Origin of the sequence: Actinacidiphila yeochonensis CN732, from assembly GCF_000745345.1 — a bacterium.
Taxonomy (GTDB): Bacteria; Actinomycetota; Actinomycetes; order Streptomycetales; family Streptomycetaceae; genus Actinacidiphila; species Actinacidiphila yeochonensis.
Genome location: NZ_JQNR01000001.1, coordinates 1 through 43,032, shown reverse-complemented (window position 1 = coordinate 43,032; position 43,032 = coordinate 1). Strand labels below are relative to the sequence as shown.

Sequence of the window (43,032 nt, the reverse complement as noted above, 5' to 3'; positions counted from 1 at the left end):
TGCGCGGTGTGTCAAACTTCGGGATGGGCTAGCCTCTGGACTCAGACACCACCCCCGGAGCACACCCGCCCGGGGTGCATCATGGCGTCAAGCCAGGCCCGACACTTCCGCAAAGGCGTGGTTTCAGTTCGGGGAAATAACGCTGAGGGAATTTCGATTGCGAAGCCCATTACTGCGGCTGGTAATTGCCTCAGCCGGAGAACGGGACCTCGATCGACCTTACGCCTGGAATTCACGTGCGGAGGTACGGGAGCTGCGCGGCCGCCAGGCCGTGCAGCGGAACCACCGCGGCGGCTGGCTCCGCTGCTTGCGCTTGTTCGTCACGGCCCGAGCCGCTCGAGACTCAGGACCGCTGGTGCTGTCCACGACCGCCAGCTGGCCTACGCAGCCGCACGCGAAGCGAGGTGCGCCCGGATGGGCTGTGGCTTGCGCCCTCGCGCGCGTGCGTCTTACTGATAAAAGGGGGCCGCGTGGAAACCTGCCCTGACCTGCGGTTTTGCGAGAGTCGATGTGTTGGCCCTGACACATCGACCTGCGGTTTTGTGCCCGCTCCGACACAGCGGCACCGCATTTGGTCCCGGAAACAGGTACAAACTGTGTTCACGCTGGTCAGGTCTGTGCGCGCTGCTCGGGGATCGAGGGCCGATGTGTCGGTGCCGACACCAGGGGGCCACGCCGACAGGGACAAAGGTCCCCGTGGGCGGGGACAATCTCGGCTAGGGTTCCGGCGACCACGCAAGATCGACCAGCAGGAGCCAGGGTGCCCGGCGAAGCGAGTCGCTCCACCAGCAGGGACCGGCAGTCGGCCAGCCGCGGTGAGCCCGTGAGGTCTCCGCTGGCGGACAGCTTCGCCAAAGCTCTGGACCGCACGCCGCCGGAACGCGGCCGGCCGGTGAAGTCGGCGAGTGTCGAGTACAGGTACCGCGAGCCGCACGATGCGTGGGGGCGTAGCGGCTACAGCATGGTCAGCAACGACTTCCTGTCCGACGTCCTGGCGGTGCTGATCGCCCGGTACGGCATGTCGCCGGTCCAGTCGGCCGTGCTGCTGTTCTGCATGGGCCGCCAGGTGGAGGGCCGGCTGCGGATCACGCACATCAAGGTCGCCCGTCACCTCGGGGTGGAGCGCGCGAACGTCACCCGGGCGCTGGGCAGCCTTGAGAGCTGGCACATGGTCCAGCGCCGGGCGAACTCGGTGATCGTGGTCAACCCGCTGATCTGCTTCAAGGGCAACGGCGACCTCCAGCGCGAGGCCCTGGAGCAGCTGCGGCAGGACGTCAGGGCTGCGCTGAGGAAGCACTACCCGGAGATGCGGGAAGATGTTCGGGCGCTGGAGCAGGCCGCGAGCGAGAGCTTCCCGGAGTTCGCGCGGCCGGCCGTTCCGGAGCCGCGTACGCGGCAACTGGCGTTCGGCGACAACGACGTGGAGGAGGAAGCATGCTGATCCAGGCCACCCTCGGGTTCGCTCAGCTGCACCGCCTGGAGCTCTCCAAGGCGTCCTACGACCTGCTCAGCGCGATGATGGAGGTCCAGCGGCCCGGCGGCGAGGTCAACGCCTCGCAGGCGGAGCTGCGGGATCGCGTGGGGCTGAGCAAGAACCGCACGTCGATCGCGATGAGCCAGCTGGTGGAGCGGCACGTCATCCTGCGGCCCGAGGGCCGCTACCGCAGCTACTTCATCCACCCGTACTTCGCCGGGTACGCCAGCGAGCAGGAGATGGACCAGGCGCTGCGCGAGGCGACGGAGTCCATCCAGGCCGGCGCGCTTCCCGCCCCTGCGCTGCCCGCTCCGCAGCGGCATCTGGCCGCCGTGCCCGCCCGGCGCAGCGCGTAGCCGGCCGTCCGGCCCGGCCAGGACCCAACGGCGCTGCGCTCCCGAGGTGCGGCGCCGTTGCCATGCCCGGCGCCAGGGCGTTGCACCCTTCCGTGCGCCGCAGGTGGGAAAGGGTGCAACGGGTCTGCGCTGCCTGCCGGGCCGTGCTTCGAAGCTGGGACGCGGGGGGCGTGCTGCCCGCCGGAGCGGGCTGCTTCCTGCTGATCGGTCACCAGGGGCTGCCGCCGGCGACCGGCGTTGCACCCCAATGTAGTTAGTACCTGTAGGTACTTAACTGCAGGTAGACACTCCTTCCCTCTGAGAGCGCAGCGCGCTGCGCGGCGAGCCGAGCGACAGGCGAACTGCCCACCGCACGCCGCTCGAACGCCCCACTACGCCATCCGGCCCGCTGCACCCGCCAGCGGCGCTGTACGCCCCGCAGGGGCCGTTGCGGCCCCTGGAATGCCGCTCGGGAGCCTGGAGGGCGGCAAACGCGCTCACAGGGCCGTGTGCGGCTTCCGTGGGGCGGCGCCGTCGCGTCCTCCTCGCAGAGGCGTTGCATCGTTCCCCTCCAGGGGAAACCGCAGGGCAGCAGCCGGCTGCTGCACGAGCAGCACCCTTGTGCCGCCCGGGTCGCGGTATGTCCCAGAGCTCCGAAGCAACCGAAGCAACGAGCCCAGCAGTACGGGGAGCAGCGCCCGGACAGCAACGGCGTGCTGCACGCTGCTGCTCGCCGTTGCTGCTTCCCGTGCCGTGGGTGGCCGGGGTGTCGTTGGTGGTGCGTGACGACCACGAGTGCGCTGAGCGAGGCGCTGTGCCGGGACGCGGCGGTGCTGCTGGAGAGCTACCGGTCCGGTGCCTGGGTGCCGGACCCGGCGGAGCGGGAGCTCGCCGAAGGCCTCGCGCGCAGCCGCTGGGACGCGCACGTGCTGCGCGCTGCTCTGCGGGAGGTTCCGCCGACGGTGCGGTCCGGGCGGCTGGTCGACGTCCTGGCGCCGGCCGCCGACATCGTGGACCAGGAGCCGGGGGTCGGCGACGTCGTGCTGCAGCTGCGCGTCCTGGTCGACGCGCTCACCACCTGGCCGTGAGAAGTCCGGCTCGGCCCTGCTGCTCGGGGTGGCCGGTCAGCCGAGCCAGACGACGGAGACCACGTACAGGCGCCCTTGCGCGCGGTTGACCCAGTACACGGCGGTCAGCTGCCCGACGGCGGCCGCGCGGACGTCCTCGCCCTCGACGTCGCCGGCGTCCATCGGCGGCCAGGTCCACGGGTCGCGCCCGGCGATATCCAGGACGTCGCGCAGCATCTCCACCGCGTGGGCGGGCAGTTCCGCGACGGTCTTGGAGGCCTGCGGCGAGAGCCGGGCCGGCCACACGCTGCTCACCGGGCGCCCCGCGGCGGCAGGACGTCCTCGAGGGCGACGCCGTCGGAGTCGTCATACCCGCTGGCGATGAACGCATCGACAGCCGGAGCCGCCGCCACGCGCGCCTGCCATGCGCGGACCACGTCGTGCAGCGGAGTGAGGCTGTAGGAGTGCCGCGAGTCCTCGAGGGCGCGTGCCCAGTCGGCCTCGAACGCCGGCACCCACCGGACCGCGCGGCGGTCGGCCCGCAGCGCCTCCAGCAGCTGCGCGGCCGCCGTCGGCGCCGGGGCTGCGGTCGCAGGAAGGGCGTGGTCGGGCTGTGCGCTCATCGAGGCCTCCGTAGGCGGGCGTTGCGGGCCTTGCAGCCCACGGTAGCGGCGCCCGCGGGCCACCCGGGCGCCCTTGCCGGAACGGCTGGCCCTGGCCCGGCCGGCGTGCTCAGCACGAAACCCCGGGCCGCCGTGGGGGGCGTACGGCGCCGGGGCTTCATCGTGGGGGGTCTGTGGTGCTCAACGAGCCCGGCCCGAATCGGTTACGGGTCGGCAGGCTCCGGGCTGAGGTGACGCTCGCTTGGCGCGTGCAACGCCCGGACCGCTCACGTTCGGTGAGCGTGACACTGTCACGCTCTGACCCGAGGTTCTTCGGGTCGGCCTCTTGAGAGGCCCTGAGAGCGGCTGCGCGAAGGGCGTTACACCTCCCGGCCGGTGAGAAGAGGCCGTTCGCGGAGCACTGAACCGGCCTTGAGCTGCGGCTTAGTCGCTGTAACGGTCCGACTGGGGGTGCAACGCGCTGCGGAGGCCGTCCGGGCGGGTGTCACGCTTACGCTCTGTCAGCGTTACACCGGCCCGCGGCTGGTGAGGAACGCGGCGAGGTCGGCGGCGGCCTGCGGGTCGGCGTTCGCGAGCCGGCCCGCGAACGCCAGCTGGTCGACGTCGGCGCCGGGCTGCAGGCGGGCGAGCGCGGCCAACAGCGCGGCGTGGGTGAGCACCGGGTGCGGCAGGAGATCGGCGGCAGCCTCCCGGGCGGCCGGATCCGCATAGTGCCCGCGGTGGGAGGCCAGGGCGTGCGCGAACCAGGCGTCGACGTCGGCCTGGACGTAGTGGCCGGCGCGGCGGGTCAGCAGGTCCCGCACCGCTTCGTCGCCCTGCCGGGGTTCGGCCTGTGCCAGGGTGCCGAGCTCGCGCAGCGCCTGGAGCTCATCGGCGCGGGCCCCAACCCGGGCGGCTTCCCGCAGCTCGGCTTCCCGTGCGGCGGCGGCCGCGGCGTCGGCCGCCAGCTCCGCCTGCGCGACGTCGTCCGTGCCCGGGTCGTAGACCGCGCCCGGCCCGGCCGCGGCGAGCAGCTGCTCCAGGCGCTCCCACTCCGCGAGCTCCGCGCGGCCGCGCGGGTCGTCGGCCAGGTCCTCGTGCCGGGAGTCCTGCCGGGCGAAGAACCGCGCGGTATCCAGCGCGGCCGCGAGCGCGTCGGCCGTCATGCCGGTGGCACGGCGGCGCACGACGCGTCGGCCGATCCGGGCGGGGTCGACCGGATCGCGCGGGCTGGGAGGGCGGTGGACAGCGTGCCGGGGCGTGGGCATCAGCGCCTCGCTTTCAGCAGGGATAAAGAGCGGGTGTTGTGCGGGGCCGGTAATTCGGTGAGTCAGGTATACCAGCTCTCGCGCGCGGCCCGCTCAAAAGTTGAAGTCGATGTAATCCACGTCGGTGAATACCACTTCCACACCCTTCGCTCGCTCACCGTAATTCCCGAAGTAGGCGTACCCGAGAGCTTGCGCGACCAGGTTCTGCAACTCAGCTTCGGTCGCACCTCGCTCGCGGGCGGCGAGGATGCGGCCCGCGTGGTCCGGCGAGACGGTCTGGGAGATGAGCCGCGGGCGGGGGTCATCGGTGGAGCCGAGCGCGGCCCGGAACCCGAACCGGGCCCGCGCTGTGATCCGCAGGCCGCCGCTGCTGGCGGCCTGCTCGCGGACCCGGGCGCGCACGCCCGGCTGCCAGTCCCGGGCGGTCTCTTCCTCCAGCGCCGCCTGCAGAGCCTTCTGGGGCCGCCTGAGCTTGCCCGCGGCGTAGCGCTGCACCGTTCGGCGGGACGTGCCCAACCGGGCCGCAACGGCCCCTGTGGAGCCCTTCGCGCGGTCCAGGAGGAACCGCATCTTCGCGCCCGCGCCCTTGGGCACCGGCCGGGTGAACGCGGCCCGCTCCGCCGCCTCCAGGCCGTCATGGAACTGCCCCCGCACCGACGCGGGCGAGCGGGGTGTGGGCAGGGCGCTGTCGTCGTGATCGCTCGTCATACAGCCACGGTCGGACGGTTGTCCTGTGGACAGTGGTCGGCGATTCGGCGGCGTCTGTCCACAGACCGGCGGCCGCAGCCTGTCCGGGAGGTTGCCGTGACCGGCACGGCGGCCGCCAACGAGCAGGAGACGCTGATGCCGTACCTGGTTCCGCCCCGCACGCCGCTGACTCCCGAACAGGTGAGCCGCGCCTTCGACTACCTCATGGCGCTGGAGGCCGGCGGCGGCGCGAACGTCGCCAGCCGGGAGCAGGCCGACCCGGAGCTGCCGTTCCTCATGCTGCGGCTGACCGAGGACCTGGTCCTGCCGGTCACCACCGTGCCGGACGACGAAGAGCCCACCGCGGACTCGTTCATCCTCGAGCGCGTCGGGGACGTCCTGCTGTCCGCGCTGCGGGACTGGCAGCGCGACTCCCCCACCACCGGGTGCGTCGGCCTGGCCCGCAGCCTCCTGCGCTTGATCACGGGCCTTCTGACCGACCAGGACGACCGCGGCGACGTCGCCGCCACACTGGAACGGCTGCGAGACGAACACCCCGCGCTGGCCGGCGCCGTCGGCTGAGGCCTGCGGCCAGGGGCGTTGTCGGTGGGTACTGCCACCATCCGGACATGTCTCTCATTAGCCGGGAGTACGCGCGTTCCCTGTTCGCGGAACTGACGCACGGTGCCACGGTCCCACTGGACCTTGACGAGCTGGTCGAGATGCCGCGTCTGCGGTGGCACGGGCACGTGTTCGTCGGCGACATAGCGCTGCGCTGCTACAAGCACCGGTCGCGGTGGATGTTCGAAGAGCGGGACATCCGCCGGGCCGGCCAGGCACTGGCGGAGTTCGCCGTGGACGTGGACGACGTCGTGGAGGTGCAGCTGCCCGCGTACCGCGACCACGACGAACGCGACCTGGAGGACTGGGGCCGGCCCGACTGGCGGCGGCAGCTGGTGTCGTGGATGTTCCACCAGGCCCGCCGCCAGATGATGGAGCGAGACGTGCGTTCCTGCGACGAATGGGCGTCCTCCTGGAAGCGCTTCGGCGCCAACGGCCTGCCGGGTGAGCTGACGTGGGAGGACTTCCTCGCCCGCAGCAGTCTGTACCGGTCCACGCAGAACATCGCCAGCACCCGGCCCCTGCAACTGCTGACCTGGTCCGGCGACGCATGGCTGCTGCCCCGTGCCTACGTGGGGCTCCTGGACCGCTTCGAGCAGCGGGAGGATGAGCTGATCGGCCGGGTCCGGCTGTGCTCCCTGTGCGGCGCGCAGGGGCCGATGTGGGGTTGGCCCTGGCGGCGGTCGACGGCCAAGGGCTACGTGACCATGTGCCCGCCGTGCTCGGGGGCGTCCTTCCGCCTGTACGGCGGCCACCTGCGGGGCGTGCTGTACGACTCGCCGCGCCGGCGCGGCACCCGGGCAGACGACTACGTGTGCCGGCTGTGCGGGGAAGCGAGGGCATCGGCGTGGGACCACTGCCACGACCACGGCTATGTGCGCGGGCCGCTGTGCAGCGGCTGCAACACCCGCGAGGGCCTGGCCCCACCCCACTGGTTCCTGCAGGATCCGACCAGCGTGCTGCACCTGCTGGAGTGCCGCGGCTGCCGCGAGCAGCGCACCCTGCCGCGCCGGTTCCACACCGGCGTGGTGCCCGCCCACCTGGCACAGACCGAGCGGCACGGCCGCCGCTGCCAACGGCAGCCCAGTGCCCGGGAGCTGGAGTACGCGCACGGCGTGTACCGGTTCTCGCTGTACTGCGACAAGCACATCACCGGGAACTGGACCAAGGACGTCACGCGGACCGAGGTGGCCGCGCTCGTGCAGGCCTTCGTCGACGCCGCCCTGGCCGCCCCGGACGTCGCACCCCCGGCCGACGTCGGGGGCGAGTCGGCGTGACCGCAGGTCGTTCAGGCCCGGCTACGATGCCAAGCGCCCCTTCCCGGCAGCTCGAATGCCGGGAAGGGGCGCTGTCGTACGGCCGCGGTCGGCCGGCTCGCTCGGGGCGTCAGTCGACGCCGTAGTCGATGATCTCTTCGTCGCTGTAGCCCTCCAGGATCTCTTCGACGGCGTCCCGGAGCTGCTGCGCGATGCCGTCGGCGACGTCCGGCGTGCAGATGATCTCCACGCCGACATGCCGGAAGCCGGGGTCGTCTTCCTCTTCTTCGGCACCGCTGGTGGGGGCCGGGTCGGTGGCGGTCATCAGAAGTCCAGTTCGATGTAGTCGATGTCGGTGAACTCCACCTCGAGGTCGGCCGCGCGGCGGCCGCGGTCCTTGAAGTAGATCTCCTGGAGTCCTTCGGCGGCGATGCGCTGGAGTTGCTGCTCGGTGGCGCCGGCGGCCTGCGCGTCGAACAGCCGGCTCGCGTAGACGGGCGGCAGGTGCTGGGTGATCCGGCGGACCCGCCCGTCGTCCGTCGACCCGGGCGCGGCGGTGAACCCGAACCGCGCCCTCGTCTCGATCACGATGCCGCCGCGCGAGGCGGCGTGCTTCTTCGCCCGCTGCTGCACACGGGGCTGCCAGTCCTTGCGGACCTCGCGCTCCAGGCGGGCCGCCAGGTCCTTGCGCGGCCGCCGCAGGGTGCCTTTGAGGTAGCGCTCCACCGTGCGCTGGGTGACTCCGAGTCGGGCCGCCAGGGCGCGGGTGGAGCCCTTCTCCGCCTTGAGCAGGAACCGCATCTGCGCGCCGGCGTTCTTCGGGATCGGGCGGGTCGCGGTGTTCGCGGCCGCACGGGTCAGTGCGTCTTCGATCTCGCCCATGGTCAGGCTCCTTGGCTCAGGGCGCGGCCGGCGGCAGCGACCAGGTCGTCGGTTGCGGTGATGGCGTCCTCGCGCATGGCGGCGAGGGCGTCCAGGTCGGTGGCGCCGCGCAGGTCGAACGCGGCCCGGGCCGCGCGGCGGGCCGCCGGCTCGAGGTCGGGTTCGATGATGGAGACCGCGACCAGTGGGGCGGTGACGGCGGAGCGGGTGGTGTGGCTGGCGGCCCGGGCGCTGTCGTAGGTGTCCTGCGGGGCGCCGGTCAGGCGCAGGTGCTCGCGGTGCCACATGGTGCGGCGGTGGTCGCCTATCGCCGCCACCAGCTCGCCGAGGGCGGCGCGCAGGTCGGCCGCGCGGCGGTCGGCGCGGTCGTCGCGGCGGGCGGCTCGGGAGTGGCGGGACTGCAGGAGCGCGGTTAACAGTCCTCCGAGCAGGGTGCCGGCTACCGCGATGATGGTGTCGCCCACGGCTCTACTCCCCCTCGTCCGCGGCGTCGCCGCCCTTGATGTGCCGGGCGGGGTTGTGCTGCTGCTCCAGGAGCTCCACAGCCCAGAACAGCGGCTGCGTCCCTTCGTGCTTGACCATGCCGGGCGAGACTCCGAGCCGGAATGTGCCCGGCGCCGGCTTGCCCGCCGCGTCGTACGGCAGGACGTCCAGTGGGGAGGGCCCGGCGGCCGGGTAGACAGCGCAGTCCGACAGCAGTGCGATCGGCAGCAGCGCGTCCTCGCCGAACACCACCGCGCCGGTCGGCGCGGGGCCGGCCTGCGTCGCCAGCGCCGTCTTCACCAGCTTCCGGTGCATGTTGACCCGGGCCGCCGAGATCACCGCCGCCCGGATGTCCGGGCGCCACGTCGGGCGCTCCAGGGCCGGCCACCGCTCGCCCGGCCGGTACTTCGTGCCCTGCGGGCGCTCGCGCAGCTTGCCGATGCCGCCCTTGACCGTGGACTTGATCGCCGACAGCACCGCCGCCATACCCGGGTCGCCGGCCTTGTGAGTCTCCATCGCGGCCAGGAACGCGGCCGGGTCCAGGTCGGCGGTGATGCCGAGGTCGGCCATCGTCGCCTTGTACGCCTCCGCCAGGTGCTTGTACCAGGGGTCCAGGTACGGACCGGCATCGCGCCGCAGGTAGCCCACGAGGGGGCGGAGCTCCACCGGGAGCCCGAAGGTGTCGATCAGCTCAGCTGCGTAGGCGACGGTGGGAGTGGCGTACCAGGCCGGCCCTTCCGGGCGGCGGCCGTGCGGGGTGAACGGCGACGGCAGCCGCGGGTCCAGCTTGATCCCGGACAGGTCCACCAGCCAGGAGCCGGGCACCGCCTTGTCGAACCGCGGCGACTTGACGTACTCGGGTCCGGACAGGCCGACCACCAGCCTGTTCGCGGCGGCGAGGAACGCGGTGTTCACGTCGACGCCGACCGCGAACTGGCGGGAGCACTCGCCGTCGGTGAGCAGCTCGGTGGGGCGGATCCAGTCGAACGCCTCCTCATCGAGGGCTTCCGCCGCGGTGCGCGGGTTGGCGGTCGGGTACAGGCCGTGCACGACGGGGTGTTCGTCGGGGGCCTCCGGCGGCGCAGGGTCGACCGCCGCGGTGAGCGAGCCGGGCACCGGCCCGGGCACCCACGTGTCGGTCGTGTCGTCCTTCACCGCGCGGGTCGGCGGCCGCAGCGCCGTCATCAGCTCCAGCCCGGCGACCGCGGTGGAGCCGCGCGGGGTCAGCACGCGGGAGGCGTAGGCGGTCAGCACCCGCGCGAGTTCCGCCGGCGGCAGCTGGTCCGCGTCGCCCCACGCCCGGGAGTCCAGCGCGCCCCACGGCAGCACGGCGAGCTGCACGCAACTTCGCTCGCTGCCCTTGGCCGGCCGGTAGATCCTGGCCCACGGGCCGAACCCGCGCCGGGTCAGCTGCCACTTCGCGCGGCCGATCTGCTTGACGACTTTGTGGTCCTCCGGCAGCCGCATCGCCCGGCGGTCCTCCAGGCGCTCCGGCAGTCCGAGACGGGCGGCGGCCGCGGCGGTCAGCACGATCAGCGGGTCGGAGTCCTTGCCGGAACGGTGCAGCCGGCTCGCGCCGAGCCGGGCTTCGGCGAGCGTCCACTCCACCAGCTCCGGCACCGACTCCGCCGGGCACTCCAGGACCAGGCCGCCCGCGCAGTACAGGGAGCCGTCGCCGTCCAGCACACCGAGCGGGCCGTGCGCGAACCGCGGATCGGCCGCGGCCGCCGTCGACGCCGCGGCGGGGGCCGGCTTCGAGGTCGCCTTCTTCGCCGCCGGCCTGCGCGACGTCGGCGTGCTCCTGGCGGCCGCCGCCGGACGCGGCGCCGTGCTCCTGGTCGACGCCGGCGCTTCGGTAGCCGGTGCCACCGCAGGGGCGGGGTTGGCGAGCGCGGCCGGGACCGGCGGCGCGGGATCGGCGGGGTACTTCGCGGCCCACCCGTCCAGCAGCCGCTGGTAGGCGTCCCGCTTCGGCGGCCGCGGTTCGGACCGGCCGGCCTCCCAGTTCTTCACCGTCTGCACCGTGGTCTGCAGTGCGGTCGCCAGCCGCGACTGCGACACCCCCGATGCCTTGCGCAGCCGAGACCGCTCATCAGGCGGCGGCAGATCCGGCTCCCCCGCCAGCAGCGCGTCGACCGCTGCGAACAGCTCATCCTTCTCGTTGGCCATGTGACACCTCCACCTCGCACCCTACCATTGTTTACCCGTTTATTTATCCGTGGATTTATCTAATGGGATGGTGAGGCGACGCCGCGGGCAGCGGTGTCCTCCAGTTGGCTGGTTCACACGCAACGGCCCTGCTCGCACGGCCGTTGACAGATACGGTGCCGGCTAGAGGTCCCCTTGAGACTGGTCTGGTTAGCCGCCCTTGCCGTGCTCGCCGTGGTGATGGCGGTGCTCACCCCATACGTCTTCCGCCACGAGTCCGTCTCGCAGACGGTGGGCTGGTGCGTCATGCTCGCCTGCACGGTCATCGGCGTGGGCCTGCTGGTCCGGGTCGAACTGCTGATCCGGGCCCTGGACCACCGCTCCGCCGGCGAGGCCGACCGCCCTGGCCGACAGCCCTGACGTCCACCCGGTCGCGCTGCCGTCACACCTTCTCCGCATCAGCGAGGGCGACCTGCTGCGCCCGGTGCACGCGGCACACCGGCCGGGTCGGCAGCGCGGGCCGGTCACACGGCACGCCGTCCAGCCCGGTGCACGTCACCCGGCCCGCGCCCGGCGGCGCCGCGATCACCCGGCCCTCCCGGTCCTGGCGGCATCCCCGGCACAGGCCGTCGACCACCGCGGCCCCGGTCAGGAAGATCCGGGCGCCGCAGTCGCCGCAGGCACCGCGCGGCCGGTCGTCCAGCTCGCCGGGCACCAACTGCACGGCGTAGCGCGGGGCGCGGTCGTCCTCACAGGCCGGGCAGGCGCCGGACGGACCCATGGCGGTGCCGTGGTCCGGGCACAGGCCCTGTGCGCTGCGGCGGGCCCGGCGCTGGTCGGCGACGATCGCAGCGCACACCTCGCAGCGCATGCCGGACGACCACAGCGTGCCCGCCTCGCAGTCCTCGAGGCCACAGCCCCACCGAGGCAGTGCGACCCCGAGCAGCCACCGGCCCGGATCCCGGATCTCGCTCGGGCCGCTCGCCGCGAACCTGGCCCGCAGCCGCACCGCCAGTCGCTCGGGATCGGCGCCGGCGCGCAGCTGCCGCCCGACCTCGCGGGCGATCTGCCGCTGCACGAACGCGCTGTCCACTCGCTCCAGCACCCAGTGCACCGGCTCCAGCACGGCGTAGATCTGCGCGTTCATGGTCAACTGCGGTCCGTCGTACGACGGCCGGACCGGCCCCCCGCCCTTGCTGCGCTTTTCGCCTTCGGCCTTCGGCGCGAGCTGTTCTTCATCCGCGCGGAGCGCGAGACCAGTGCCGTCCCTCGCGGCCGCGCTCGAGGTCGGACGGTTTTCCACAGGTACTACCGGTACTTCGCCTACGGCGGGTGAGGCCAGCGCACGCTCGTCATCAGGTGAGTCAGTCGTAGGTGATTCCTTAGACGCGAGGGACCCCTCACCAGCCACGGAACCCGATCCCTCACCAACACAGGAACCCGCCGTCGACCAGGTCCCCGCCGCCTCCTGCGACGCCGTACCCGGCGGAACCTGCTCCTGGACGTGCTCCTGGTCCTCCGGGACGTCTCCGGCCGCGTCGGCGTCGACCGCCGCCTCGGCAGGCGTCCGACCCTCCGGCGCGATGTCGTGCGCGACCAGGACGTGCCGCCCGTACGCACCGGCCCGCCGCTGCACCGTCAGCCACCCGGCCGCCTCCACCTCATCCACCACCGCACCGGCCGCGTCCGCGCCGATCGGCTGCCCGGCCCGCTTGCCCGAGTGGTGGAACAGGTAGCCGGCCAACTCTCCCTCGGTCAGCGCGATCCCCGTCGCCCCCGCGTACGCGACCGCCGCGAACGCGCGCAGCTGCCGCGGCGAGAGGTCCTCCGCCGCCGCCACCGGCACCCACACGAACGACTCCGCCCTGCTCGCAGGCCGCACGCGGCGCACCGCCGACGTCCCGCGCCCACCGGGCAGGGTCCGCCGCCGCGTCGCCAGGTCCGCCTCGCCCGTAGGGCCCGGGCGCCGCAGCGCCGTCAGGCCGCGTTCCACCGACGCCGTCGACACCCCGAGGTAGCCGGCCAGCGTCTCCGTCCGCGCCTCGCACCCCTCCGCCTCCGGACGCGCCTGCAGCGCGGCGACCTTCACGTACACCGACAGCGCCACATCCGGATACGCCGCAGACGCCACCAGCCGCCACGGCACCCGCACCCGCTGCCGGCGCACCACACCCTCCGGCGCCGCGCGCTGCCCAGGGTCCACGGCAGCCCGCCGCTGCCGCGGACCCGGCACCACCACGTCGACGGCGGCCGCCGTCGCGGTACTCATCGGCCCACCCGGGCCAGCATCGGAACACACGTCACCGGGCGAACCTGCACCAGGTCGCCTGTGGACAAAGTACGGAGAGCGCCGCCCCGGGAGGCGAGCGACAGAAAGGTGGTCACGCTTTCTACAGGTGCGGACTTTGCGAAGGGTGTGACAGCCGCCGACCCTGCTCCGAGGGCGAGCGGTGTGACGTCCACCACGTCCGTTCCGTGCGGACCCCGCACGGATGGCTGAAACCTAGGTTCTAGGGCACGCCAGAACTGGCGCACCCACCGGTGCCCGTGCAAAATGGCATCGCTCCTTCCGTACGGATGAGGGCATGACGAAGCCCCTCGGGTCTTCGTGATCTCGGCCAGAGATCGAACTGTTCGACCGGCGCCAACCGGCGAACCATGGGAGAGCCGCCAAGCTCTCCGGTGACATGTGGGGCGCTCAGCCCAAGACGATGGGGATCGTCTTGCGGACCAGAACCCCGGCGGCTAAGCCGCCACTGACCTACGTCGTCCCGGCCCCCTCGCTTGTTGAGGTGCGGACCGGGATGACGTGCGTTTGGGCAGCACGAACAACCCAGCGAAGAGCCAGCAACCCATGGCTGCTGACCCCACGGCGGGGTTCGGTCTTGGAACGCGAATGGGCGGGTACCCTGATCACGTCGCCATCCCTTCCTTGCAAGGGTGTGCGGCCGGCCGACCGGACCCCTCTCACAAGGTCCATAGGCCCGTGGCCCCTCTCGCCTTGCTCAAGGGCGATCGACGGGGCCACACTCACGTCTTGATCAACGTCGGTCGTCACTGTACCGTTCCGCCGCCACAGCGAGTGCACGGGGGCGTGACGTGTCGTCACCACGGGCGTGGTCATGCGCACCATCCTCGGTGCCGCATTCAGCCCGATGGGCCAAACACGCCGAACGGGTCGCCCCTGTCCCGCCGGGCGCGCGCTGACTTTCCGACAGGTCCCGCAGGGCGGGACGACGTTGCCGAGCATGCCCATCACCTCCTTTCCGATCTCCGAGACCGCGACCGTACGTTGGCGGACACCGCCCCGCCTACACCCCTCGAGGTGGGTATCCACCGGCAGGCCCGGACTGTAGAGCAACCAAGCCGCCCTGCCTACAAAGCATTTACTTTGCAAACCCCGACGCATCGGGGCTCTGACCAGGGGCGATCCGAAATTTTTCGGGGATCGAGACTCTCACATCACGGACCGCCCCGGCCGTGATCTGGATCAGCTCAGGTCGAGGTGCGCGTTGACGGCCCGAGCTGCTTCGGCGAGTTCAGGCAGCTCCACCACGGAGACGCCGGCGTCGACCAGGAGCTCAACGCCGACGCAGTCGGCCACGAAGAGAGCCGGCTCACGCCAGGCGATGACGACCTTCGGGATGCCCGCGGCCAGGATGAGTTCCGTGCAGGGGTGGGGACGGGACTTGCGCTGGGAACAGGGCTCCAGGGTGCTGTAGATCGTCGCTCCTGCGAGCCGGGGGTCTCCGGCCGGGAGCTTGGCAAGGGCCGATTCCTCAGCGTGGACGTGCGCGTCGTCGCCCTCGCGGCTGTACCCGAACGCCAGCTCTCTGCCGTCCGCGCCGACGATCACCGCCCCGACGGAGTACGCGCCCTCAGCTGGCGGGCACTGCGTCGACAGGTCGATGGCGCGCTGCATCCAGCGGACATCCTGCGCGTGGGTGGTCTCGGTCATCAGGTGCGGTCCTTCGGGGCGTAGCGGAGCAGCACGACGTCGCCGACGGCGCGTGCTTCGAGCAGTTTCATCCGGGCGGTGCTGCCGCCGGGATAGGTGGCGGCACCGAGGAACTTCGGCGCCGCCGGGTCGCCGACCAGAAGCGGGGCGACGGCCAGGTGGACTTCGTCCGCGAGGTCAGCGGCCATGAGCTGGGTGTGCACCGTCGCCCCGCCCTCCACCATGAGCTGGCCGACGCCACGGCGTCCGAGTTCGTCGAGGATGGCGTGCCAGTCCAGGGCGGGACCGGTACTCACCACGTCGGCGAGGCCGGCCAGGTTCGTCTGCACCGCGTCTAGCGCGCTGTCGGTGGTGAACACCAACTTCTCGCCGCCGTGGTGCCAGAACTTGAGGCTGGGGTCGAGGTCACCGGAGGCGGTGACAGTGACCTTGAGCGGGTACTCCGGCTTCCCGTCTGCGACGCGCTTGGAGCGGCGGTCGGCGCTGTTGACCAGGAGGCGCGGGTTGTCCTTGCGCATCGTGGTGGCGCCGATGAGGATCGCGTCGGATTCGGCGCGGACCTGGTCGACGCGGTCGAAGTCGTCGGCGTTGCTCAGCAGCAGCCGATCGGCGCTGGTGTCGTCCAGGTAGCCGTCCACGCTCATGGCGGCGGACAGTAGGACGTACGGGCGGGGCGTCGTCATCGTGATCCGTTCTTCAGGACTCGTGAGCCAGGAGGGCGTCGAAAGAGGAGCGGAACTCTCCAACCTCGGAGAGCCGCTGCCACGGCACCAAGGCCGCGTCCAGGCGAGCCAGCTCCTGGACGATCCTGCCTGACCCGGTGCCCTCCGCGACGGCCAGGGCTCGGAGGCCCACTTCTGCCGCCTGCTCCGGGACGCCGGCCCCGGCGTGCGCCACGGCCGCACGGGCGAGGTAGACGCCGCGGTCGCGGTGGTAGTCGCTCGGAAGCCCTTGAATGGCCGACATGAACGCGGCGGCGGCCTGGTCGTGCTTGCCGAGCGCCTCCAGGCTCTGTGCGCGGTGGACTTCGACGTACTGGCCGTTCAGCCAGATACCCCACGGACTGGGGTCTCCGGCGATGCGATCGAGGTTGGAGCGGACAGTGTCGATGTCGCGCTCGCTCGCCGACGACTCCCCCCGGAGCGCGTGGCCGTAGGCACCGTAGGTCTGAGCCACGGCTGCGAGGCGACTGCGAGGCCGGGCCATACGCTGGGCAGCCTCCGCCAGGTCGACCACGTCGACCAGGTCGTGCGTCTCGCCGGCCAGCTGCGCCTTGCGCGCCATGACGTACGTGGTGAGGTCGGCGTCGCCGACGGTGTGGCTCCACTGGAACGCCCGGTCCAGCCAGAACGTCGCGGCCGACCAGTTGCCGAGGTCCTGGTAGAGCCAGCTGGCGAACTCCGCGAACTGCGTCTGCAGCTCCATCAGGTCCTGGCGGTCCGCCCCCGAGGCGTCCCGGCGCAGATCCTTGATGGCCTCGATGCCCTCCAGAGTCGAGGCGAGTGCCCGACTGGGACCCAACATGTTGTCGTTGTCGATAAGCAGGCGGCGCGTACGGCGCAGGGTTTCGACGGGCGTCTCCCCATAGGCAGATGCCGCACGTCGTGCCCGCTGGGCAAGGTCCGGAGTACCGGCCGACGCCGCAGCGGACGGTGCTCCGGCACCAACTGCAGCGGCCGCACCGATCCCCACCCCGCCGCGCAGAAGCGCGCGTCGATCGAGTGCCACAAAAACCACCGATCCATCACGTAGACGAGCGGGGACGAAGATCCCCTCAGTGTCCGACGTTGCCTGCTCTGGCAAGGCAGATGCCAGGTTGATCGAGGCTTCGGATACATGTATCCCCGAATCGGATACACGCCGCCGGACGGTAGGGACGCCGTAGATCTGATCCCAGAGGGCGAGCAGCGCGCCGTGCGCACCAAGGACGGTGTCCACCGCTTCGAGCTCGGAGCGAGCCTTGATCTCCCGCGTCCCGTTCTCCCATCTCTGCAGCGTGGAGTGCGAGATGAACGCCTGCGCCGCCACGGTGCGCAGCGAGGCGCCGGTTCCCTTGCGGTACCGCCGGATGGCTTCCGCGAGGCGTTGACGGGGAGCGTCATCGGGGTTCGTTGGGATGGGGTGTTGGTCCACTTCGAGCCCCCTTCTTGTCTCCGATCGATGTATCCGCCCTGCGGATACACGGTGACCCTAGAACTCGCTCTGTCACGGCATCTACAACTTTCGTAACGCCGACGGGACGGAGGGAGCACGGGTCATGACGATCAACCAGGCGCGAGAGTCACGCACCATCGTGGGTCTTCTCGATCTTGTCCAGTCGTTCGGTCAGCTTCGCGACCTTGTCTTCAAGGACCCGCAGCGCACGGGTCGTTGGATCCTCGGTCGCCTCGGCTGCCGCGCCGGCCACGTAGGAACCGCGGCCCTGGTGGGAGTAGATGGCGCCCGTCGCTCGCAACTCCGACAGAGCCCGTTGAACGGTGCCGGCTGCCACGGCGTACTTCTCAGCCAGCTCCCGCGTGCTGGGGAGCTTCTCGCCCGGCTGGAGCTCTCCTGCTGCGATCTTGTCGCGCATGTCCAGCGCGATCCGCTGGTACGGCTGAACAGCCTCGTCTCTCATGGCCGACATCGTAGAGCGACTCCTTCAACCTAGCTAGCTTCCATAACTTCACCAACCAACCGGCTTGACACGGCCCCGACTGTATCAGCTAAGTTAGCCATGTCGATAAGGCAAGCAGTCGGCACCCCGCCCCGGGGACCGCGCAGGCGCGTCCCTCCGAGAGGAGATCCACCTCATGAACCGCACCTTCCACGCCGCTGAACTGGACGCCGAGACGCTGGTGCTGCTGGACGCGATCGACGTCCCGGTGCCGGACTTCTCCGTCGACCTGGACGTCGTCTTCGGAACGCCGCTGGAGATGTACGAGGCCGGCCTGCTGGAGCACGAGAAGCTCACGGGCCTGGACGACCTCGCGGCCGCCGACGCGATCCAGGCCCGCCACGACCGACTGCTCGCCGCCGCCGACATCGCCGCGGACGACCCGACCATCGCGCAGCGTGTCCGGGAGCTCCTGGTCGACGTGCTCATCCCCTTCGCCCCGCTGCTGCTCACCGCCCGCCCGTCCGCGCCGGCCGCGATCGAGACGGCGGTCGCGGCGTGATCCCCGAGCTGAGCACCCGGGGCGCCTTCCTGGTCGTGGCCGTGGTCACCGGCGTGATGGCGCTGCTGACCCTCACCGCTCAGTTCATCGGCGTCGGCCAGCTCCTGCTCTGCCTCGCCGCCGCCGTCTCGCCCGGCCAGCTCACCCGGTCCTGACCACTCCCCTCGCCGCCACCCCCGGGTGGCGGCGGTAGAAGCGGCCAGATCCCACAGGTTGCCCAGCGCCCGGAGAGCCCCCACCAGGGCCGACCGGGGAGCGCCCGCAGATTGACATACGTGCCCCGGTTTCCCCGGGCGCCACATACCGGCCCCGGGCCCGAATCCCGGGAGGTCATGCAGGGACACCAGATACCCCTGGACCTACGCAGAAGGGAGTCACACCCCGGACGCCGACGAACCGCGGTCACGCGCGGAGCACACAAGAACTGGGAACCGCACGGCTGGCTTCACGGCCGCCCACGACGACCCACGGCACACCGACTCGGTGTCGTGGCGAGGGGCCCATGCGCACGACCGGCGGGTACTTCGGCTCCCGCAAAAACCGAACAGGACGCGGTGGAAGAGACCGCGCCAACCCAACTTCGCAGCCACGCGCTGCCCAGTCGCCCGCCGTCCCGCCTCGAGCGGCCCGGTGGGCGGTGGGGAGCCCGGAGGAAGCACCGCGCTCCAGCCCATCACCGATCCGGCAGGAGAGCACATGAAGTCCCTGGTCAAGCCCACGTACTCCAGCATCACCAGCCACTACCTGAGCCCGTTCCCGGAGCAGCGCAGCTCGCGCCCGACCACCGAGCAGTCCGCGCACCAGACGCTCGGTGCGAACACGTTCACCGGGTTCACCCCGGTCATCTACACCGAGGACGCCCGCGGGGAGCGGCTGACCAACCGCGAGGGCCGGCCGATGTCGATCGCGACGCTGCACGGCAGCGCCGGCGTCTTCTACGTCTTCGAGTTCCAGGAGGACTGACCCCGCCCGCACGTCCCCTGCGACTGCCTGTCGCCGCCGCCCCGCACCGCTGGGGGCGGCGACGGCAGGGGGCTGCAGAAGCACCCCGACCAACTGCGCCGCCCGGGAGGTGAAGGCCCCGGGCGGCGCGTGAACAGGCCCTGAGTGGAGGACCCGTGAACAGGATCGCATCCCTCGCCGTGTCGGCGCTGTCCGACGAACAGCGGGAGCAGATGGGCAAGGACGTCAAGGACGCCAACAAGCGGAGCGAGGACAACGCTCGCACCCGTGGCTGACCTCATAGGCAGGGCCCGCGCCGCTCAGCACCGCGCGGTCCGGGCTCTCGCCGTCTGCGGCCCGTCCCACCCGATCGTGCACGCCCTGCTCGCCGCCGCTGCGACCGCGGCGATTCAGGCGTGGGACGCGGGCCACCACGTCGCCGACCTGCACCCCAGCTTCCCGGCGCCCCTGCTGGTGCCGCGCCTCGCCACCGAAGGAGCCGGGCGATGAGCTTGTACGACCGGATCATGACCGTCACCGACGGCGACACCGCCACGCTCAAGGCGACGTACGCCGCGCAGGGCGCCGCCCGCATCGCCACCGAGGTCGGGCACCCGGGCCTGGCCGCGGCGGCCGCCGTCGGCGGCGCGCTGTTCGCCGCGGTCGACACCGTGATGCACGTGCCGAAGGCCGCGCCCGGCACCTACGCCGACTTCAACACCGACTGACCCGCCGCCCTGTGCTGCCCAGTCGCGGCCGGCCCCACGGGGCGCGGCCGCGGTGGAGAACGCAGGGACCGCAGCCGCACCAGCCGCTCGGTCCGCAACCTCAACACCGCCTCGAGGGAGTTCACCCATGGCCAGTTCCCTGTGCACGCACACCCCGACGTGTCCGACCGCTGACAGCCCCGACCGCGAGGCCGCGCAGACCATCGCCGCCCATCCCGAGCAGGGCTGGAGCCTGTTGTGCAACTCGGTCCTGATCTTCGAGGACACCGGCGAGCTGCTGCCCGACGGGCAGATCGTCGCCCCGCACCGGCCGGTCGGCACCGACGCCCGCGGCCGCCAGGCCGACCTCGCCGCCGCCTGAACCGCTCCCCCGCAGCCTGCGCTGCCTGTGCCACCGGCCGGCCCTTTCCCGGGCGGTGGCGCGGAGAACGCAGGGAGCCTCCCTCGTTCTGCTCGGCCCTCCCCGAAGTCCTGGAGGACTCGATGATCACTCTGCCCATCGTGGTGTTCGCCGCTGTCGGCGTGTTCGTGTCCTGGCGCATGGACGTCCGGATGCCGCTGGCGATCTGCACCGTCGTGCTCGGCTACGCGTTGGCCACCTCGCCGCTCGCCTCCGGCATCAACGCGTTCGGCGCGGGCGTCGGCAACGCGATCCACGACGCCAGCTCGCACACCCAGTCCGGCACCACGCAGCCGGCCAGCTACACCCACCGCAGCCGGTGAACCTGCCGCCTGCCTGTGGTGCCGGGCCCCGGCCCGGTCCCGCAGGGAGGTGACAGCCCCCCGGAACGCCCGTCCCACAACCCTCCTGGAAGGACCGCAATGAGCGAGAGCGACGGCGAGAAGCTGGCCAGCAACCTGGCGCAGCTCGTACAGCAGTTGGAGAAGATCGAGTTCCGGACCGACCGGGACCTCTACCAGTACGCGCGGATCCTGCGCGCGATCGGCCTGGAGCTGCACATGCGGGTCGCGATGGACGCCGACATGGTGTCCGCGATCCTCGCGCAGTACAAGGGCAAGTGGTTCACCTTCGGCGTGCAGTCCAAGGTCCGCAGCAAGCTGGTCGGCGCGCACTTGAAGACCGGGGCGTCCGCGGCGAAGGTGCTGGGGCTGAGCGGCATCAAGATGTACGCCAGCTTCGTCAAGCACTTCATCCAGCCCGAGCTGGACGCGGAGAAGAAGGCCCGCGAGGGCAAGGGCAAGAAGCCCGGCTTCTCCATCGGCGACAAGCCCAACGCCGGCTCCGCCGGCCGTCCGGGCGAGGCCGGCGGGAGGGTCGCCTGATGGCCCGCCGCGCGTCCGCGTCGAAGAAGATCGACACCCGCACCGAGGAAGAGCAGACCAGCGACCGGCAGCTCTACCTCACCTACGGCGGCCCGTGGGCCGTCACCTTCGGCGGCCCGCTCCTGGTGGAGACCGCCCACGCCGTGCTCGCGCAGCAGCCCACCTCGCTCGCCCTGGCGGCCCTCGGGGTCGCCGGGATGGGCGCCGGGCTGACCAAGCTGGTGGCCCGGATGGATGAGGTCGCCAAGCGCGACAAGGACACCCGGGTCCTGCACCTGGTCAACGCCACCGCCGTCACCGCCGGCGCGACGCTCGGCACGGTCGTGGGGCTGGAGTCCAGCACCACGATCGGCGGCTGGCTGCTGGTCGGCGCGGGCTTGTCCATCGGGAACAACCTGTGGTCCAAGCTCCACAAGAAGGCCGCGGGCGAGAGGACCGGCGGCAAGTGGGCCACGCTGGAAGCCGAGATCGGCCTGGCCAAGCACGAGTTGAAGGAGGCCAAGTCCAACGGCAAGGGCACGGTCACCGCCACGATCGAGGCGAAGGACGGCGCGACCGCCGACGAACTCGCCCGCAAGATCCCCGCGATGACGTCCGCCCTCAAGCTCGGCACCGGCCGGATCACCCACACCGTCGACGACGACGACGCCTCGCAGATCACCATGCGCGTCCAGGTCGCCGACCTCCTCAAGGAGGGCTTCCCCTGGCCGGGTCCGTCCGCGTTCGGCACCGGCTTCGGCGACAGCCCGCTGCACGTCGGACGGTACGAGGACGGCGAGACGGTCAAGGTCAACATCCCCGGGGTGCTGCGCGACCCGCAGGAGCTGACCAACGGCAACGTGGAGCACGCGATCTTCCAGGGCGTCAACGGCTCCGGGAAGACGCAGGGCAACGCCGGGATGATCACGGACGCGGCCACCCGCTCCGAGGTGTCGATCATCATCGTCAACGCCGCGAAGTTCATGCAGGACTACGGCCACATCCGCCACGCGGCCGACATGGTGATCACCACCACGGCCGACGCCCGCCGGTTCTTCAAGCAGCTCGGACCGGTGATCGAGGCCCGCGCCGCGTACCTGGCCTCCAAGGGCCTGGCGCGGTGGGAGCCCGGCTGCGGCCTGAACTTCCTGATGATCGTGCTCGGTGAGGCCGCCGACTACGCCGACGGCGACGCGTACGGGAAGGTGCTGCGCACCATCCGGTCGTCCGGCGGCTGGGTGGAGTCGGAGATCCAGCGCGCCACGCACGACCAGATGGACACCTCCGCGCGGGCCAACCACCCGGCAGGCGTCGCCTTCGGCCTGTCCGACGGCGCGGAAGCGCAGTACGTGCTGCCGCCCGAGGCGATCGACGCCGGCGCCTTCCCGGGCTGGGGCAACCGCAAGCCCGGCTACTCCTACTGGGCCGGCATGGGCATCCCGCAGGAGCGGTGGGCGGTCGTCGCCCGCACCTACGCCGTCGACCGCGCCACGCTGGCGGCCGCCGTCACCGCGGGCCTGAACGTCCGCACCCCGCTGGACTCCATCACCGCGCAGGCCTTCGGGAAGCTCTGGGAGAACCGCACCTTCTACACCACCCCGCTGCTCGCCAGCGAGCCCGGCACCGGCATCCCGCCGATGCCGACCACACCGCCCGCGACGCCCGCCGCTTCGGCCGCCCCGGACGCGCCCACCGCGTACGACGACCAGGAGCTGGAGGACGACATGGACGTGGAGGTCGATGAGGAACTGATCGCGAGGGAGACCGCCGACTTGGAAGACGCACTGGCCAAGATCCTGGAGGACGACCCCGAGCCGGGGGAGTACGAGGACCTGTCGGTGGACAAGGAGGTCGCGCCGCCGGCCGACGACGCGCCCGTGCTGGAGCTGGGTGGCGGCGACGACACCGACCAGCTCACCTCCGAGCAGGGCCGCGTGGCCCTGTACGAGCGCCTGGACCAGTGGGTGCGCGAGGGCAAGCTGTCGTTCGCCCCGCGCGAGCTGACCGACATCCTGCTGCGGCTCGGCCTGCGCGACACCAAGCGCTGGTTCTACCGCGAGCGCGACCGCCTCATCGAGGCCGGGGTGATCTCCGAGGACGACTCCGAGGAGGGGTACGGCCGCTACGACCTGATGCGGTCCCCCCTCGCCGATGGTGACGGTAAGTAGCGGAAACGGGATGTGCACGGTGCGGTGAGCCCGCACCGTGCGCACCCCCGGGTTCCTAAGGGAATTCCCCGCTCAGAACCCGCGCACAGTCCGATAGATCCCGTTATGGGTGCCGCGCACGGTGCGCGCACCCTTCCCCGCGCACACTACGGAAGGTAACCGCCATGGCTGCGCCGCACGTGGCCGGCCCGCCCGGCCAGCCCACTCCCCGACCCCCGCCACCAAGCAGGACGCCGACGCCGCCCGCGTCTCGATCGGCCACCTGGTCCGCGTCGGCGGCATCGTCACCAAGTCGCTGCTCGGACTGGGGCTCGGTGCCCTGGTCTTCACCTGCGTGAACGTCACCCGCTTCGCCACCAGCCACGACATCCCGGCCTACATCGCCTGGATGCTGGACCCCCTCGCCTCGGTCGCCCTGATCACCGTCCTGTACGTCGACGGCGTCCTGGTGGAGCACGGCGGCACCTACAAGCCGTCCGGCTGGCCGTTCATGCTGCGCTGGGCTGCGGGTTTGTCCACGTGGGTCATGAACTGCTGGACCTCCCTCTACCCCGACGGCCGCTTCCACCCGGTCCCCCAGCACCCGGACGCCGGCGGCATCCTGCTCCACTCCGTCGCCCCGGCCCTGCTGATCCTGCTGTCCGAGGCGGCGGCCGGCTACCGCCGCTACGTCTCCGCCCGCCGCGTCGAACTGACCGACATCATCGACCGGTTCGCGGCCGCGGAAGCCGAGAAGAAGGACAGCGAGGTCCGCCGCGCCCGCGAACTCCGCGACCGCGAGGACGCCGAAAAGCGCGCCGCCGCAGAACGCGAGGCGACCCGCGTCGCAGAAAACGAGGCGGCAGAACGCGAGGCGCGTCGGGAACGCGAGCGGCTCGCAGCGGAAATCGAGGCGGAACGCGAGCGGGTCGCCCTGGCCGCGCAGACCGCAGAAATCGAGGCCGGGCGCGAGCGGCGCGCGGCAGAGATCGAGGCGGCCCGGCGCCGCACCGACGCCGAGATCGCACAGGCCGAACGGGACCGTGAGACAGCCCGGCAGGCGGAGCTGATCAGGGCGGAAGCCGAAGCCGAAGCCCTGCGGGAGAAGGCCGCAGCCGAAGCCCGCGCCGTAGAGGAAGCGGAGCGGGCCAGGCAGCAGCGCGCACTGGAGCGCGCCGCGAACCGCACCCGGGCCGCATCGGAAAGCACCTCGCAAAGTGGCGGTCGCCGCACCTCGATTTCTGGCGGTGCCACCTCGGAAAGTGCCTCGCAAAGTGGGGCCGCGCTCATCGCAGTTCGCGAGACGCCCACCTCGGAAAGCGGCCGGGTGCCTCGCGATGTGCGCGAGCAGCAGCGCGACGAAGCCGAGCGGTACGTCGCGAAGTGCCTCCTGGACAGCGTCACCCCGGACCTGGACGGCCTCGCGCAGTTCTACGGCAAGGGCGAGACATGGACCGGCGACCGCGTCCGCGCGGCCCGCCGGCGCCTGTCGGAAGAGCACGGATTCGAGGCGGCCGTCCGCGCGGCCAACGTCCTGGACGGGTTCACCAACGACGACGCGGCCGGCGCCGCATGAGCGACCGGCCGCGCGAGACGGAGGAAGAGGACGACATGGACGACACGGAGCCCACGTTCACGTTCGGGTTCGTTCCCGGCGACCGGCCGCCGCTGCTCCTGGCGGACACCAGCCCCGAGCACCCGACGACGATCCTGCGGCGCGACCCGGAGCACCCGGCGATGCTCGCCACCCGCTTCCGGTCGCTGACCGACTGACCGAGCAGCTGTTCCGGCGGCTCCACTGGCCCCCCGAAGTGAATCAAGCACCTCGGGAGGCCGGTGAAGAGGCCGGAGCCTCAACCAGGTGACCACGTCAATGAACCGCCTGGCTCCCTCAACAGAGGAGACCCCATCATGCCGTCCGACGGCCACGACGCACAGCCCGCCTACTACCAGCCGATGCCCGTCCAGGCCCCGTACGTCCAGGGGCCGGTCCAGTCGTACGGGCAGCACCTGCCGCAGCCCAACATGGCCTACCCGCCGTCCGTCGGGATCGACGGCGTGGTCATGGGCACCGACCAGTTCGGCCGCCCGGTGGCGTACTACACCCAGCCGCCCGCCCTCGAGGCGGAGCCGCTGATCACCCCGCTGATGGCCAAGATGGCGCTCGCCGCGTTCATCCTCGGCATGGGCGGCGTCGGCGTGTACTTCCTCGCGATGGCGCTGGCCACCCTGATCGCCGCGCTGACGATGTTCATCGCCGTGCTGGCCGGCGGCGCCGTCGCGGTCTCGCTGATCTCCGCCGCCGCCCGCAGCCGCGGCGGCACCCGCGTCCAGGTCCAGGCCCGCGGCCGCGCCCGCGTCCAGGTCCACACCGGCCGCGGCCACAACCGTGGCCGCCGCTGAACTGGTCGACGTCGACCCCAACGACCCCGGCGACGGCTCCCTACCGGTCTTCCCCTGGAAGCAGGCCGGCTACGGGGGTCTCGCAACCCGCCGCCAGCTGCGGGAGAAGGGGTTGCGCCCGGGCGGCCAGGAGCCGGTCGCCCGGATCGAGTGCCGCGGCGGGAAGCGCTTCGCGTGGCTCTACGACGTCAGCAAGGCACTGCCGATACGGCCGATGACCCTGGCCAAGGAGATCGCGCTCGATCGGGCCATGGCCAAGCGGCAGACGTGCCCGGACTGCGGGCGCCGCTACTACCACTGCATCCCCTTGAAGTCCTTGGGCTGCTGCCTGGAATGCCACGACGGCACCCCGGCCGACCCCGGCAGCTACACCCTCCCCCGCCACCAGCTGGCGGCCTGACCCCTGGCGGCTGCCCGATCCGCCCGGCCCCGCGCCGGGCGGTGAGGAGAGCCGGACAGCCCGGCCCTGGAGGAAGGAACCCCGTGCCCGACATCAAGCTCGTCAGTTTCGGCTTCCTGCACGGCGCCCCGCCGGTCGCCGACCTGACCTTCGACTTACGGCCCTACCGCGACCCGCACGTCAGCCCCGAGCTGCGCGAGCTCACCGCCCACGACCAGATCGTGGTCGACACCGTGCTGGCCACCCCCGGCATCACCGAGGTCATCGAGAGCGTCACCCGCGCCGCGGCGTTCGAGCTCATCACCGGCGACACCGACGTCACCATCGCCATCGGCTGCTCCGGCGGCCGGCACCGCGCGCCCGTCGTCGCCGAACAGGTCTACCAGGACCTGCGCGAGCAGGACTGGCCGGTGGACCTGGTCCACCGCGACCTCCAGCTCCCCGTCGTCCACCGCTGACCGGGCAGGCCGCGATGACCACCACCGCCCCCATGCCCGCAGCGCCGCCGGACGTCGATGCCGCCCTGGACCGCGCGATCACCGACACCGACGCGCAGATCAGCCGCACCGACAACAAGGCCTCGCTGCTGCTCGCCTTCGACGGCGCGGCCCTGGCCGGCCTCGCCTCCGTCGCCGACACCCCGCTGCCGATCCTCGGCACGCTGGCCGGCGCCGCCGCGATCGGCGCCCTGGCCGTCTCCGCCGTGCTGCTGCTCCTGGTGGTCCGCCCGCACCTGCGCGACGACGACCACGGCAGCTTCCCGTACTGGTCGACGCTCACCGGCGACGACCAGGTCCGCGCGGCCGTCACCAGCAGCTCCAAGGAGACCCGCGTGCGGGCCCTGTCCGGGATCGCGCTGCGCAAGTACACGCAGCTGCAGCGCGCCGTCGACGTCAGCCTGGCCGCGCTCGCCCTGCTCGCCCTGGCCGCCGCCGGCGCGGCCTGGTGAGCGGCGCACCGTCAACTCCCGCGGGCCGGCCGCCTGGTCACCAAACCCGGCCGGCCCGCGGGCTCCACTCCCCCAACCAGCAGAAGGAGCAGCCCCCATCATGACCAAGACCAGCCTCCTGCGCCGTATCGCCCGCGCGATCGGCGCCTCGCTCACCGAACTCGGCATCAACGCCCTCACCTGGATCGGCGCCGGAGTGGGCGGCTACATCGGCTTCGGCGCCGCGCCCGGATCGTGGGCGACCGGCTGGAAGGCCGCCCTCGCCGGCATCGGCGCCCTCGCCTTCGCCGTCGGCTTCGAGGACCTCCTGGACGACGTCGTCGCGCCGCTGCGCCGCCTGACCGACACCCGCCCGGCCGGGAGCCGGTACAGCACGGCGCCGGAACTGGCTGACGCCCCGGCCACCGCGCACGAGGGGCTGACCCGGCTGCGCGAGGCAGCCTGCGCCGACTCCGCGTCCCGGGCAGCGTCCGACTCCTACCGGATCGACCGCGGCCAGGTCCTGCTGACCGAGGCCGGCCGGTGGCAGGGCTACCCCGACGGGACCGCGTCCTTCCAGCTCGCCCCGGGCGCGTACCTGCGCTACTGGCGGGACAGCAAGAGCGACGGCACCACCCCCGGCGTGGTCTTCACCTTCGTCACTGGCGAGGCCGACAAGCCCGTCCACGTCACCGACGTCCAGCAGCTCCAGGGCCTGCTGGCCGACTACGCGGGCCGCACGCTCGCCGGCGAGAACGTCGCCACCGACACCGGCCTCCAGGCTGCCTGACCGCTGACCGTGCCGTCCCGGCCCTCCCCGGCCGGGACGGCGCGGCCGCTCGTCAGCCCACCCGACAGGAGCCCGAATGCCGCCCCCTTCCCTCAGCTCCCGGATGACGATCCAGCGCATCGGCGTCTCCCGCCGCCTCCAGCGCACCGTCACCGACCGCGTGCCGGGCGCCGCCCGGCTCGTGCAGAACCACTTCCAGCGCCGCCCGCTCAACGGCATCCACATCGTCATCGCCAAGCCGAAGGCACTGCCCCAACTCGCCGCCGACGCACAGGGCGAGGCAGCCGGCGTGCCGAAGAAGCTGTGGCACGAACACCCGCTGACTATCACCCGCAAGCCGTCCGACCTGTACGCGGCCGTGGTGATCGCGCCCAAGGGCACCGTGCGGATCCTCCTCAACGCCAGCCGGCTGCGCCGCACCTCCGAGACCGACGCCACGCTCGTCTACGCCTTCATCGAGGTCGACCAGCTCATCCGCCACGGCGCCCGCGAACGCCGCGTCGCCCTGGTCCGCCACGAGATGCACCACCGGCGACTGTCCAAGCGCGACTACGACGACCTGCTCAAGCAGGCCCACGCCGAAGAGGACGAAGCCGAGCAGCTGCTCAAGCAGTTCGCCACCCGCGACTGACGCCCCCTGCGTGCCGCCCCGGTCCTGCCGGGCCGGGGCGGTGCGCAGGGGCCGGACAGCCCGGCCCGCACACCGAAGGGACACCCCTCCGTGAGCAGCAGCACCACCGATCAGACCGCCCGCCGCGCAGCCCGCCGGGCCCGCCGTACCCGCCCCGAATGCGACCTGGCCGCCAGGGTCGCCGCCGTCGAGACGCCCATGCTCACCGAGATGGCCGCCGCCACCTTCCACCTGGAGCGCCTGGCCACCACCGCGGGCACTCCGCAGGAGGAGGTCGCCGCCTACGGCGAGCGCGACGTCGACCCGGAGCGGCACCGCACGTACGTCCTCGAGGCCGCCGACCGCATCCGCCGCGCCCTGGACCAGCTCACCGCGCCCTACGCCGACCCCGACGCGACGATCCGCTACACCGCCGACGTCGTCGTGCTCGCCGCCGGCCACGTCCTGCTGATCGAACGCGGCTGGGACCCGCACAAGGGCCACTGGGCACTGCCCGGCGGTCACGTCAGCATCGGGGAGTCCGCGCTGGACGCCTCCACCCGCGAGCTGGAGGAGGAGACCGGGATCGTCGTCTCCACCGCCGATCTGCGGCCGGTCGGCAGCTACGACACCCCCGGCCGTGACCCGCGCGGCCGGTACGTCACGGCCGCCTTCACCGCGACCCTGCCCGAACTGGTGGAGCCGACCGCCGGGGACGACGCAGCCGCCGCCCGCTGGTGGCCCCTGGCCGACCTCCCGGACCTCGCGTTCGACCACGCCGAGATCGTCGCCGACGCCACCGCCTCCCGAACTGCCTGACCCCTGTGCCGCCCCGGCCTGCACGGCCGGGGCGGCGCGGAGGACCGGACAGCCCGGCCCGCACAACGGAGGGACTTCGGCATGAAGGATTGGAACACCCCCGACCACCACATCGCCGACACCGACCACGGCACGCTCGTCTTCGCCGGCTACCTGCCGATGGTGCTCGCCGACTGGCAGGTCACCGAGAACGCCCCCGACACCGATGGGCGGATCTACGCCTCGATCCGCGGCTGGCTGGCCAACGGCGCCGGCAGCGGCCGGGTCGACGACCCGCACACCAAGCCCGTCCCGGCTGGCCGCGCCCACCTGCTCCACAGCGAGCTGCGCAGCCGGCAGCCGCTGACGGGCCTGGACGTCCACATCGACTACTACAACCCCGGCCAGCCCTACCCGAACACCTGGGACCACCCCGGCTACCTGGTCACCGTCACGTGGATGGACCGCCGCGTCGACGCCGCCGGCCACCCGGTCCCCGAGACCGAGATCGGCCGCACCCAGTGGACCCACCCCGACACCGGCCAGGTCTTCGACCTCACCGCCGCCTACGTCCCCGCCGGCGAGTTCTACCACGACGACCCGGCGCACCCGGGCTTCACCTGGCAGCACTTCGACCACTGGTCCGGCGGCGTCCCGGTCCTCCACCTGTTCCACGGCGCCGCCAAGTCCCCCAGCCACGGGTTCGGCTCCAGGGGCCGGCTCATCACCGACGGCGAGTGGACGACGACCGCCGACGCCCCGCGGTTCTCGGAGCGCATGGCCGACGCCGCCAGCTCCTGACCGCTCACAGATCCTCTGCGCTCCGGGACGGCCGCCGCGGCCGTCAACCTCACCGGCCGCCCCGGGCACCCACCCCGCATTACCGACACGAGAGGGAGCCTCAGTATGGCCTCCACCGTGCACGTCACGGGCCGCATGGCCCACATCCCGGCCGCGGCCGCCGCCGTCACCGCGGCCGCCGTCCCGCTGGCCGGATGGACCGTCCACTCCGTCATCTGGCACCGCCGCTTCGCCGCCGCCCGCCGCGACCCGCTCACCGGGCTGCTGCGCCGCGACGACTTCACCACCCGCGCCGACCGGCTCGTGCGCGCCTACGGCAACGACGTCCTGGTGCTGCTCGCCGACGTCGACGACTTCAAGACCGTCAACGACACCCACGGGCACGACAGCGGCGACCAGCTCCTGGCCGCCGTCGCCGACCGGCTCACCCAGTGGGCCGGCTCCCGCGGTGTCGTGGGCAGGTTCGGCGGTGACGAGTTCGCCGTCGCCGCCTACATCGGCTCCGGCCGCCGCCAGGTCCGCGTCGACCAGCTCGACACCATGCTGACCGCCCCTCTCCCGCTGGAGGGCACGCACCTCACCCCGGCCGTCTCGGTCGGCGCCGCCGCCCCCGACCTGGTCGGCACCCGCGACCTGTCGGGCCTGCTGCGCGCGGCCGACGCCGCGATGTACGCGGGCAAGCACGGCGGCCGCACCGTCCTGGCCGGCCCCGCGCACCGCGACGTCCCCACCGTCAACGGCCGCCGCGCCGGCCGCCCGGGCACCCACACCACCGGGCAGGTCGCGGCATGATCCGGCCGACCCTCCCCCGCCCCGCCGCCGCCCTGCGTGCCGCCGCGCAGATCCGGGCACTGGGCCGCCGCCGCCCCGGCGCCCGGCACTACGCCTGCGGCCACTGCGCCGTCACCTGGGCAGGCCCGCACACCGCCTGCTGGGTCTGCCACCGGCCGGCCCTCACCGAATACACCTCGCCCGCCGCCGCGCTGCAGCTGCTCGCGCGACTGCCCGGACCGACGGAGGCGACCTCATGAGCAGCAGCGACATCACCGAGGCGGCGCCGCAGATCCCCTTCCCCCGCAGCGACACCCCGACCGCCTGCCAGAAGAACCCCGGCCGCTTCTCCCACGAGAAAGGCGGCGCGCAAGGGTTCTCCGACACCGCGGTCGACATCCGCCGCGCCAAACGGGACTGCGCGCAGTGCCCGCTGGTGACCGACTGCCTCAAATGGGCGCTGGCTAACCCGGCGCTGACCCGGGTCGGCGTCTGGGCGGCCACCACCCCGCGCGAGCGCACCGCGCTGCGCAAGCGCCAGGTGGAGCGCCTCGGGCCGGACTGGGTCGCCAAGGTCGCCGCAGCCGACCGCAGGCGTGCTGAACGCCGACAGCGCGCCCGGACCAACCCGCCGCCGATACGGGAGACCGCCCTCGATCGGCTGGCCCTCGAACTCATCCCCACCCGACCCGAGCCGTACGAGCCGTGGCGTGGCCCGATCACTCCCGAGCGCGCCATGGCCAACCGGCACACCCTCGCCCGCGCACTGGGGTTGAAGAAGGTCGCATGACCGGGCCGCTCCCGCAGCGGACACTCCTGGACTGGCGCGACGGCCGTCACTACACCGGTGGCGGCCGCTGCGTCCTGTGCCGGGGCCACACCGTCCTGCAGTCCCACTCCGGCGAAGACGTCTGCAAGGTCTGCGCCGAAGCGTGGAACGCCGCACACCCGGGTGAGACCCGGTTCGTGTCCGACCCGCCCCGCGCCCGCCGCAAACCGGGCGCGTAGGAGGCGAGATGTACGACAACTTCGACATCCACGCAGCAGCCGAATCCATCCCCCTGACCGTGTTCGACGCCACCGAGGAACACGCCGCAGCCCGCATAACCGCCCGCCACGCCCGCGACAAGGACGACCTCGCCGAACTCCTGGCCGCCCTCGCCCTGCCCGACGACGCCGACACCCTCACCGCCCTGCTCCCCCTCATCCCCGACCCGGCCGACGACTCCCCGGCCGAACCCGAACCGACAGGAGACGAGCCTGCGATGCCCGACCAGACCCCCGCCGCCCCGGCCGTCGGCCTCAACGCCTTTGAGGCGATGGCGCTCTCGATGCACAACGCCGGCGACGACGCCCCCACCATCACCGAGGCGACCGGGATGTCCCAGCAGGAAGTCGAGGACCTCCTGGCCGCCCACACCGACACCGGCGACACCACCGACACCGACACCGCGGGCGGGGAGACCGCCGAACCCGCCGAGGCCGAAGTCGACGCCTCCACCCCGGCCGCCACCGAGCCGGACGTCGCCGACGTCGACCTGCTGCTGATGTGGGCGCAGCAGCACCCGCTTGCCAGCGTCCGTGCCACGGCCGGACGGATCCGACAGGACCTCGCCGACCTGAACCAGCGCCGCGTCAACGAGCAGGTCGCCACCAAAGTCGAAGCCCGCATCGCCGAGCTGCGGGCCGAACTGAAAGCCGAAGAGGACCGCCTGCGGCAGCTCAAGGTCGGCGTCCCCCGCGCCGCCGGAGCGATCGAGACGCCCACCCCGATCCGCCCCCAGCCCGCCAGGCGCTCGGACCTCGCCGCGATCCGTACGTGGGCACGCGAGAACGGCCACCAGGTCGGCGTCGCCGGCGTCATCAAGGCCTCGATCGTCGCCGCCTACGACGCCGCCCACCAGCAGCCGGCCACGCTGGCGAAGGCGGGCTGAACAATGACGACCGACGGGATAGTCCTGGACGGCTACCTGGACGAAGAGGTCGCCGCCGACGACACCACCGGCACCCGCGCCCGCTTCCGCCTGATCGTCTCCCCCACCGACGAACTCGTTGACGAGATGGTGCTGCCGTGCAGCGTCGCCGCCTCCGAGCTGACCGCCAACGTCCTGCACCAGCTGCGCCCCGGTGACTACGTCCGCGTCACCGGGCACCTCGGACTGCCCCGCATCAGCGGACACCCGATGTGGCTGCAGGTGCTCACCCTCGAACTGCTGGGTACCCCGCCCCTGGACTTCCCGGACGACGACACCAGCGACGACCAGGCCGACGACGCGGGCACCACGGCGGCCGCCGGCCCGGCGGCCCCGGTCGACGGAGACACCCTCTCCGACGTCGGGCGCCTCGAGCGGTACGGGCCCTACGTCGTCTGGTCCGACCCGGACCTGTGCGCCGACACCGTCTGGACCGAGGCTGGCGACCTGCTCGGCACTGCGGTCTACCCCGACACCGCCACCACGCTCATCGACACCCACCAGCGCCGCGCCTACGGCGACATCTGACCCCCCACAGCACGGACAGGCCCCGGGCCGCAGCAACTCTGCTGCGGCCCGGGGTCTTTCGTGCGTTCAGGGCCGATCCGCTAACAGGTCGGCGAAGTCCGTCCGGGCGGTGTTCCTCAGAGGTCGACCGAGGCGGCGCTACGCTCAAGCCCGGCTGAAAACACGGAGACCCCGTCTTCTCCCAGACGGGGCCCCGTCGGGCCGCCACCGCGAACAACCTGCGAGGAAGAGCATGACGACCACCAACTCCGAGAGTATCCCGGTCCCGCGTTCGGAAGAGCTGACCCCGGAGCAGGGGGAAGCACGCCGGAAGCTCAAGTGGCTCGGCAGCAAGAAGAAGAAGGTCATCGCGATCGGCGGCCTCAAGGGAGGCGTCGGCAAGTCCACCATGAGCATCTTCATCGCGCTCGTGTACGCCAGGCACTACGGCCTGCGGGTCCTCCTGGTCGACGCCGACCCGATGTCCCAGACCGCGTACGACTGGTACCGCCTCGCCAAGAAGAAGGGTGACCCGCTCCCCTACGCCATCGAGACCTGGCCCCACGCCAGGGTCGGCGACCGGGTCCTTGAGGACACCGACGGATACGACGTCGTCGTCATCGACTGCGGCGGCGAGTCCAGCGACATCTTCGGTTCCGCAGTCGCCGTGTGCGACCAGGTCCTGTTCGTCACCTCCCCGCGCAAGGCGGAGATGCGCCGCATCCGCGGCTCGCTGGACGGCGCCCTGTCCGCCGCCCGCGAGGCCGGCCGCCTCCGGGAAATCGCCGCAGACGTCGTCTTCACCCGGGTGAAGAACTCCCGCGCCTCCCACAACGAGGCGGCCCGCGAGAAGATCCGCGCCGCCAACTACGACCTGCTCGCGGCGGAAGTCCCCGACCTGGTGGACTACGAAGACGCGATGGAGACCTGCCCCAAGGACCTCGGGCACTTCCTCAAGGTCGTTGAGACCCTGGAGGCGGCAGCCTGATGGCCCGCCTCGCAGACTTCGACCTGGACGACTCCAGCCCCGCCGTCTCCCCCCACGCCCTTGCGGCCGGAGCGGCTGAAGCCATCACCAAACTCGCGGCAGGTCTCCCCAACCTCGCCGACGTCACCGAGGTGCTGGACGACGACCGTTCTGACCTCACAGCACGCGAGGAACAGCAGAAGGACCAGACCGAGACGGTCATCCGTACCGCGCACGCCGCAGGCAAAGCCGCAGTGTGGGTGATGGGGCAGGGCATCGCCGCGGCAGCGAAGGGCAAGTGGTTCCGCCGCACCCACTCCTCACTGGAGCAGTACGTGGTCGACCTGATCCCCGACGTGGTGCCCCGCCAGGCCCGCCGCTGGGTCACCGGCTACCCGATCGCCCTGGCGATCACCTCCCGGACGGGCGAGTCGCCAGTTGAGGGCCAGGTGCGGGAGATCGCCGACCTGCCTGAGTCCGTGGCCGTCGAGCTGTACGCCGCAGCCGACACCGCAGCCCGCGCCGCCGGCGGCCGCCTCACAGCGAAACACCTCACGGACCTACGGCGGTCCCTCCGGGACAGGCCACTGCCCGCCGATCCGGACCAGGCCCGCGAGGATCTGCACGGGCGCGCGACAGTCCTCTTCCAGCCGCCAAAAGTTCCAGGACCAATTGGTCCCGGATCGTTCGAATCAGATTCGAACGGAGTCGGGGGGCGGTCCGATGCTGACGACATCGAGGACGCCGAGATCGTTGAGCACCCCCAACTGGACAGCCTGCACCGCGGCCTGATCGAGCTCAAGGCTGCCCGGCGGCACCTCACCAAAGCCGCCTTCCAGGAGGCGACGACCGAAGGTGACCCCGAGCGCTACGAGGAACTCCTGCGTGAGATCAACGCCGTGCTGACGGTCCTCAACGGGAGAGCGAAGCGGGCACCGCAGCCCGATGCCCCGCAAGGCTGACTCTGCGACGGAGCTTTGGGTAACTGCTTGCTGTTCCGCCCTACGGGACGGTCCGAGAAGTCCTCGGGCCGTCCCTTCCGTCTGCCGGGACCTGGCGCCGGACGCGCTGTGCTGCCCGGCCGGGGCGGGGTGTGGTGGCGGGGTGACGATGTCGATAGCGCGTGTGTCGCCGGGGTCGGCGTACCGGTACTACCTCAAGAGCGTGGCGGTGGGCGACGGCGGCCGGGACCGCGGGGTTCCGCTGCCGGTCGGCCAGGAGCTGGCGGGGGTGCCGGCGGGGGAGTGGACCGGGCGCGGGGCGCCGCTGCTCGGGCTGTCCGGCACGGTGACCGAGGCGGAGATGGAGGCGCTGTTCGGGCAGGGCCTGCACCCGCACCCGGAGCTCCTGGCCCCCGACGCCATCGAGGGCGAGGCGCCGGCGGTGCGGCTGGGGCGGAAGTTCATCCGCCCCACCTACGCCGACGACCAGGAGCCGGGGGAGCCGGAGCCCGTTGCCCTGGACGACGACGGCAAGGTGGTGCCGTCACGGCGGCGGAAGCGAAAGATCAAGCGGGGGCCGGTCGCCGCGTTCGATCTGGTGCTGCGGCCGCCGGCGTCGGTATCGCTGCTGGCCGGTCTGGGGGACGACGACACCCGCGCGGTGATCGAGGACGCCCACGACGTCGCGGCCGCGGACGTGCTGGCGTGGGTGGAGGACGAAGCGGTCGTGGTGTACTCCGGGCCGGGCGGGAGCAGGTGGGAGCGGCCGGTGGGCGGCCTGGTCGTGGCCCGGTTCCGGCACTGGGACTCCCGGCACCGCAAGCCTCTGCTGCACGACCACCTGGTGGTGTCGGTCAAGGTGCTGCGCGCCGACGGCAAGTGGGGCCACCTCGACTCGCGGCGGCTGTTCGCGCACGTGGTCGCGGCCGGCGCGCTGTACAACCAGCGGGTGCTCGAGGAAGTCTGCGAGCGGCTCGGGCTGGCGACGCATCGGCGTACGCCCACGGAGGGGCTGCGGCCGGTCATCGAGGTCGCCGGGGTGCCGCCGGAGCTGATCGACTGGTCGTCCACGCGGCAGCGCGACACCGCCGCGCTGCTGGAGCAGGCAGAGGCGGAGTACACGGCCGATCACGGGCACCCGCCCACAGCGCGAGTGCGCAGCCGGCTGATGAAGCGCGCCGCAGACGACAGCCGCCCTGCGAAGAAGACACCGCTGCCGCTGCCGGAGCTCCGCCGCCGCTGGCGGGCCGACGCGATCCGGCGGTTCGGCGCCGCGGCGGTCGACGGGCTGCTCGCGCTGTGCCGCCGCGCGGCGGCCGCGATCCGCTCCACCTGGCACAGCTCCACGGTGCCGGACGCTACGGCCGACGTCGACGTGGACCTGGCGGCCATCGACGTCGCCGCGATCGTCTACGTCCACCACGGCCAGTTCCGCCACCGGCACCTGCTCGCCGAAGCCCGCCGGCACCTCGCCCGCGAGCTGCGCGGCCGCCGCGCCGATCCCGGCCTGGACAGCCGGATCACCGCGGCGGCGATCCGCGCGCACTGCGTCGACGTCACCGCGCCGCGGCCGCCCGGCCGCCGACCGCGGCCGCCCGGGCACACCGTCTACACCGCCGCCTGGCACCCGGCCCTACCGGACCGCGACGACGACCCGCAGGGCCTGGAGCACGCCGCGGTGGAGGTGAGCGCCCATGCCCGGGCGGTGGCCACCAGCATCCGGCTCCAGGCCGCCCTGCGGGCTTCCAGGACCCCGGACCAGCCTGCCGGGCCGAACCGGGGAACGCGGGGCGGCAAGCCGTCGCCGGCGGACCAGGCGGCCGCCACCGTGCTGTACGAGCAGTTGGCGTTTGGCGACACGGGGGAGGACCGGGACGACGACCAGGAGCAGGGCTTCGTCATCAGCCCAGAGCAGCGGGCGCGGCTTCAAGAACTCCAGCGCCTGGTCGACGAGCGCACACGGGAGGTCCCGAAGGAGAAGAAGAAGCGCCCCGCGGGGACCGGGGAAACGCCGTCGCAGCGGCAGGGATACCGGCGGCGCGGCTGAGGCCGGCCCGCTATGCGGCGGTGCGCAGCGGCCGGTCGGGACGGCACAGCGGGCACGGTGCGGCGTCGTCCCGCTCGAGGACGGCGCGGGCCTGCTCGGTGCTGGCGGGCCTGGCGAGGTCGCGGGCCGCGCGGCAGTCGCCGCGGTGCACGATGCGGGCAGGTCCCCGCTCGGGGCCGAAGTAGACCTTCTCTTCGACCTTCCAGGCCGGGGTGACCCCGGGCCGCTCGGTCGGCACCTGGTCGTAGGGCTGGCCGTCGATCGGCTCGCACAAGGCGGCCGGTGCGCGGAAGTCCACAGCGGCCGGGAGGGCCAGGAGCCGGCCCCGGTCGCTGCCCTGGTGGGGGACATGGATCTGCAGGTCGTACCACCAACCGTCCGGCTCCCTGACCCGGGACTTCACCACGGCATAGATGTGCTGGCCGTCCGGGAGAGTGACGTCGACCAGCGGCCCGTCAGCCTGCGGTAGCGCAGCCGGCTGCTCCTGGCCCTGCCCCTGGTCGTCGCTCACCCCTCCAACCTAGTTCGATTCCCCGTTCGATTCCACGGTGGAACAGCACCCGCCCCTACGCCCGGACCGCGTTCCGCGGACATCACTACCGCAGGTCACAGCCGTGGAACGGCGGAAAGCGGCGACCCGGGCGGGCGGGTGAGCAACCGGAGCGACTGCCCACCCACCCGCCCCCGGACCGTCCCGGATCGGTCTGGAACGGTCTGGAACGGTGGGGAACGGTGGGGAACGGTGGGTATGGGCGGGGAACGGGGCAATCGCGGCGCGAAGGAACGGCGCGCCTACCGGCGGGCGCTCCGGCGCCGGCCGCCGCGGCGGCCTCGCTGGACCTCGCGCAGGGCCGCGCGGATCTGCGGAGCGGTCGGTGCCGGGCGGCCGTGGGCGGCCAGTCCGTCAAGCAGGTGGTCCACCAGCCGCGCCAGGTGGTCGATGCGGTGGCTGGTCCTGGGGTTGCGCCTCATGTCCGTCTCCCTCGGTCGGCGGCGGGGGCTTCCTCGCTGCCCCCGCCCATAGGCCGGCCGTGACAACAGCGGGCACTCCCCGGCACTCGTGCACAAATTTGAGGCTGCTGTGACTGGTGGGACGTACGGGCGCGACATGACACCCCTTGACCACCCCCCTTGTCCGACCCCTTGACCACGCTGCGCCGCAGTCGGCCGACCCCCGCGTTTCTCCTGGACAGCGGGCCGCTGAGTGGCGCCGACAGACCGCGGACAAGGGGCACCCGTGCAGGCTGCGACTGCTTCGCCGGCGACAGGTGCCGGGATGCGGAAGGGAGTCGCCGTGGCAGGCGAGGAAATGGGCGAGCAGCGGTCGCCCGCAGGGCCAACGCAGGGTGCATGCTGGACAGATGGCGCCTGCCGGTCCGGCGGGCCGACGGGCGGTCCAAGCGGCCCGGCCGGGGCCGGCACCCCACTTGGGTGGGCACTTGCGATGCCACTTCGGAATGCACTTCCGTGCCGAACACCCGCATGCACTTTGTTTTCCCAGGTCAGCGCCTCTTTCTCTAGGCCGCGCCGCTCGTCACAACCCTCTTCTTCCCCCTGCTATGACAGACCGCGGGGGGATCATCGGGTTTCCGGGAGCACCCGGAACCCCTCCCCAGCCCCATGGCCCCTGCGGCCGGGGCGGGCCTGTCCGCCCGACCGGTGGTCGTGCGGCGATTGGGTGGGAGCGGCGAACCAAGCGGGGAGGCTGAGCTGATGGGCGGCATACAGACCACACAGCCGGAAGCGGAGACCAAGCGGCGCAAGCGGGCCGACAACCCGGCCGGGTCCTCGAACGGGCTGCGCGACGACGTGCTGAAAGTGCTCGGGGTGATGAAGGTCGCCACCGCCGACCAGATTCAGCGCGCCACCGCCCCGCACCTGACCTACCGCCACACCACCAAGCCGACCGCCGCCAAGCGCAAGGAGGCCCGCACCGCCGCGCACCGCGGCGCGCTGGCGGACCTGCGCTTCTCCAAGCACGTGCTGTTCGGTGGCCACACCCGGACCGGGGAGGGCCTGCGGCTGCTGACCGAGCTGGGCCTGGACGCCGCCACCGGGCCGCTGGGCAGGCCGCGCAGCGAGATGGGCGGCGCCGCCCGGGGCGCGGGCCGCACCGGCGCACAGCACGCAATGGCAGTCAACGAGACGATCCTGGCCCTGCTGCGCCCCAAGCCCGACCTGACGCTCCTCACCGGCGAACCCGCCGAGGCCGTGGAGGCCGCCCGCGCCGCGGCCGCGCTGCCCGGGCTTGGCTCGCTCGCCTCGTACTCCACCGAGGTGCATCTGCCCTACACCGGGACCTGGACGACTCAGGGCCGGAGCGGCGTCCAGGCCGACATCCTCGTGGCGGTACCGGACGGCAGGGTGCCGCTGCTGTTCGTGGAGGTCGACAACTGCTTCGAGGAAGCCGCCGTCCTGGCGGCCAAGTTCGACAAGTACGCCCGCTTCTTCGCCCGGCAGATCACCGACACCAACGGGCAGGACATCCCGATGTGGCGCCAGAAGTGGAGCGTGCCGGAAGGCCGCTTGGGCGACACGCCGCACCCGCCGGTGCTGCTGGTCTTCAATCCGGTCGGCCCCCGCAACCCCAAGGCGACCATGCAGCAGATCGCGGCCCGCACCCGCCAGCACTGGCAGGGCCAGGAACACGACGACTTCAGCATGTACGACCGGTGCATCCCGATCGTGGCAACCACGCTGGAGCTGCTGCGCGAGCACGGCCCGGCGGGGCCGGCCTTCTGGCGCTTCGGCCGCCCCGGGCTCCAGCCGTTGGACGACGCGGTCGGCAACCCCCGCCGGGAGGCCGCCGACGCCCGCGCACGTGCCGAGCAACAGCGGGCGAGGGCGGCAGCCGAGAAGCGGGAGGCCGCTGAGCGCGAAGCCCGCCGGCCGAAGTGCACCCGCTGCGGCACCAAGTTCACCGACCAGCGGTGGGCCGAATCCGAAGAAGACGCGTGGGGCACACCGACCGACAGCCACCCCAAGCTGTGCGGGGACTGCAAGCTGCTGGCGCTCGAGGCGGAGCGGATCCGCAAGGCCGCGAAGAAGGAAGCCGACCGCAAGCGCCGCGAGGCGGCCAAGGCCGCGAAGGAAGCCGCTGAAGCCGAAGCCGTCCGCAAGGCGAGCGGGATTCTGGGGCGCTTCCGCCGCTGACAGCGGGGGTTCGCTCCAGCCTCGTGTTCACTCGGGGGAGGGCCTGGAGCGTAATGCGGGCGTCAAGGCCCGTCCAGGGCTGCGGCAGCCTGGCGGCTACGCGGTGGCGGGCTGCGGCTCGGCAAGGGCCTCTGCGACCCGGCGCGCCATCTGCGCGATGTGCGGGGGCAGGAAGCTGTCCAGGGAATCCAGGTCGTCGCTCGATCGTGCGCGAAGCCCGTGCAGGCAGGCCTGCGTCCACAGGTGCCAGGGATCTTCTTCACCGTCGCCCGGCAGCTCGGGCATCGGACGACGACCAAGCAGAGCGGCGGCTCGCCTGCGGTCGGACTCGCGGGGACCGTCGGCCCGGATCTGCTGCTGGCTGCACTGCAGATGCTGGCGAACGTCCTGGACGTTGCCGCCTGCGGCTTCCAGGTAGGCGGCGATCAGCAGCGCGGCCATGTCCACGGTGTCGGCCGCGTCGGTGCTCCGGTACAACGTCATCCGCCTCCAGTCCTGGCCCACATCAGGCTCGGTGTAGCGCAGGACGTCCTGGAGGTTCATCGCGGCTTCGGCCACCAGCTGGTGGACCGCACGCCGCAGGTCGGCCGGCATCGGCTCGGTGCGCGGCGGGTGCGTGGAAGTGGAGCTCATGCCAGGCGACAGTAGGAGCAGGCAGGACTCGCACGCGTGAGGCCGGGCCGCCAGATCACACCTTCGAGTGCCTGAGCTGTCGCCGCGTTGCCGCACCCCAGCCCGGCACGCACCGCAGAGCAGCCCGGCAGAGGCCCTGTACGGCCGTGTGCCGCTCTGGCGTCAGCAGCCGGGCGGTTGTACCACTTCGTGTCAGCGGGGCAGCCACGGCCGCGCACAAGGGCCGGGCCCGGACCCCTCGCGGGAGTCCGGGCCCGGCCCTTCGCCGCGTGGCTCTACCAGCGCATACCCAGCGCGTCGAGCTCCGCCCGCCGCTCCGCGCTCAGCTTGTCCGCCCGCCTGCGGGCGTTGTCCGCGAACATGCCCAGCTTGTAGGGAACGCCGTCGACCTCTTCAACGTGCTTCCTCGGCACCTGGAAGTGCCCCTCACGGGCGTAGAACTGCCGGGCCGCCGCCAAGTTCGATGCCCACTTGTCCGCCTGCGTGCGGGGCGCTGGAGGCCGTTCGTCAGGCTCCGCCGGGCCGATGTGGAGCATGTTCTCCAGCATCCAGGCCTGCGCGGGCAGCAGCTGGTCCCAGCCGAGGCGCTGCGCCTGGACCCACGCCCCGAGGTCTTCGCCCTGGAGCGTCATCTGCCCAGGGCTGGTGGGCAGCTCGGTCCCGGCCTCGATGAGGTTGCGGCACAACTTGTAGCAGCGCTGCCAGGCCACCTGCCAGGCCGGGCACCAGCTCGGGTCGATCGCCTCGAGCGCGTCCCTGCGCTCTTCGGTCAGCGCGCCTGCGGTGGAACCGACCGGCAGGCCGGCCTCCCGCCGCGCCTCGATCTCCGCCAGCCGCCGACCGGCAGTCCTCAAATTTTTGAGCCATACCCCCGTCGGGTGGCCGTCGAAGACCGCTGTCGTGGGGGCCAGCAGATGACCATGTACGGCCGCCCACCCCTGCGCTGCTGACAGCCCCTCCTGAAAAGCGACGTCCCAGTGCGACCAAATCATGCCGAGTTCGTCCAGCTCCTTGGCCCGTGAGGGCTTCATCTCACCCGCGTTGAAGAATCGCCGCTGATCGGCAATCCACGTCCCCAACGGGAATCCGGCAGGCTGCCAGTCCTCCGGCGTGACGAACGCATACGGGACTTTCAGATCCCCGTTCTCTTTCACGTACTGGGTCGCTGCCTGGACTCCCTGACGCCAGTATGTGTTTTCCGGCTGGAGAATCCGCAGTTTCATGAACTGCGCCAAGATGGCGGGGTCGCGCGGGGTGGAGAAGGAAAGCAGGCTCTTTGCGGGAGCCGATGTTCCGCGCTCCTCGCCCCGGCCCGCTGCGTCGCGCTCGGCTGCCGACGGCTTCCGGTGCCGGGTGTTCGATTGCTGCTCCGCGAGGGCTTCCACGGTGTCCGCGTCATGACTACGGAGCGCAGCCAAAATCCGGGCCAACCCGTTGTACCCCTTGCTGGTGAGCATGGCGTCCGGGTCTTCGTCCTTGCCGAGGAAAACCGGCACCACCAACGATGCGACCTTGCCTTCTCCCGGTTTCATGCGCAGCGCCCGGCCCACGATCTGGAGGATGTCGACCGCCGATCCGCGCACGTCCCCGAAGAACACAGAGTCACAACCCTTGGTGTCAACGCCCTCCCCAAGGACTCGAACACTGGACAGCAGCCGCAGCCGCATCGGGACCAGGTCGCCGTCGACCCGCTCGCCAACCGGGTCCGCGAACGTGGCCAGCGTCGCCCGCCGACGCTTCGGGCTGTGCTCACCGCACAGCCAGTCCGACCACACCCGATCCGGCTCCGGGTACGTCTCCGGGTCGTCCTCCCACAGCCGCTGCGCCACGGCCGGCACCCCGGCCGCCATCGCCTCCGCTTCGCTGGTCCGGTAGTGGAAGCTGAGCATCCTGCGAAGTCCCCGCTCCGCGGCCGTCTTCACCGCGGCGGTCTGCAGGGCCGCGAGCCGGGAGCCGCGCACGTTGTCCGAGCGGGCCTCGATCCCAAGCAGCGCGGCCGCTTGGAGCTCTGGGTCAGTGACGTCGACACACACCACCTGCCACGCCGCGACCAGGCCCAAGTTGCGGGCCTGCGAGAGCGTGAGCTTGTAGGCCACGCTGCCGAACAGCCCGTCCGGGTCGTCTTCCATGCTGGCGACCAGCACCGGCGCGCCGCTGCCGCCCTCGTCGGTCTCCGGCGCCTCCCAGACACGCGGGGTGGCCGTCATGTAGAGCCGCCGGTCAGCAGGCACCTTCGCGTTGTCGTGAATCGCCGCCCACGGCTTACTGCCCCGACCACTGACCCTGTGGGC

The 43,032-nt window shown here is 72.0% G+C and carries 52 protein-coding genes; 35 read left to right on the top strand and 17 right to left on the bottom strand.

What is annotated here, in order from left to right:
- Positions 1-823: 823 nt before the first annotated feature.
- From BS72_RS00255 to BS72_RS00245, 3 genes are all read left to right on the top strand, one after another.
- Complete coding sequence (locus BS72_RS00255) at positions 824-1,441, top strand: replication/maintenance protein RepL (protein WP_157856092.1); 618 nt, start codon at positions 824-826, stop codon at positions 1,439-1,441.
- A complete protein-coding gene (locus tag BS72_RS31795) occupies positions 1,435-1,830 on the top strand; it encodes a hypothetical protein (protein ID WP_051950301.1) in 396 nt (131 codons plus the stop codon). Before BS72_RS00255 ends, BS72_RS31795 begins: the two co-directional genes overlap by 7 nt.
- A gap of 761 nt (positions 1,831-2,591) precedes the next feature.
- Positions 2,592-2,897, top strand: coding sequence for a hypothetical protein (locus BS72_RS00245; protein WP_051950297.1), 306 nt, complete (start codon positions 2,592-2,594; stop codon positions 2,895-2,897).
- Between the two features lie 36 nt (positions 2,898-2,933).
- On the opposite strand, the gene BS72_RS00240 is transcribed toward BS72_RS00245, so the two are convergent.
- The 4 genes from BS72_RS00240 to tpg (BS72_RS00225) all read right to left on the bottom strand — a co-directional run bounded on the left by BS72_RS00240 (position 2,934) and on the right by tpg (BS72_RS00225) (position 5,454).
- Entirely contained in the window at positions 2,934-3,191 is a 258-nt protein-coding gene (locus BS72_RS00240) for a hypothetical protein (protein WP_037905039.1), read from the bottom strand.
- A complete protein-coding gene (locus tag BS72_RS00235; protein WP_037905037.1) occupies positions 3,188-3,499 on the bottom strand; it encodes a DUF6247 family protein in 312 nt (103 codons plus the stop codon). Before BS72_RS00235 ends, BS72_RS00240 begins: the two co-directional genes overlap by 4 nt.
- A 506-nt stretch (positions 3,500-4,005) precedes the next feature.
- Positions 4,006-4,746: a hypothetical protein gene (locus BS72_RS00230; protein ID WP_198545725.1), complete on the bottom strand. Its 741-nt coding sequence runs from the start codon at positions 4,744-4,746 to the stop codon at positions 4,006-4,008.
- A gap of 93 nt (positions 4,747-4,839) precedes the next feature.
- Positions 4,840-5,454, bottom strand: coding sequence for a telomere-protecting terminal protein Tpg (tpg, locus tag BS72_RS00225; RefSeq protein ID WP_078900902.1), 615 nt, complete (start codon positions 5,452-5,454; stop codon positions 4,840-4,842).
- Positions 5,455-5,550: 96 nt separating this feature from the next.
- Between tpg (BS72_RS00225) and BS72_RS35025 the strand changes: the two genes are divergently transcribed.
- Both BS72_RS35025 and BS72_RS00220 read left to right on the top strand, forming a co-directional pair.
- Positions 5,551-6,015 carry a hypothetical protein gene (locus BS72_RS35025; RefSeq protein ID WP_051950295.1) on the top strand — a complete coding sequence of 155 codons (465 nt, stop codon included), beginning with the start codon at positions 5,551-5,553 and terminating at the stop codon, positions 6,013-6,015.
- Positions 6,016-6,062: 47 nt separating this feature from the next.
- Positions 6,063-7,331 (top strand): endonuclease domain-containing protein, encoded by a 1,269-nt coding sequence (locus BS72_RS00220; protein WP_037905035.1) that lies wholly within the window; start codon positions 6,063-6,065, stop codon positions 7,329-7,331.
- 109 nt (positions 7,332-7,440) lie between these two features.
- Here BS72_RS00220 and BS72_RS00215 read toward each other — a convergent pair whose 3' ends face one another.
- From BS72_RS00215 to tap, 4 genes are read right to left on the bottom strand one after another with little or no spacing between them, the layout of a single operon-like run.
- A complete protein-coding gene (locus BS72_RS00215) occupies positions 7,441-7,635 on the bottom strand; it encodes a cytochrome c-type biogenesis protein (RefSeq protein ID WP_037905033.1) in 195 nt (64 codons plus the stop codon).
- Positions 7,635-8,192: a telomere-protecting terminal protein Tpg gene (tpg, locus tag BS72_RS00210; RefSeq protein ID WP_037905031.1), complete on the bottom strand. Its 558-nt coding sequence runs from the start codon at positions 8,190-8,192 to the stop codon at positions 7,635-7,637. The genes BS72_RS00215 and tpg (BS72_RS00210) overlap by 1 nt, the downstream gene beginning before the upstream one ends.
- Positions 8,193-8,194: 2 nt before the next feature.
- On the bottom strand, positions 8,195-8,656 hold the full coding sequence (locus BS72_RS00205; protein ID WP_037905028.1) for a hypothetical protein: 462 nt from the start codon (positions 8,654-8,656) through the stop codon (positions 8,195-8,197).
- 4 nt (positions 8,657-8,660) lie between these two features.
- Entirely contained in the window at positions 8,661-10,844 is a 2,184-nt protein-coding gene (tap, locus tag BS72_RS00200; protein ID WP_037905027.1) for a telomere-associated protein Tap, read from the bottom strand.
- Positions 10,845-11,018: 174 nt separating this feature from the next.
- Here tap and BS72_RS00195 point away from each other — a divergent pair, with 174 nt between their 5' ends.
- A complete protein-coding gene (locus tag BS72_RS00195) occupies positions 11,019-11,243 on the top strand; it encodes a hypothetical protein (RefSeq protein WP_037905024.1) in 225 nt (74 codons plus the stop codon).
- Between the two features lie 22 nt (positions 11,244-11,265).
- On the opposite strand, the gene BS72_RS00190 is transcribed toward BS72_RS00195, so the two are convergent.
- From BS72_RS00190 to BS72_RS32975, 5 genes are all read right to left on the bottom strand, one after another.
- Complete coding sequence (locus tag BS72_RS00190; protein ID WP_051950294.1) at positions 11,266-13,092, bottom strand: hypothetical protein; 1,827 nt, start codon at positions 13,090-13,092, stop codon at positions 11,266-11,268.
- Positions 13,093-14,313: 1,221 nt separating this feature from the next.
- Positions 14,314-14,781: a deaminase gene (locus tag BS72_RS00185; protein WP_037905022.1), complete on the bottom strand. Its 468-nt coding sequence runs from the start codon at positions 14,779-14,781 to the stop codon at positions 14,314-14,316.
- A complete protein-coding gene (locus tag BS72_RS00180; protein WP_037905020.1) occupies positions 14,781-15,464 on the bottom strand; it encodes a RibD family protein in 684 nt (227 codons plus the stop codon). Before BS72_RS00180 ends, BS72_RS00185 begins: the two co-directional genes overlap by 1 nt.
- 13 nt (positions 15,465-15,477) lie before the next feature.
- Positions 15,478-16,914 carry a helix-turn-helix domain-containing protein gene (locus BS72_RS00175; RefSeq protein WP_232792162.1) on the bottom strand — a complete coding sequence of 479 codons (1,437 nt, stop codon included), beginning with the start codon at positions 16,912-16,914 and terminating at the stop codon, positions 15,478-15,480.
- Between the two features lie 148 nt (positions 16,915-17,062).
- A complete protein-coding gene (locus BS72_RS32975) occupies positions 17,063-17,398 on the bottom strand; it encodes a GntR family transcriptional regulator (protein ID WP_037905064.1) in 336 nt (111 codons plus the stop codon).
- 175 nt (positions 17,399-17,573) lie between these two features.
- Here BS72_RS32975 and BS72_RS00165 point away from each other — a divergent pair, with 175 nt between their 5' ends.
- The 28 genes from BS72_RS00165 to mobF all read left to right on the top strand — a co-directional run bounded on the left by BS72_RS00165 (position 17,574) and on the right by mobF (position 36,955).
- The gene (locus BS72_RS00165; RefSeq protein ID WP_051950293.1) at positions 17,574-17,939 is read left to right on the top strand and encodes a hypothetical protein; all 366 of its coding nucleotides are present in this window, start codon (positions 17,574-17,576) and stop codon (positions 17,937-17,939) included.
- Positions 17,936-18,094, top strand: a complete 159-nt coding sequence (locus BS72_RS36125) for a hypothetical protein (protein ID WP_157856091.1) — start codon at positions 17,936-17,938, stop codon at positions 18,092-18,094. Before BS72_RS00165 ends, BS72_RS36125 begins: the two co-directional genes overlap by 4 nt.
- A 541-nt stretch (positions 18,095-18,635) precedes the next feature.
- Positions 18,636-18,902 (top strand): hypothetical protein, encoded by a 267-nt coding sequence (locus tag BS72_RS00160; RefSeq protein WP_037905018.1) that lies wholly within the window; start codon positions 18,636-18,638, stop codon positions 18,900-18,902.
- Between the two features lie 267 nt (positions 18,903-19,169).
- On the top strand, positions 19,170-19,391 hold the full coding sequence (locus BS72_RS00155; protein WP_037905059.1) for a hypothetical protein: 222 nt from the start codon (positions 19,170-19,172) through the stop codon (positions 19,389-19,391).
- Positions 19,388-19,609, top strand: coding sequence for a hypothetical protein (locus BS72_RS00150; RefSeq protein WP_037905015.1), 222 nt, complete (start codon positions 19,388-19,390; stop codon positions 19,607-19,609). Before BS72_RS00155 ends, BS72_RS00150 begins: the two co-directional genes overlap by 4 nt.
- Positions 19,610-19,748: 139 nt before the next feature.
- On the top strand, positions 19,749-19,970 hold the full coding sequence (locus BS72_RS00145; RefSeq protein ID WP_037905058.1) for a DUF5999 family protein: 222 nt from the start codon (positions 19,749-19,751) through the stop codon (positions 19,968-19,970).
- Positions 19,971-20,092: 122 nt separating this feature from the next.
- Positions 20,093-20,332 (top strand): hypothetical protein, encoded by a 240-nt coding sequence (locus tag BS72_RS00140; protein ID WP_037905011.1) that lies wholly within the window; start codon positions 20,093-20,095, stop codon positions 20,330-20,332.
- Positions 20,333-20,431: 99 nt separating this feature from the next.
- A complete protein-coding gene (locus BS72_RS00135) occupies positions 20,432-20,893 on the top strand; it encodes a hypothetical protein (RefSeq protein WP_037905009.1) in 462 nt (153 codons plus the stop codon).
- Positions 20,893-23,040: a hypothetical protein gene (locus BS72_RS00130; RefSeq protein ID WP_037905007.1), complete on the top strand. Its 2,148-nt coding sequence runs from the start codon at positions 20,893-20,895 to the stop codon at positions 23,038-23,040. The genes BS72_RS00135 and BS72_RS00130 overlap by 1 nt, the downstream gene beginning before the upstream one ends.
- Positions 23,041-23,161: 121 nt before the next feature.
- The gene (locus BS72_RS31780) at positions 23,162-24,595 is read left to right on the top strand and encodes a hypothetical protein (RefSeq protein ID WP_157856090.1); all 1,434 of its coding nucleotides are present in this window, start codon (positions 23,162-23,164) and stop codon (positions 24,593-24,595) included.
- 35 nt (positions 24,596-24,630) lie between these two features.
- Positions 24,631-24,792, top strand: a complete 162-nt coding sequence (locus BS72_RS00120; protein ID WP_157856089.1) for a hypothetical protein — start codon at positions 24,631-24,633, stop codon at positions 24,790-24,792.
- Positions 24,793-24,930: 138 nt separating this feature from the next.
- Positions 24,931-25,422, top strand: coding sequence for a hypothetical protein (locus tag BS72_RS00115; protein WP_037905003.1), 492 nt, complete (start codon positions 24,931-24,933; stop codon positions 25,420-25,422).
- The gene (locus BS72_RS00110; RefSeq protein WP_037905000.1) at positions 25,409-25,822 is read left to right on the top strand and encodes an RRQRL motif-containing zinc-binding protein; all 414 of its coding nucleotides are present in this window, start codon (positions 25,409-25,411) and stop codon (positions 25,820-25,822) included. Before BS72_RS00115 ends, BS72_RS00110 begins: the two co-directional genes overlap by 14 nt.
- A gap of 83 nt (positions 25,823-25,905) precedes the next feature.
- Positions 25,906-26,280: a RapZ C-terminal domain-containing protein gene (locus tag BS72_RS00105; protein WP_037904997.1), complete on the top strand. Its 375-nt coding sequence runs from the start codon at positions 25,906-25,908 to the stop codon at positions 26,278-26,280.
- Positions 26,281-26,294: 14 nt separating this feature from the next.
- The gene (locus tag BS72_RS00100) at positions 26,295-26,771 is read left to right on the top strand and encodes a Pycsar system effector family protein (protein ID WP_232792161.1); all 477 of its coding nucleotides are present in this window, start codon (positions 26,295-26,297) and stop codon (positions 26,769-26,771) included.
- 100 nt (positions 26,772-26,871) lie between these two features.
- Positions 26,872-27,540 carry a hypothetical protein gene (locus tag BS72_RS00095; RefSeq protein ID WP_037904994.1) on the top strand — a complete coding sequence of 223 codons (669 nt, stop codon included), beginning with the start codon at positions 26,872-26,874 and terminating at the stop codon, positions 27,538-27,540.
- Positions 27,541-27,616: 76 nt separating this feature from the next.
- Positions 27,617-28,171 carry a hypothetical protein gene (locus tag BS72_RS00090; RefSeq protein WP_157856088.1) on the top strand — a complete coding sequence of 185 codons (555 nt, stop codon included), beginning with the start codon at positions 27,617-27,619 and terminating at the stop codon, positions 28,169-28,171.
- Between the two features lie 90 nt (positions 28,172-28,261).
- Positions 28,262-28,969: an NUDIX hydrolase gene (locus BS72_RS39390; protein WP_322941850.1), complete on the top strand. Its 708-nt coding sequence runs from the start codon at positions 28,262-28,264 to the stop codon at positions 28,967-28,969.
- Positions 28,970-29,050: 81 nt separating this feature from the next.
- Entirely contained in the window at positions 29,051-29,749 is a 699-nt protein-coding gene (locus BS72_RS00080) for a hypothetical protein (protein ID WP_037904988.1), read from the top strand.
- A gap of 105 nt (positions 29,750-29,854) precedes the next feature.
- Positions 29,855-30,541, top strand: coding sequence for a GGDEF domain-containing protein (locus BS72_RS00075; protein WP_037904986.1), 687 nt, complete (start codon positions 29,855-29,857; stop codon positions 30,539-30,541).
- The gene (locus BS72_RS00070; RefSeq protein ID WP_037904982.1) at positions 30,538-30,780 is read left to right on the top strand and encodes a hypothetical protein; all 243 of its coding nucleotides are present in this window, start codon (positions 30,538-30,540) and stop codon (positions 30,778-30,780) included. Before BS72_RS00075 ends, BS72_RS00070 begins: the two co-directional genes overlap by 4 nt.
- A complete protein-coding gene (locus BS72_RS00065; protein ID WP_037904980.1) occupies positions 30,777-31,310 on the top strand; it encodes a WhiB family transcriptional regulator in 534 nt (177 codons plus the stop codon). The genes BS72_RS00070 and BS72_RS00065 overlap by 4 nt, the downstream gene beginning before the upstream one ends.
- Positions 31,307-31,528: a hypothetical protein gene (locus BS72_RS00060; RefSeq protein WP_037904977.1), complete on the top strand. Its 222-nt coding sequence runs from the start codon at positions 31,307-31,309 to the stop codon at positions 31,526-31,528. The genes BS72_RS00065 and BS72_RS00060 overlap by 4 nt, the downstream gene beginning before the upstream one ends.
- Before the next feature lie 8 nt (positions 31,529-31,536).
- Positions 31,537-32,454 (top strand): Lsr2 family DNA-binding protein, encoded by a 918-nt coding sequence (locus BS72_RS00055; protein WP_037904974.1) that lies wholly within the window; start codon positions 31,537-31,539, stop codon positions 32,452-32,454.
- A gap of 3 nt (positions 32,455-32,457) precedes the next feature.
- The gene (locus tag BS72_RS00050) at positions 32,458-33,021 is read left to right on the top strand and encodes a hypothetical protein (protein ID WP_037904971.1); all 564 of its coding nucleotides are present in this window, start codon (positions 32,458-32,460) and stop codon (positions 33,019-33,021) included.
- Between the two features lie 232 nt (positions 33,022-33,253).
- Positions 33,254-33,988 (top strand): ParA family protein, encoded by a 735-nt coding sequence (locus tag BS72_RS00045; protein WP_037904968.1) that lies wholly within the window; start codon positions 33,254-33,256, stop codon positions 33,986-33,988.
- Positions 33,988-34,929 (top strand): hypothetical protein, encoded by a 942-nt coding sequence (locus tag BS72_RS00040; RefSeq protein ID WP_037904965.1) that lies wholly within the window; start codon positions 33,988-33,990, stop codon positions 34,927-34,929. The genes BS72_RS00045 and BS72_RS00040 overlap by 1 nt, the downstream gene beginning before the upstream one ends.
- Positions 34,930-35,077: 148 nt before the next feature.
- Positions 35,078-36,955, top strand: a complete 1,878-nt coding sequence (gene mobF / locus BS72_RS00035; RefSeq protein WP_198545723.1) for a MobF family relaxase — start codon at positions 35,078-35,080, stop codon at positions 36,953-36,955.
- 10 nt (positions 36,956-36,965) lie between these two features.
- Here the strand turns inward: mobF and BS72_RS35015 are convergent, their stop codons facing one another.
- Positions 36,966-37,466, bottom strand: coding sequence for a DUF6233 domain-containing protein (locus BS72_RS35015; protein WP_051950281.1), 501 nt, complete (start codon positions 37,464-37,466; stop codon positions 36,966-36,968).
- A 281-nt stretch (positions 37,467-37,747) separates the two neighbouring features.
- Positions 37,748-37,927 carry a hypothetical protein gene (locus BS72_RS35010; protein WP_037904961.1) on the bottom strand — a complete coding sequence of 60 codons (180 nt, stop codon included), beginning with the start codon at positions 37,925-37,927 and terminating at the stop codon, positions 37,748-37,750.
- Between the two features lie 741 nt (positions 37,928-38,668).
- On the opposite strand from BS72_RS35010, the gene BS72_RS31770 reads away from it, so the two are divergent.
- Positions 38,669-40,108 (top strand): replication-relaxation family protein, encoded by a 1,440-nt coding sequence (locus BS72_RS31770; protein WP_051950278.1) that lies wholly within the window; start codon positions 38,669-38,671, stop codon positions 40,106-40,108.
- 96 nt (positions 40,109-40,204) lie between these two features.
- Here the strand turns inward: BS72_RS31770 and BS72_RS00010 are convergent, their stop codons facing one another.
- Positions 40,205-40,741, bottom strand: a complete 537-nt coding sequence (locus BS72_RS00010; protein ID WP_232792160.1) for a hypothetical protein — start codon at positions 40,739-40,741, stop codon at positions 40,205-40,207.
- Positions 40,742-41,016: 275 nt separating this feature from the next.
- On the bottom strand, positions 41,017-43,032 hold a 2,016-nt coding region (locus tag BS72_RS00005; protein ID WP_037904957.1), incomplete at its 5' end, for a helicase associated domain-containing protein.

Coding starts and splice junctions, on each gene's coding strand:
- BS72_RS31795 (WP_051950301.1), top strand. CDS start 1,435: ATGCTGATCCAGGCCACCCTCGGGTTCGCTCAGCTGCACCGCCTGGAG.
- BS72_RS00235 (WP_037905037.1), bottom strand. CDS start 3,499: ATGAGCGCACAGCCCGACCACGCCCTTCCTGCGACCGCAGCCCCGGCG.
- BS72_RS00230 (WP_198545725.1), bottom strand. CDS start 4,746: ATGCCCACGCCCCGGCACGCTGTCCACCGCCCTCCCAGCCCGCGCGAT.
- tpg (WP_078900902.1), bottom strand. CDS start 5,454: ATGACGAGCGATCACGACGACAGCGCCCTGCCCACACCCCGCTCGCCC.
- BS72_RS00220 (WP_037905035.1), top strand. CDS start 6,063: ATGTCTCTCATTAGCCGGGAGTACGCGCGTTCCCTGTTCGCGGAACTG.
- BS72_RS00215 (WP_037905033.1), bottom strand. CDS start 7,635: ATGACCGCCACCGACCCGGCCCCCACCAGCGGTGCCGAAGAAGAGGAA.
- tpg (WP_037905031.1), bottom strand. CDS start 8,192: ATGGGCGAGATCGAAGACGCACTGACCCGTGCGGCCGCGAACACCGCG.
- tap (WP_037905027.1), bottom strand. CDS start 10,844: ATGGCCAACGAGAAGGATGAGCTGTTCGCAGCGGTCGACGCGCTGCTG.
- BS72_RS00190 (WP_051950294.1), bottom strand. CDS start 13,092: ATGAGTACCGCGACGGCGGCCGCCGTCGACGTGGTGGTGCCGGGTCCG.
- BS72_RS00185 (WP_037905022.1), bottom strand. CDS start 14,781: ATGACCGAGACCACCCACGCGCAGGATGTCCGCTGGATGCAGCGCGCC.
- BS72_RS00180 (WP_037905020.1), bottom strand. CDS start 15,464: ATGACGACGCCCCGCCCGTACGTCCTACTGTCCGCCGCCATGAGCGTG.
- BS72_RS32975 (WP_037905064.1), bottom strand. CDS start 17,398: ATGAGAGACGAGGCTGTTCAGCCGTACCAGCGGATCGCGCTGGACATG.
- BS72_RS00165 (WP_051950293.1), top strand. CDS start 17,574: ATGAACCGCACCTTCCACGCCGCTGAACTGGACGCCGAGACGCTGGTG.
- BS72_RS00160 (WP_037905018.1), top strand. CDS start 18,636: ATGAAGTCCCTGGTCAAGCCCACGTACTCCAGCATCACCAGCCACTAC.
- BS72_RS00150 (WP_037905015.1), top strand. CDS start 19,388: ATGAGCTTGTACGACCGGATCATGACCGTCACCGACGGCGACACCGCC.
- BS72_RS00140 (WP_037905011.1), top strand. CDS start 20,093: ATGATCACTCTGCCCATCGTGGTGTTCGCCGCTGTCGGCGTGTTCGTG.
- BS72_RS00135 (WP_037905009.1), top strand. CDS start 20,432: ATGAGCGAGAGCGACGGCGAGAAGCTGGCCAGCAACCTGGCGCAGCTC.
- BS72_RS00130 (WP_037905007.1), top strand. CDS start 20,893: ATGGCCCGCCGCGCGTCCGCGTCGAAGAAGATCGACACCCGCACCGAG.
- BS72_RS00120 (WP_157856089.1), top strand. CDS start 24,631: ATGGACGACACGGAGCCCACGTTCACGTTCGGGTTCGTTCCCGGCGAC.
- BS72_RS00115 (WP_037905003.1), top strand. CDS start 24,931: ATGCCGTCCGACGGCCACGACGCACAGCCCGCCTACTACCAGCCGATG.
- BS72_RS00100 (WP_232792161.1), top strand. CDS start 26,295: ATGACCACCACCGCCCCCATGCCCGCAGCGCCGCCGGACGTCGATGCC.
- BS72_RS00095 (WP_037904994.1), top strand. CDS start 26,872: ATGACCAAGACCAGCCTCCTGCGCCGTATCGCCCGCGCGATCGGCGCC.
- BS72_RS00090 (WP_157856088.1), top strand. CDS start 27,617: ATGCCGCCCCCTTCCCTCAGCTCCCGGATGACGATCCAGCGCATCGGC.
- BS72_RS00080 (WP_037904988.1), top strand. CDS start 29,051: ATGAAGGATTGGAACACCCCCGACCACCACATCGCCGACACCGACCAC.
- BS72_RS00075 (WP_037904986.1), top strand. CDS start 29,855: ATGGCCTCCACCGTGCACGTCACGGGCCGCATGGCCCACATCCCGGCC.
- BS72_RS00070 (WP_037904982.1), top strand. CDS start 30,538: ATGATCCGGCCGACCCTCCCCCGCCCCGCCGCCGCCCTGCGTGCCGCC.
- BS72_RS00065 (WP_037904980.1), top strand. CDS start 30,777: ATGAGCAGCAGCGACATCACCGAGGCGGCGCCGCAGATCCCCTTCCCC.
- BS72_RS00060 (WP_037904977.1), top strand. CDS start 31,307: ATGACCGGGCCGCTCCCGCAGCGGACACTCCTGGACTGGCGCGACGGC.
- BS72_RS00055 (WP_037904974.1), top strand. CDS start 31,537: ATGTACGACAACTTCGACATCCACGCAGCAGCCGAATCCATCCCCCTG.
- BS72_RS00050 (WP_037904971.1), top strand. CDS start 32,458: ATGACGACCGACGGGATAGTCCTGGACGGCTACCTGGACGAAGAGGTC.
- BS72_RS00045 (WP_037904968.1), top strand. CDS start 33,254: ATGACGACCACCAACTCCGAGAGTATCCCGGTCCCGCGTTCGGAAGAG.
- BS72_RS00040 (WP_037904965.1), top strand. CDS start 33,988: ATGGCCCGCCTCGCAGACTTCGACCTGGACGACTCCAGCCCCGCCGTC.
- mobF (WP_198545723.1), top strand. CDS start 35,078: ATGTCGATAGCGCGTGTGTCGCCGGGGTCGGCGTACCGGTACTACCTC.
- BS72_RS35010 (WP_037904961.1), bottom strand. CDS start 37,927: ATGAGGCGCAACCCCAGGACCAGCCACCGCATCGACCACCTGGCGCGG.
- BS72_RS31770 (WP_051950278.1), top strand. CDS start 38,669: ATGGGCGGCATACAGACCACACAGCCGGAAGCGGAGACCAAGCGGCGC.
- BS72_RS00010 (WP_232792160.1), bottom strand. CDS start 40,741: ATGAGCTCCACTTCCACGCACCCGCCGCGCACCGAGCCGATGCCGGCC.